Genomic DNA, 56,559 nt, shown 5'->3' on the forward strand with positions numbered 1-56,559 from the left:
ATTGGCCGAGGCCGAGCAGGCCCGCAACGCCATCAAGCGCCAGATGGGCGGCGAAGAGCCGGCCCCGCTGACCCAGGCCATCCCGCAGCAGGATGAAGGCTTGAATCCGGAACTCGACGGCCGCATCCAGACCGTCGAAAAGAATCTGGACGCGCTGCGCCTGCAGTTCACGGAAGAGCATCCCGACATCGTGTCGAACCGCCGCCTGCTGGCGCAACTGCAAGCGCGCAAGAAGGAAGAAGCCAAGAAGCGCGTGCGCAGCGCCGATCCCGGCATCAACTACAGCCCCATGATGCAGCAGATGAACGTCGCGCTGTCGGTGGAGGAAGCGCGCGTGGCGTCGCTGAAGGCGCGCGTGGACGAGTACAGTGCGCGTCTGGGCCGTTTGCGCGGCCAGAGCACGGCGGCGCCGGAAGTCGAAGCCCAGCTGGCGCAGCTGAACCGGGACTACCAGATCAACAAGGAAAACTACAGCAAGCTGGTGGAGCGCCGCGAGGCGGCCCGCCTGTCCGGCGACCTGACTTCGGCCACCGACATGCTGAGCTTCCGCGTGATCGACCCGCCCACCGCATCGACCTTGCCGATCGGCCCCAACCGTCCGCGCCTGATGTCCATGGTGTTCGGCGCAGCCTTGCTGATGGGCCTGGGCGTGGCGCTGCTGATGAGCCAGATCCGGCCGACCTTTGTCAGCCAGTCCGCTTTGCGCAGCATTACCGGCGTTCCCATCCTGGGCACCATCAGCATGAACTGGACCGAGCAGCAAAAAGTGCGCCGCCGGCGCCGGCTGTACGCCTTCAGCGCCGCGGTGGCGGTGCTGTTTACCGCCTATGGCGGCGTGATGGCGGCTTTGCTGCTGAAACCAATCTGATAGATCCACGGGGAATCCGATGAGCATTATTGAACGCGCGGCCAGCCGCATAGAGCACCCGAAGGACGCGCCGGCCGCCGATAGCGCCGCGCCGGCGGCCGCCCCGGCCGTCCAGGACGCCGGCCACGCCGCCGCCGTGGCTGCCGCCATGGCCGCCGCCCCGCAGGAAGCTGCGCCCGCCGCCGCAGTGGCCGCAGCCGCGCCCGCGCCCGCAGCCGCTCCGGTTGCAGCCGTCTCCGCGGCATCTGCTCCGGCAGCCGCCCCGTCGGGCGACGCCGCCGTGGCCGAAGGCGCGCCGCGCCGCGGCCCGCGCCGCGTGGAACTGGACTTGCAGCACATGCAGGACATCGGCCTGGTTACCGCCGCCGGCGGCCGCACCACCCTGGTGGAGGACTTCCGCGTCATCAAGCGCCCGCTGATCAAGCGCGCCTTCGGCCCGCGCCCGGCCGGCGAGAAGCCGGGCAACCTGATCATGATCACCAGCTCGCTGCCCGGCGAAGGAAAAACCTTCTGCTCGATCAATCTGGCCATGAGCATCGCGATGGAGCTGGACCACACGGTGCTGCTGGTGGACGCCGACGTGGCGCGCCCTTCGGTGCTGCGCACGCTGGGCCTGCCGGTCCAGCGCGGCCTGATGGACCTGCTGCTGGACGAGAAGGTCGACATGGCCGACGTCATGCTGCGCACCAACGTCGACACGCTGACCCTGCTGCCGGCCGGCACCAGCAACCCGCGCGCCACCGAGCTGCTGGCCAGCCAGACCATGACCTCGCTGGTCTACGAGATCGCCAACCGCTATCCGGACCGTATCGTCATCTTCGATTCGCCGCCGCTGCTGCTGACCAGCGAAGCGCACGTGCTGGCCGGCCACATGGGCCAGATCGTGGTGGTGGTGGAAGCCGAGCGCACCACCCAGCACGCGGTCAAGGAAGCGCTGAGCCAGCTCGAAGGCTTGAACAATGTGAACCTGATCTACAACAAGACCCGAGAATTCCCCGGCACCGAAACCTATGACTATCACTATGGCTAAACCGCGCCGCACTGGATTGGCGGCAGCGGTGGGCCTGGCTGCGCTGTCGCTGGCGCAGCCCAGCCGCGCGGACTGGACCTTCGCCCCCAACGCCAGCCTGCGCGAGACCTGGACCGATAACGTGATGCTGGCTGCCGAAGGCCAGGAGCGCAGCCAGTTCATCAGCGAGCTCACGCCCGGCTTCGTGCTGCAAAACCAGGGGCCGCGCATCGACTTTCGCGCCAGCTATAACAAGCATTTCTACAAGTACGCCGATTCGAATCTGCGCGGCCCGAACGGCCAGAACGCCAACAGCGGCCAGCAAAATTTGCAGGCCGATCTGAAAGCCAAGTTGATCAGCGAGAAGCTGTTCCTCGACAGCAGCGCCAGCATTTCCGAGCAGGGCGTGTCGGCGTTCGGCCCCAACGTCGGCGGCACGCCGGCCAACCCGTTCGCGCCCGGCATCAGCAGCGAGATCAAGACCTGGCGCGTCAGCCCCTACCTGCTGCACCGCTTCGGCTCGCAGGCCAACGCCGAACTGCGCTATGCGCGCGACAGGGTCAGTTCCGACCGCAGCGATTTCGGCACCAGCACCAGCGACCAGGTGACCTTGAACCTGGCCAGCGGCAGCGCCTACCGCCAGATCGGCTGGAACCTGTACTACACGCGCCAGAACCTGGACGACTCGATCGCGCAAAGCTCGAGCAGCCAGAACATGCTGGGCACGTTGAACTACCTGTATTCGCCGCAGCTGACCCTGACGGTGACCGGCGGCTACGACAAGTACGACTACCAGTCGCTGGGCGGCGTGACCAAGGGCAAGAACTGGTCGGTGGGCGGCAGTTGGCGTCCCAGCGGGCGCACCAGCGTGCAGCTCAACGTGGGCAAGCGCTACTTCGGCGACAGTTATTTCCTGTCTGCCAACCACCGCACCCGCACCAGCGTCTGGTCGCTGACCTACAGCGACGCCGTCACCACCACCCGCTCGCAGTTCCAGCTGCCGTCGGCGGTCAATACCTTCGCCCTGCTGGACCAGCTGTTCCAGGCCCAGATACCGGACGCGGCGGCGCGCCGCCAGGCGGTTGAAGCCTACATCATCGCCGCCGGCCTGCCGCCGTCGCTGGCCAACAGCATCAATTACCTGAGCAACCGCTACATGCTGCAGAAACAGCTGCAGGCCACCGCCGCCTTCAACAGTGCGCGCGGCACGCTGGTGCTGGCGCTGGTCAGTTCGCGCCGCAACGGCCTGTCGCTGCTGGACGTCGATGCCGGCCTGCTGGGCGGCTCGACCAATACGCTGAACGACAATACGCGCCAGAGCGGCGCCACCGCCACCTTCAACTGGCGCCTGTCCCCGCGCACCGGCCTCAATCTGACCGGCACCGTCAACCGGTCCGAATCGCTGACGCAGGACCGCAGCGATAACAACCGCTCCATCAGGCTCAGCCTGACGCGCCAGTTCGCCCGCAAGGTGAACGGCAACCTGGAAGTGCGCCGGGTCAAGGGCGTGACCGCAGTCGCCGGGCGCGACTACACCGAGAACGCCATTTCGGCGTCCGTGAGCAAGCAGTTCTAGTGGAGTCTGGCAAGGATGTACGAAAGTTACTACGGCCTTAGCGCCAAACCGTTCCGGCTGCGGCCGGACCCGCATTTTTTCTTCGGCAGCAAGGGCCACAAGCGGGCCATGGCTTACCTGGAGTATGGCCTGTCGCAGGGCGAGGGCTTCATCGTCATTACCGGCGAAGTCGGCGCCGGCAAGACCACGCTGGTGCGCAACATGCTCAACACGCTGTCCTCGCAGCAGATCGTGGCGGCGCACATCGTCAACACCGCGCTCAACTCGGAAGACACGCTGCGCATGGTGCTGGCGGCCTTCGGCCTGCCCAGCGAGGACGCCAGCAAGAGCACGCTGCTGACCCGGCTGGAAGCCTTCCTGCGCGCCTGCGACCAGCAGGGCCGCCGCGCGCTGCTGGTGGTGGACGAGGCGCAGAACCTGACGCCGCGCACGGTGGAAGAGCTGCGCATGCTGTCGAACTTCCAGACCGACGACAAGTCGCTGCTGCAGACTTTCCTGCTGGGCCAGCCCGAGTTCCGCGCCACCCTGCACAGCCCGGACATGCAGCAGCTGCGCCAGCGCGTGATCGCCACCTACCACCTGGGGCCGATGGACGCGCAGGAAACCCAGGCCTACATCGAGCACCGCCTGCACACGGTGGGCTGGAACAACGACCCGGCCTTCACGCCGGAGGCGCACGCCGCCATCTTCAGCTACACCGGCGGCATCCCGCGCATGACCAATGCGCTGTGCGACCGCTTGCTGCTGATGGGTTTCCTGGAGGAGCTGCACGAGTTCACCGGCGCCCACGTGGAAGACGTGATCAAGGACATCGCCACCGAATTCCAGGCGCCGCCGGAGCCGGCCAAGGTGCAGGTCGACGAGGCCGACATGGCGGTGGTCAATTCGGCCTACCCGGACGGCATGGACGAGCGCATGATGCGGCTCGAGCGGTCGATGGGATCGGTGCTCAACATCCTGAAGAAAATCGTTGCCGCGCCGCCGGCCGGCGCCGGCATGGGCGCCGGCGCCGGCCCCAGCCCCAGCGCCGCCAACGGCGCGGTGCAGGACAACAACGAATGAGCGCCTTCCGCATCCTGTGCGTGGTGGGAGCGCGCCCCAATTTCATGAAGATGGCGCCCATCATGGCGGCGCTGTCCGCGCTGCGCCCGCAGGTGGATGTCAAGCTGGTGCACACCGGCCAGCATTACGACGTGGCAATGAACCACCAGTACTTCGAGGCGCTCGGCATCCCGGCGCCGGACATCAACCTGGAAGTCGGTTCCGGCAGCCACGCGCAGCAGACCGCCGAGGTGATGAGGAAGTTCGAACCTGCGCTGGATGAGGTGCAGCCGACCGCCGTGCTGGTGGTGGGCGACGTCAACTCCACCATCGCCTGCGCGCTGGTGGCGGCCAAGAAGGGCGTGCCGGTGATCCACGTGGAGGCGGGCCTGCGCAGCTTCGACCGCGCCATGCCGGAGGAAATCAACCGCGTGCTGACCGACCAGATTTCCGACCTGCTGTTTACCACCGAGGAAAGCGGCGAAGAAAACCTGCTGCGCGAAGGCGTGGCGGCGCACCGCATCCAGTTCGTCGGCAACGTGATGATCGACACCCTGGTGCGCAACCTGCCGCGCGCCGTGCCCGCCGCCGCCATCGTGGCCGATGCCGGCCGTCCCGGCCTGGCCGACGGCGCCGAAGGCTACGCGGTACTGACCCTGCACCGTCCGTCCAACGTGGACGACCCGGCCGTGCTGCGCACCCTGCTCGAGACGGCGGCCGTGATCGCGCAGCGCACGCCGGTGATCTTCCCGCTGCATCCGCGCACGCGCGGCATGATAGAACAGGCCGGCCTGAACCACCTGGTGGAAACGGACAACGTGCTGCTGCTGCCGCCCATGGGCTACCTGGAAATGCTGGGACTGATGAAGCAGGCGCGCGTGGTGCTGACCGATTCCGGCGGCATCCAGGAAGAGACCACCGCGCTGGGCGTGCCCTGCATCACGCTGCGCAACAACACCGAGCGTCCCATCACGGTGGCGCAGGGCAGCAACACCATCGCCGGCCAGGATCCGCAGCGCATCCTGGCCATCTACGCCGAAGTGATGGCCGGCGGCGGCAAGGCCGGCCGCGTGCCGCGCTTCTGGGACGGCCAGGCCGCCGTGCGTATCGCCGCCGCGCTGCAAGCGTGGATGCAGAACGGATGCAAGACATCATGAACCACGTCCAGAACCCGGCCCGCGCGCCAATCCGCAACGCCATGACCATCGACGTGGAAGACTACTTCCAGGTCTCCGCCTTCGCGCCTTATATCGCGCGCGACAGCTGGCCCGAGCGCGAGTGCCGCGTGGAAGCCAATATCGACCGCATCCTGGCCATCCTGGAAGCGGGCAATGTGCACGCCACCTTCTTCACGCTGGGCTGGATCGCCGAGCGCTATCCGGCCATGGTCAAGCGCATCGTGGCCGGCGGCCACGAGCTGGCCAGCCACGGCTACGGCCACCTGCGCGCCTCGGACCAGGACCGCGCCGCCTTCATGCAGGACATCGGCAGCAGCAAGGCCATCCTGGAGGACCTGGGCGGCCAGGCGGTGCTGGGCTACCGCGCGCCGAGCTTCTCCATCGGCCATGGCAACCTGTGGGCGCTCGATGCGCTGCAGGAAGCGGGCTACCGCTACAGTTCCAGCATCTACCCGGTGCAGCACGACCACTACGGCATGCCGGACGCGCCGCGCTTCGCCTGGCATCCGGAAAACGCCGGCGGCCTGCTGGAAGTGCCGATCACCACCGTGCGGATGGGCTCGCGCAACCTGCCGGCCGGCGGCGGCGGCTATTTCCGCCTGCTGCCGTATTCGCTGTCGCGCTGGATGATGCGCAAGGTGAACCAGGAGGACGGCCAGCCCGCGATCTTCTACTTCCATCCATGGGAGATCGACCCTGGCCAGCCGCGTCCGGACGGCATCAACCTGAAGACGCGCTTCCGCCACTACGTCAACCTGGCCAGGATGGATGGCCGCATCCAGGCGCTCACGCGCGATTTCGCGTGGGACCGCATGGACCGCATCTTCCTGGGCAAGCCATGAGTTCCGTCATCGACGCAGTGCCGCAGCAGCAAGCGCCGGCCGCCGCCGCCACCCTGAAACTGCTGACCCCGGCCGACCACGGCCGCTGGGACGCCTTCGTGCGCGCCGCGCCGCAGGCCACCTTCTTCCACCTGAGCGCATGGCAGACGCTGATCCAGCGCTGCTACGGCCACAAGACCTGGTTCTACTACGTCGAGCAGGACGGCCAGATCCAGGGCATCCTGGGCTTGTGCCAGATCAAGAGCCGGCTGTTCGGCCACTCGCTCAGCTCGCTGCCATTCTGCGTGCACGGCGGCGTGGTGGCGCTGAACGACCACGCGCGCGCCATGCTGGACGCGGCCGCCGCCAAGCTGGCCGGCGAGCTGGGCGTGGGCCACCTGGAATACCGCAACATCGAACCGACCGGCAAGCCGGGCTGGCACGTGAAGGATTTGTACGTCACCTTCCGCAAAGCCATCAGCGCCAACCACGAGGAAAACATGAACGCCATCCCGCGCAAGCAGCGCGCGATGGTACGCAAGGGCATCAAGTGCGGCCTCACGGCGCAAATCGACCAGACCGTGGACCGCTTCTTCCACATCTACGCCACCAGCGTGCTGCGCCTGGGCACGCCGGTGTTCCCGAAGAAGTACTTCGCGCTGATCAAGGAACTGTTCGGCGAGCAGTGTGAAATCCGCATCATCGTCAAGGACGGCGAGCCGGTGGCCGGCGTGATGAGCTTCTTCTGGCGCGACGAGGTGTTGCCCTACTACGGCGGCAGCATGCCGATCGCGCGCGAGGTGGCGGGCAACGACTTCATGTACTGGAACCTGATGGAAGCGTCGGTCGAGCGCGGCGTGCGGCTGTTCGACTTCGGGCGCAGCAAGCTCGGCACCGGCGCCTACGACTTCAAGAAGAACTGGGGTTTCAGCGCTACCCCGCTGGCCTACGAGTACCAGATGCACGCGGCCAGCGAGCTGCCGGACAACAATCCGCTCAATCCGAAGTACCAGCTCTTCATCAAGCTGTGGAAGAAGCTGCCGCTGCCGGTGGCCAATCTGCTGGGACCGCATATCGTCCGCAGCCTGGGATAGCGCCATGGACAACCTGCTCCTGCTGGTGCACCGGATACCGTACCCGCCCAACAAAGGCGACAAGATCCGCTCCTACCATTTGCTCAAGCACCTGGCGGAGCACTACCGCGTGCACCTGGCCACCTTTGTCGACGACGAGGACGACTGGCAGCACGTGCCGCGCCTGGAAGCGCTGACCGCCAGCGCGCACTTCGCGCCGCTGCATCCGAAGCAGGCGCGCGTGCGCAGCCTCGGTGCGCTGCTGGGCAACCGCTCGCTGTCGCTGGACTACTATCGCGACGCGGGCCTGCGGCGCTGGGTGGACGGCACCGTGCAGCGCGAAGGCATCAGCCGCATCGTGGTGTTCTCCTCGGCCATGGCGCAGTACGCCGAGGCCTATCCGGACGCCACGCGGGTGGTCGATTTCGTCGACGTCGATTCCGACAAGTGGCGCCAGTACGCCGAGAAGAAGTCCTGGCCCATGAGCATGCTGTACGCGCACGAGGCGCGCCAGCTGCTGGCCTACGAGCGCCGCGTGGCGCGCGAGTGCGACGCGGCGCTGTTCGTGTCCGAGCCGGAGGCCGACCTGTTCCGCAAACTGGCGCCGGAAAGCGCGGCGCGCACCGGCCACTTCAGCAACGGCGTGGACACGGTGTACTTCTCGCCGCAGGGCGACTACGCCACCCCCTACGCGCAGGGCGAGCAGGCGCTGGTGTTTACCGGCGCCATGGACTACTGGCCCAACATCGATGCCGTCACCTGGTTTGCCGAGGAGGTGCTGCCCGCAGTGCGCGCGCGCCATCCGCAGGCCGTGTTCTACATCGTCGGCGCGCGGCCCGCGTCCGAAGTGCAGCAGCTCGCCGGCCTGCCCGGCGTGGTGGTCACCGGCACCGTGCCGGACGTACGGCCTTACGTGGCGCACGCCGCGCTGTGCGTGGCGCCGCTGCGCATCGCGCGCGGGATCCAGAACAAGGTGCTGGAGGCGATGGCCATGGCGCGCACGGTGGTGGTGTCGCCGCAGGCGCTGGAAGGCATCCAGGCCGAACCGGGCCGCGAACTGCTGCTGGCGGCCGACGCGCACGCGTTCATCGACGCCGTGAACGGCGCGCTGGAACGGCCGGAGGCGGCCATCGGCGCCGCCGCGCGCGCCACCGTTGAACATCTGTATGGCTGGAACAGCCATCTGGCCCAGGTCTGTGCACTGCTGGAAGCCGGCCGCCCTGTAAGGAAAGAAGCATGACATCCAGTATCCTGCCAAGCGCCGCCGACGCGGCCAATGCGGCCGGCGCCGCCGCCGGGCCAGGCTCCGCGCCGGCTCCCATGCCCGGCGCGCGCAAGGCCTTGCTGCTGTTGACCGTGGTGACGCTGCTGCTGCCCTTGCTGGCCTATTTCGCCACCGCCCGCTCCATCGTCGAGATCTGGGACAGTTCCGGCACCTTCACCCACGGCTACGTGATCGTGCCGATCAGCCTGTGGCTGGTGTGGCAGCGCCGCGACGCCATCGCGCAGCTGCCCGCCGCGCCGTACTGGCCGGCCTTGCTGCTGCTGGCCGCCTGCGGCGCCGGCTGGCTGCTGGCCGAATTCGGCGACGTGCAGATCGTGCGCCACTACGCCTTCGTCGCCATGCTGCCGCTGGTGGTGTTGGCGCTGCTGGGCAAGCGCATCGCCTGGGCGCTGGCCTTCCCGCTGGCGTTCCTGCTGTTCGCCGTGCCCTTCGGCGACATCTTCATCAATCCGCTGATCGGCGTCACCGCCGACTTCACCGTGTGGGCGCTGCGCGCCACCGGCATTCCGGTGCTGCGCGACGGCACCAACTTCTCCATCCCGAGCGGCAACTGGTCGGTGGTGGAGGCGTGCAGCGGCGTGCGCTACCTGATCGCCTCGGTCACGCTGGGCTGCCTGTATGCCTACCTGACCTTCCGCAGCACCTGGCGCCGCGCGCTGTTCATCCTGGCCTCGGCGCTGGTGCCCATCCTGGCCAACGGCCTGCGCGCCTACATGATCGTGATGCTGGGCCACCTGAGCGGCATGACAGTGGCGGTCGGCGTCGACCACCTGATTTACGGCTGGCTGTTCTTCGGCGTGGTGATGTTCCTGCTGTTCTGGCTGGGCAGCCTGTGGCGCGAGGATGCGCCGCCGGACCAGCAGAGCGCGCCGGCGCGCTCCGCCGCCGAGGCGGCGGCGTCGGCCGCCAGCGCGCCATTCGGCCGCTTTGCCGCCGCCGTGCTGGCCATTGCCGTCTGCGTCGGCGTCTGGCCGGCGTACGCGGCCTGGCTGGAGCAGCGCGAAGGCGCGGCGGCGCCCGCCGAGCTGTCCGGCTTCGCCGCCGCCTGGCCGCAAACCACGCCATTCGTGCAATGGTCGCCGAGCTATCCGGCGGCCAGCGCCGAACTGCAGCAGTACTACGCGCTCGGGGCCGGCCATCCGGTCGGCGTGCACCTGCGCTACTACCGCAAGCAGGACCACAATACCAAGCTGATCAGCTCGGTGAACCGCATGGCGGCGGAGAAGGATCCGCACTGGCAGAGCGTGGCGTCGGCGCTGCGCGAGGAGAACGTGGGCGGCCGCATGCTGGCCGTGCGCGAGAGCACGCTGGCGGGCGCCGGCGGACGCATGCTGGTGTGGAACTGGTACTGGGTCGACGGCCGCTACACCGCCAACGATTACCTCGGCAAAGTGCTGCAGGTGAAGCAGAAGGTGCTTACCGGCAGCGACGACGGCGCCGCCGTCATGGTCTTTTCGCCGTTCGAAGACAAGCCGGAACTGGCGCGCGCCGCGATGCGCGAATTCCTCGCTGCGAACCTGGCCCGGGTGGATGCCGCCCTGGATGCGAACAGACGCAAGTAAGCAGCGTTAATAGATACTGAAACTGGAAAGCGCGGGACATCATGTGTGGAATAGTCGGAATGTTTGATACGCGCGGCACGCGCGAAATCGACCGCGCGCTGCTGGCGCGGATGAATGAAACGCAGCACCATCGCGGCCCGGACGAGGCCGACCTGTACATCGAGCCGGGCGTGGGCTTCGGCCACCGCCGCCTGTCGGTGATCGACGTGGCGGCTGGCCTGCAGCCGCTGGGCAACGAGGACGGCAGCGTGATGGTCTGCTACAACGGCGAGATCTACAACTACCGCGAGCTGACCGAGGAACTGAAGGGCCTGGGCCACACCTTCCGCACCCGCTGCGACACCGAGGTGATCGTGCACGCGTGGGAAGAGTGGGGCGAGGACTGCGTGCACCGCTTCCGCGGCATGTTCGCCTTCGGCCTGTGGGACCGCAACCAGCAGGTGATGTTCCTGGGGCGCGACCGCATGGGCGTCAAGCCGCTCTACTACACCATGCTGCCGGACGGCTTCTTCGCTTTCAGTTCCGAGCTGAAGGCGCTGCGCACCCTGCCGCAACTGAACCGCGAGATCGATCCGCAGGCAGTGGAAGACTACTTCGCCTACGGCTACGTGCCGGAGCCGAAAACCATCTTCAAGGGCGCGCTCAAGCTGTCGCCCGGCTTCACCCTGCTGCAAAAAGTCGGCGCGCCGATGGCCCAGCCCAAGCAATATTGGGATGTGCCGTTCAAGCTGCACGGCGCCATGTCCGACGAGGACGCGCAGGAAGAGCTGCTGACCCGCATCCGCGAGGCGGTCAAGATCCGCCTGGTGGCCGAGGTGCCGCTGGGCGCCTTCCTGTCCGGCGGCGTCGATTCGAGCGCGGTGGTGGCGATGATGGCCGGCTTGAATGAAGGCCCGGTGCACACCTGTTCGATCGCCTTCAACGACAAGGCCTACGACGAATCCGAGTACGCCTCCATGGTGGCCGCGCAGTACCAGACCGACCACTACACCGAGACCGTGGACACCGACGACTACGGCCTGCTCGACACGCTGGCCCACCTGTACGACGAACCCTTCGCCGACAGTTCCGCGATTCCGACCTACCGCGTGTGCCAGCTGGCGCGCAAGCGCGTCACGGTGGCGCTGTCGGGCGACGGCGGCGACGAGAACCTGGCCGGCTACCGCCGCTACCGCTATGCGATGGCCGAGCAGAACGTGCGCGGCCGCATTCCCGACAGCCTGCGCAAGCCGGTGTTCGGCACCCTGGGCCGGCTGTATCCGAAGGCCGACTGGGCGCCGCGCGTGTTCCGCGCCAAGACCACCTTCGAGGCGCTGGCGCGCGACGCGGTGGAGGGTTATTTCCACGGCGTGACCATCATGTCCGACGCCATGCGCGACAAGCTGCTCAGCCCGAGCTTCCGCGCCGGCCTGCAAGGTTACCGCGCCATCGACGTGATGCGTGGCCATGCCGCCAAGTCGCCCACCGACGATCCGCTGTCGCTGATCCAGTACATCGACATGAAGACCTATCTGCCGGGCGACATCCTGACCAAGGTCGACCGCGCCTCGATGGCGCACGCCCTGGAAGTGCGGGTGCCGCTGCTGGACCACAAGCTGGTGGAATGGATTTCCGGCCTGCCGTCGAACATGAAGCTGCGCGGCGGCGAGGGCAAGTACGTGTTCAAGAAGAGTCTGGAGGCGCACCTGCCGCACGACATCCTGTACCGCAAGAAAATGGGCTTTGCCGTGCCGCTGGCGGCGTGGTTCCGGGGCCCGCTGGCGCAGCGCGTGCGCGACTCGCTGCTCGGGCCGATGCTGGCCGACACGGGGATATTCAACAAGGCCTTCCTGCACGAGCTGGTGGAGCACCACCAGTCCGGCCGCCGCGACTACAGCGCGCCGATCTGGACTTTGCTGATGTTCGAAGCCTTCCTGCGCAAGGAAATGGCGGCTTAAAAAAAAGCGGGTTACGCGGCTGCGCCGCTAACCCGCCCTGCCTGCCGGACGTGTAACCCGCCGGCCTTCACGCGGCCTCGGTCGCCGCCGGCAGTGCCAGCGTGCGCAAACAGATGTCCTCGAACACCCGCGCCGCCTTCTCGTGGCCGAAGCGCTCTTCCACCAGTTGGCGCGCGCGCCGCGCCAGGCCGTCGCGCAGCGCGCCGTCGGCCAGCAGCTGCAGCACCGCGTCCGCCATGGCGGCCGGATCGTCGCGCTCCAGGTAGTGCACGTCCTTGTCCGCATCCAGCCCCTCGATGCCGATCGCGGTCGACACCACCGGGCAGCCCATGGCCATGGCCTCGAAAGCCTTGATGCGCGTGCCGCCGCCCACCAGCAGCGGGATCACGAAGGCATGCGCCTTGTGCACATAAGTGCGCACATCATCGACAAAGCCGGTGAACTCCACGTTGGCGGTGGTGCGCGCCAGCGCCTGCAGCGAGGCCGGCGGGTTGCGCCCCACGATCACGAAGCGCGCTTCCGGCCGCGCCGCCAGCACTTTCGGCCATACCTGGCCCAGGAAAAACTGGATGCCGTCGATATTGGCGGCCCAGTCCATGGAGCCGGTAAACACCACGGTCGGCGGCGTGGCCGCGTCCACCGCCGGCGGGTCCTGGTAGGAGAAGAAATCCAGGTCCACGCCGGTGGGAATCGCGTACGACTCGGCCACCTGGTAGGCGTCCTTGAAGAAGCGCGCGTCGCGCTCGGAGACCGCGATCACGCTGTCGAAGCTGCGCAGCGCGTCGCCTTCGAACTGCGCCATCTTGGTGTGCTGCGAACCCCACAGCCAGCGCTTGTGCGGGCCGCGCGCCTGCTTCGCGTGGCGCGCAAAAATTTCCGCCTCCACGTTGTGCGTAAAGCAGGTGCTGCGCATGCGCAGGGTGGCCGGACGCAGTACGGCCGAATGCACGAAGTCGAACACCATCAGGTCGACATCGGGCCGCTGCGCCAGCTGGCGCACCGCGTCCATGCCCGGGCGCGTCCTGTCGTTGGCCACATTCACCGGCAGGCTGCCCAGCAGGTCGAAGGCGCGCCGCCACATGGGGCGGTGCGGCGCCGGCTGCCACGGCACGAATTCGTCGCACACGCCGGCAATTTCCTTGCTCCAGCGGCGCGCCTGCTCCGGCGTGGCCGCGCTCAGCAAGGTCACGTGGAAGGCGCCGCCCTTCAGGCCGCGCAGGATATTGGTGCTGCGGATCTTGCCGCCCGCGTCGTTCGGAAACAGGAACACGGGCGAGATGAAGACCAGCTTCGGCTTGGAACCGTTCACCAGCAAATGCCCTCGTACAGTGCGCCCGGCGCGTCGCGCAGCTCGGCGTAGCCGGACAGGTCGATGATGCGGCGGCCCTTGGCGCGCGAAACGATGGCCTGGCGCGCCTCGGCGTCGGCATGTCCGATGACGATGATTTCGGCGTCGTGCAGCGCCGCTTCCGGCGTGTCGCGCAGCAGCTTGTCCAGGTGCGGGATTTCCTGTTCGATGAATTCCTTGTTCTTGCCCAGCAGGCGGCTGATCTTGACGAAGCGGTCGAAGATGGCCAGTTCGAAGCCCTTGCCCAGCAGGCGCTCGGCCAGCACCACCAGCGGCGAGTCGCGCATGTCGTCGGTGCCCGGCTTGAAGGCCAGGCCGAACAGCGCCACCTTCTTGCGCCCGTTTTTGGCGATCATGTCGTAAGCGCGCTTGATGTGCGCCTCGTTCGAGTCGAGCAGGGCCGACAGCGTGGGAATCGGCACGTCCAGGTCGCGCGCCATGGTCAGGAAGCCTTTGACTTCCTTCGGCAGGCAGGAGCCGCCGAAGGCGAAGCCGGGGCGCAGGTAGGCCGGCGAGATGTTCAGCTGCGTGTCCTGGCAGAAGATCTTCATCACTTCGCGGCCGTCCAGGTTGCAGGCCTTGAGCACCGAGCCGGCTTCGTTGGCGAACACGATCTTCATCGCGTGGAACACATTGCACAGGTACTTCACCGATTCGGCGATCTGCGTGGTGGTGCGTTCGAATTTGCCCGGCAGGCCCTGGTACATGGCCTCCATCGCTTCGTAGCCCGCTTCGCCCAGGCTGCCCACCACGGTTTGCGGCGGATTGTGGAAGTCCTTGACGGAGCTGCCTTCGCGCAGGAACTCGGGGTTGAACACCAGCGACAGGCCTTCGCCTATCTTGCGGCCGGACGCTTCCAGCAGGATCGGCAGGATGCGCTCTTCGGTGGTGCCCGGCGGCACGGTGCTGCGCAGCACGATAACGTGCGCGCCTTTTTTCTTGCGCAAAGTGGCGCCGATCGAACGCACCACCGCGTCCACCGCCGTCAGGTTGGGCGAGTAGTTGGGGTTGGACGGCGTGGCCACCGAGATCAGCGACACGTCCGAGTTCAGCACCGCGTCCTCCACGTCGTGCGTGGCGCGCAGCTTGCCGCTGGCCACGGCCTTGGAGATCAGCTCGTTGATGCCTTCCTCCACCACCGGCGACTGGCCGTCGTTGATCATCTTCACCTTGAGCGGATTGGTGTCGACACCGATCACTTCATGGCCAAGTTCGGGCAGGCAGCCGCACGAGACGGCGCCCACGTAGCCAAGTCCGAAAACAGAAATTTTCACGGCAATCCTTTCAATTGTTTTTGGCGGCCGGCGCGAGCGTATCCCGCTCGGCGCGCCACGGCAGATACCAGTCGCGGAAACGGGACAGGCCGGTTTCCAGCGTGGTGGTCGGCGCGAAGCCGACCCAGTCGCGCAGCTTGTCGATGGCCGCGTACGTGGCCGGCACGTCGCCCGGCTGCATCGGCAGGAAATTCATGTTCGCGTTCACGCCCAGCACCCGCTCCAGCGTCTGGATGAACTCCAGCACGCGCACAGGCTGGTGGTTGCCGATGTTGAAGACGGTGTGCGGCACGCGGTCTTCACCATTCGCCCCGGCGGCAGGCTGCGGCTTGTGCAGCAGGCGCACCACGCCTTCGACGATGTCGTCGATATAGGTGAAGTCGCGGCTCAATTTGCCTTCCGCGAAGACCGGTATCGGTTCGCCGCGCATCATCTTCTCGGCAAAGCTGAAATAGGCCATGTCCGGGCGGCCCCAAGGGCCGTACACGGTGAAGAAGCGCAGTCCGGTGGCGGGCAGGGCGAACAGGTGGCTGTAGGAGTGCGCCATCAGCTCGTTGGCCTTCTTGGTGGCGGCGTACATCGACACCGGAGCGTCGGTCTTGTCGTCCTCGCTGAAGGGCAGGCTGGCGTTGGCGCCGTATACGCTGCTGCTGCTGGCGTACAGCAGGTGCTGCACCTTGTGGTGGCGGCACGCTTCCAGCATGTGGCCAAAGGCCACCAGGTTGGACTGCACATAGGCGGCAGGATTGTCGATCGAGTAGCGCACGCCGGCTTGCGCGGCCAGGTGCACCACCAGCGCCGGCTGCTCGCGTTCGAACAGCGCCTGCACCTGCGCGCCGTCGGCCAGCTCCACGCTGTGGCAGGCAATGCCGGCGGGCGCCAGCAGGGACTGCACCCGGCCGGTCTTCAGGCGCGGATCGTAATAGTCGTTGAAGTTGTCGCAGCCCACCACGATGTGGCCCATGGCCGCCAGCCGTGCGGCGACGGCGCTGCCGACAAAGCCGGCCGCACCCGTCACCAGGACTTTCCGCAATGCGCTTTGCATCGGATCCCCGCTCACGTATTCAGCGCGTGGTTGATGCGCCCTATGCCTTCATAGGACAGGCCGGCAGCGGTGACCGCTTCCAGGTCGTAGATGTTGCGGCCGTCGAACACCGCCTTGTCGCGCAGCGTGGCGGCCAGGTAGCGGAAGTCCGGCGAGCGGAACTCCTTCCACTCGGTCACCAGCACCAGCGCATCGGCGTCGGCCGCCGCTTCCTTGGCCGACGCGGCCAGGAACAGCAGGTCCTTGCAGCGCGCCTGGCCGTGTTCGGCCAGCAGCAGGCGCTCGGCCTCCTTGCTCGCCACCGGGTCGTAGGCGCGCACCTTGCAGCCGGCCGCGAACAGCGCGCGGATCAGCACCAGGCTGGGCGCCTCGCGCATGTCGTCGGTGTTCGGCTTGAAGGCCAGGCCCCACAGTGCGATGGTCTTGCCGTGCAGCGCGCCGGCGCTGCCGAAATGGCGCACCAGCTTGTCGAACAGCACACTCTTCTGGCGCTCGTTGACGTCCTCGGTGGCCTGCAGGATGCGCAGCGGCTGGTCGAAGTCGGCCCCGGTGCGTATCAGCGCCTTCACGTCCTTCGGGAAGCAGGAGCCGCCGTAGCCCATGCCGGCGTACAGGAACTGCGGGCCGATGCGCGGATCCTTGCCCATGCCCAGGCGCACCTGCTCGATGTCGGCGCCCAGCAGCTCGGCCAGGTTGGCCAGTTCGTTCATGAAGCTGATGCGGGTGGCCAGCATGGCGTTGGCGGCATACTTGGTCAGTTCGGCGCTGCGCACGTCCATCTCGATGAACTTCTCGTGCTGGCGGCTGAACGGCGCGTACAGCTGGCGCATCTGCTTGAGCGCGGCCGGGTTGTCGCTGCCGACGATGATGCGGTCCGGACGCGTAAAGTCTTCCAGCGCCGCGCCTTCCTTCAGGAATTCGGGATTGCTCACCACGTCGAACTGCACGGCGGCGCCGCGCCTGGCCAGCTCGCCGGCAATGGCGGCGCGCACCTTGTCGCCGGTGCCCACCGGCACGGTGGACTTGTCGACCACGATCACGGGCCGGGTGATGCGCTGGCCGATGCTGCGCGCCGCCGCCAGGATGTATTGCAGGTCGGCGCTGCCGTCCTCGTCGGGCGGGGTACCGACCGCGAGGAAGATCACGTCGGCGTGCTCGACCGCCTCGTCGTAGCTGGTGGTAAACAGCAGCCGGCCGGCGGCCGCGTTGCGCGCCACCAGCGCGTCGAGGCCGGGTTCATGGATGGGAATGCCGCCGCTGTTGAGGAGGGCGATCTTGCGCTCGTCCACATCCAGGCACAAAACGGTGTTGCCGACATCGGCAAAACAGGCTCCGGTCACAAGACCAACGTAGCCCGAGCCTATCACTGAAATATTCATTTATCGTGCCTGTAGACTGAACGCCGGTAGAGGCGAGAGGCGGATTGCGCTTGGCCGTCCAAGCGTAGCTCTTGCGTAATTGTACTTTCAATTTTATTATCAGTAAACGTGCCGCAGTGCGGCGTAACGCCCACCGGTTCTTACCTCAGAAAATGAAGCTACTCACCTTCAGCACCTTATTTCCCAACGAGCAACATGCAGGCCACGGCATCTTCGTCGAAACCCGGCTGCGCTACCTGTTGGCCAGCGGCAAGGCCACCTCCCGCGTTGTTGCTCCAGTGCCATGGTTTCCATCAACCAACCCGCGCTTCGGCGAGTACGCCAGCTACGCCAAAGTGCCGCGCCACGAGGAGCGGCACGGCATACGGGTAAGCCATCCGCGCTATATCAGCCTGCCCAAGATCGGCATGCGGGTGGCGCCGCTGCTGTTGGCGCGGGCCGCCAAGCGCGAAATCGGCCGCATCCTGGACGAGGGCTACGACTTCGACCTGATCGACGCGCACTACTTCTATCCGGACGGCGTGGCGGCGGTGATGCTCGGCAAGTACTTCAACAAGCCGGTGGTGATCACCGCGCGCGGCACGGACATCAATTTGATACCGCAATATTCATTGCCCAAGCGCATGATTTTGTGGGCTGCACGCAACGCACAGGGCATGATCACCGTGTGCCAGGCGCTCAAAGATGAAATGGTGCAACTCGGCGTGGACGCCGACCGGGTGACGCCGCTGCGCAACGGTGTGGATTTGCAACGCTTTGCACCGTTGCCGGAACGCGACGTTGTGCGCAGCGAACTGGGCCTGAACCGCTACACCTTGCTGTCGGTCGGCTACCTGATCGAGCGCAAGGGGCACGAACTGATCATCGCCGCGCTGCCGGCGCTGCCGGACGCCGAACTGCTGATCGCCGGCAGCGGCCCGGACCGCGCCAAGCTGGAAGCGCTGGCGGCGCAGCTGGGCGTGTCCGCACGCGTGCGCTTCCTCGGCCCGGTGGCGCAGCCCGAACTGAAGCGCTATTACAACGCGGCCGACGCCATGGTGCTGGCCTCCAGCCGCGAAGGCTGGGCCAATGTGCTGCTGGAAGCCATGGCGTGCGGCACGCCGGTGGTGGCCAGCAATGTGTGGGGCACGCCCGAAGTGGTGGCCGCGCCGGCGGCCGGCGTACTGATGCGCGAGCGCACGCCGCTGGGCGTGGCCGACGCGGTCAAGGCGCTGCGCGCCGCGCCGCCCGAGCGCGCCGACACGCGCCGCTACGCCGAGCTGTTCAGCTGGGACGCCACCACCGAAGGCCAGTTGCGCCTGTTCAGCGACATCCTGCAGGGCCGCAGCACGCCGGTGTGGCAGCCGGCCGGCGCGCGCCCCGGGGTGCGTCCATGAGCGTGCCCTTGAGTGTGCCCGCGAGTGCGCCTGGGATCGCGATGCATGCGGCCAGGCAGGCCGCCGGCGAGCCGGGCGGGGAACGCGCCAACGGGCCGGCCACGGCGGCGGCCGACACGCGCCCGCTGGTGCTGCACGTGATCCACCACCTCGTCATGGGCGGGCTGGAGAACGGCCTGGTCAACCTGATCAACACCATGCCGGCCGAGCGCTACCGCCACGCCATCCTGTGCGTGGAGAACTACAACGATTTCCGCCTGCGCATCCAGCGCCAGGACGTGGAAGTGTATGCGCTGCACCGCTCGCGCATCGGCATCTGGCGCATGCGGCTCGAAATGCTGCGCCTGTTCCGCCGGCTCAAGCCGGCCATCGTCCACTCGCGCAATATGTCCGGGCTGGACGCGCTGCTGCCGGCGCGCCTGGCCGGGGTGCGCGCCTGCGTGCACGGCGAGCACGGCTGGGACGTTGGCGACCTGGACGGCAGCCAGTGGAAACCGGCGCTGCTGCGCCGCCTGCACGCGCCGCTGATCGACCGCTACATCACCGTCTCGCAGGACCTGGCGCGCTATCTGGCGCGCCGCGTCGGCGTGGCGCAGCCGCGCATCAGGCAGGTGTACAACGGCGTCGACACCACGCGCTTCGTGCCGCGCGCGGCGGACGCGCCCAGGTCCGCGTTACCGGACGGCTTCGCCGGGCCGCAGCACATCCTGATCGGTACCGTGGGCCGCCTGCAGCCGGTGAAGGACCAGGCCACGTTGCTGCGCGCCTTCGCCCGCCTGCGCGATACGCAGCCCGGGCTGTGGCCGCGCCTGCGCCTGGCGGTGGTCGGCGGCGGCCCGCTGGAGCAGGCTTTGCATGACTTGGTGGCCGAACTGGGCCTGCAGCAGCAGGTGTGGCTGTCCGGCGCGCGCGACGACGTGCCCGCCATCCTGGCCAGCTTCGACGTCTTCGTGCTGCCCTCGCTGTCCGAAGGCATTTCCAACACCATCCTGGAAGCCATGGCCTGCGGCCTGCCGGTACTGGCCACCGGCGTGGGCGGCAACCTGGAGCTGGTGCGCGACGGCGTCTGCGGGCGCTACTTCAAACCGGGCGACGTGGATGGCCTGGCCGCCTTGCTGGCCGCCTATGGCGGCGACGCGGACCTGCGCGGCGCGCACGGCGCAGCGTCGCGCAAGATCGCAATGGAGGAATTCAGCATGGCGGCAATGGTCAACAACTACATGGCGGTGTATGACAGCACCGCACGGCACGCATGAGCACGGTGCACAACCACCGCAGCGCCGCCGGCGGCGCCGCCGGCCCCGGGCGCGCCGCCGCGCAGGCGGACGTGGCGCATGGCGTGCGCGCGCAGGGCGCGACCGCGCGCGGCACCTACTGGCTGATCCATCTGGCGCTGGCCGCGCTGGTCGGCCTGCTGTTCCTGGGCGCCCACGCCGACGGCTCCTACTGGTGGAGCGACGCGCCGCGCCACGCCCTGAACGGCGTGTTCGTGAAAGACCTGGTCGCGGCCGCGCCGTGGTCCGATCCGTCGCGCTACGCCTACGACTACTACGCACAGTATCCCGCGCTCACCATCCTGTTCTACCCGCCGCTGTTCTACGCCATCAGCGCGCCGTTCTATGCGCTGTTCGGCGTTTCCGAAGGCACGGCGCTGCTGGTGGTGGCGCTGCATTACGTGGCCTTCGCCTGGGGCGCATGGGCGCTGTTCCGCTGCTGGCTGCCGGCCTGGCCGGCCGCTGCCGCCGCCGCCATGCTGGCGCTGCTGCCGGAGATCGCCTTCTGGGGCCGCCAGGTCATGCTGGAGCTGCCCAGCCTGGCCTTCTTCATCTGGAGCGCCGCGCTGTTTACGCGCTACCGCCACACGGGATATCAGCGCCCGCTGCTGCTGTACGGCGCCGCCGCCTTGCTGCTGCTGGCCATGTATACCAAGCTGACGGCCGGCTTCCTGGCGCTGGCGTTTGCCGGTACCCTGCTGTATGAACGCCGCGCCGAGGCGCTGAAGGACCGCCACGTGTGGCTGGCCGCACTGGTCGCCTGCATCGGCCTGATCCCGCTGCTGGTGCTGACCGTGAAATTCGGCCAGGCCAACATCCAGTCCGCCTCCGGCATCAACGACTCGCTGGTGTCGCGCCGCTCGCTGGCCGGCTGGCTGTGGTATCTGCGCCAGTTCCCCGGCCAGCTGGGCTGGGCCATGCTGGCCGCCGGCGCGGCTGGCTTGCTGGCCGCCGCCGTGCCCGCGCTGCGCCGCCGCAGCCCGGACGGCATGGCCGCGCCGAACCAGGGCGACAGCGTGTTCTGGCTGTTGTGGCTGGTGGCCGGCTACCTGTTCTTCTCGGCCATCGACCTGAAGGAAGCGCGCCACAGCGTGTTCATCCTGCCGCCTGTGGTGCTGGCCGCCGCCTTGCTGCTGATGCGGCTGCCGCAGCCGCGCTGGCGCGGCGCCGCGCTGGCCGCCCTGACGGCGGCGGTGGCGCTGCAGACCGTACTGATGCGGCCGGTGGCCTATGTCGGCGGCTACGCCGAGGCCGCCAGGTTGGTTGCGGAAAAAGCCCCCAAGGACAGCAGCGTGTTGTTTTCCGGCTACCGCGACGGCTCCTTTGTGTTCAATATGCGCACCCACGAGGAGCGCCGCGACCTGACCGTGGTGCGGGCCGACAAGATGCTGCTGAATGTGGCCGTGCGGCGCGAGCTGGGCGTCAAGGAACACGACTTGAGCGAAGCCGACATCCTCAGCCAGATCAACGCGTTGAACGTCAGCTACCTGGTGGTGCAGCCCGGTTTCTGGAACGACCTGGCGGTCATGCAGCGCTTCGAGCGCGTGCTGGCGGCTGGCCAGTTCGAAGTGGTGGCACGCATCCCCACGCCCAACAATGTGCGGGCCTACGAGAAGGAACTGGTGATCTACCGCAACAAGGCGCCGTCCGGCCGCCGGGCCGGTCCGCGCCAGCTGGACCTGCCCATCATCAACCGGTCTATCAATGCCGGGAATTGATGCTGACCGAAAATAATTTCCGATTGCAACAATTGGTGACAATCTGGGGTGAATCGCTGGCTATACTGAAGTTTCCCAGCGAGCCCCCACCCCCGTCTCGCGTATCGAAAGCCTACCCGACAAGGATATGCGATGCGCCAGAATACTCCCGTTACCCAGAATGAATACGTGCTCGAAGACGGCAAGACCATCGTATCGACCACGGATTTGCAGGGCAATATCAATTACGCCAATCCCTATTTCATCGAGGTGAGCGGTTTCACCGAAGCCGAGCTGCTGGGTGCGCCGCAAAATATCCTGCGCCACCCGGACATGCCGGTGCAGGCGTTCGCCGACCTGTGGGCCACCATCAAGGACGGCATGCCGTGGACCGGCATGGTCAAGAACCGCTGCAAGAACGGCGACTTCTACTGGGTGCTGGCGAACGTGACGCCGGTGATAGAAAACGGCAAGCCGGTCGGCTATATGTCGGTGCGCACCAAACCCAGCCGGGAGCAGGTGGCGCAGGCCGACGCGCTGTACCGCGAAATCAAGGCAGGCAATCCGAACGGCGTGCGGATCCGCAACGGCCGGGTGCTGCGCAGCGGCGTGCTGGCCCGGCTCAATGAGCTGCGCAAGCTGTCGGTGGCCAGCCATCTCGGCATCAACTGCGCCTGGCTCACGGCCAGCATGCTGGTGTTCGCGGTGGCCTTCTGGACCATGGACAGCCGGCACGGCGCGTGGCTGGGCGCCGGCGCGTTGCTGGCGGCTGCCATCGTGCTGTATTTCTGGTACAGCCTGCACCGCGCCATCGTCGGCCCGCTGAAGCGCGCCACGCTGGCGGCGCGCAAGATGGCGGGCGGCGACCTGACCGGCGTGATCGACGTGCCGCGCGACGACGACATGGGCCAGTTGCTGGCCGCGCTGCGCCAGATGAACGTGAACCTGCACAGCATCATCGGCGATGTGCGCAGCAATTTCGACGAGATCAAGCAAGCCACCACCGAGATCGCCAGCGGCAACCAGGACTTGTCGGGCCGTACCGAGTCGCAGGCCAGCAGCCTGCAGCAGACCGCCGCCAGCATGGAGCAGCTCACCACCAATGTGCAGCAAAGCGCCACCAACGTGGCCAGCGCCAACGAGCTGGCCGAGGCGGCCTCGCACATTGCTGAGCAGGGCGGCAGCATCGTGTCCCAGGTGGTCACCACCATGGACGACATCAGTACCTCGTCGCGCAAGATCCTGGACATTATCGGCCTGATCGACGGCATCGCCTTCCAGACCAATATCCTGGCCCTGAACGCGGCGGTGGAGGCGGCCCGTGCCGGCGAGCAGGGCCGGGGCTTCGCGGTGGTGGCCGGCGAGGTGCGCAACCTGGCGCACCGTTCGGCCAGCGCGGCCAAGGAGGTAAAGCAGCTGATCGACCTGTCGATCGCGAAGGTCAATGCCGGCACGGTGCTGACCGGGAGCGCCGGCGCCACCATGAACGAGGTGATCAAATCGGTCAGCCGCGTCACCAGCGTGATGGACGAAATCTCCACCGCCACCAAGGAGCAGGGCAATGGCATCGTGCAGGTGAACCAGGCCGTGATCCAGATCGACGACATCACGCAACAGAACGCGGCGCTGGTGGAGCAGGCTGCCGCCGCCGCCACCAGCCTGGCGCAGCAGACCGAATGCGTGGCCCAGGCCATGGCCGTGTTCAAGCTGCGCGAGCTGTCGGCGCGCCGCGTGGCGCCGCCGGCGCCGTCAGGCGCGCTACGCGTCTTCCCCTCCAGCGGCCGTGCGATCCCGGCGCCATCCGCGCCGCCCGCTGCCATCCGCGCCAAGGTGCGCCAGCTGGCCTGACCGAGTTGTCTCCTCCCGCGCCCTGCCGCGCGTTGTCCCCGGTGAAGGACGTGCAAGGTCCGCTAGAGGTCGGTGTAAGATAGCGGAGTAATTCACCGGGGAAATTTTCATGCGTTTGACCATCCTGCCGGCTGCCGCCACGGTTGCCACCTTAGTTGCCATTTCGCTTGGCGCCACCGCAGCGTCCACGCCCGCCGCCGATCCACGCCTGGACGGCATCAAGCAGATCGAGCGCAGCGCCTGCGTGCGCCTGGGCAATACCGGGCCGGGCGCACCCAAGAACCTGAAGCTGGTCCCCAAGTACTGCGCGTGCGTGGCCAAGGCCTACTGGGACAATATTCCGAAGGCCGAGGTCGACGAACTCATGAACAACGGCCAGTCCGCCGCCGTGGACCAGCGCAAGGACCAGCGCATGGCCGCAGCGCGGGCGGCCTGCCAGGCGACATGAAGGTCAGCCTGACCATCCAGGGTTGGGAATTTGACGCCGGCGGCGGCAGCACGCTGCTGATGGCGGCGCAGCAGGCCGGCATCCGCCTGCCCAGTGCATGCCGCAACGGTACCTGCCGCACGTGCATCTGCCACATGGGCAGCGGCAGCGTGCGCTACCTGGTCGAGTGGCCTGGCCTGAGCGCGGACGAAAAGCGCGAAGGCTACATCCTGCCCTGCGTGGCCGTGGCCCAGTCCGACCTGGAACTGGCGGTGCCGGCCGCGCGCCGCATCGCGCCGGATCCCGGCGCGCCGCAGCCTTAGCCGCCGGCCTGCGAGCCGCCGCCGGTTTCGCCCCGGCGCAGCCGGCTCAGCAGTGCATCCGCGCTGCCGCTCAGCGGCAAGCCGTGCTGGCGCAGCATCTGAATGTGCAGCACCAGGTTTTCCAGCACCAGCTTGGCCGCCACCGCCATCAGCGTCAGGCGCCGGTCCTCCTCGCTGAAGGACGCCATGGCGTCCGCCATGTCCACCAGGTGGCTGGCCACCAGGGCGCGCAAATCCTGCTCCGCGAAGGGCAGGTCGGCGAAATCGATCGGGTCTTCCTGCTCCACTTCCAGCATCAGCGCTTCCAGTTCTGCACGCGAGATCGCCATCTGTTGCTCCTGAGGTTGCCCTGCCTGCATTTTAGACCTAAGCTGGTCCGATCCGCGCTAGAATTTCCGGTCCAGGAGCACGGTTGGAGCCATTGATGGCGCACATCATTTTTACTCAGCAACTTGCCCGTTTCCTGCCCGTGCCCCGGCTCGAGGTGCAGGCGGCCGACCTGCGCGGCGCGCTCGACGCCGCCTTTGCCGGCAACCAGCGCCTGCGCGGCTACGTGCTCGACGACCAGGACCGCCTGCGCCAGAACGTGGTGGTGTTCATCGACGGCCAGCGCAGCCGCGACCGCGAACGGCTGGACGATGCATTGCGTCCCGATTCCCAGATCTACATCTTGCAAGCACTTTCAGGAGGCTGACATGGCAGACCGCGCGTATCTTGCAACCCGCAAGGGCTTGTTCGAGCTGGCCGCAAAGAACGGCGAATGGAAACTGGAAGGGCGCCACTTCCTCGGCGAGCCGGTCAGCCAGGTGCTGGCGGACGAGCGCGACGGCGCCCTGTACGCGGCCCTCAACCTGGGCCATTTCGGCGCCAAGCTGCACCGGCGCGACGCCGGCAGTGCCGAGTGGACCGAAGTGAGCGTGCCGGTCTACCCGCCCAAGCCCGAAGGCAGCGAGGACCAGACCGACTGGACCCTGCGCCAGATCTGGTGCCTGGAGGCGGGCGGCAAGGACGAGCCGGGCGTGCTGTGGGCCGGCACGCTGCCGGGTGGACTGTTCAAGTCCAGCGACCGGGGCGACAGCTGGCAGCTGGTGGAAGCGCTGTGGAACCTGCCCGAGCGCACCCAGTGGATGGGTGGCGGCTATGACGCGGCCGGCATCCACAGCGTGTGCGTGGACCCGCGCGACAGCCGCAGCATCCTGGTCGGCGTGTCGGTCGGCGGCGCCTGGCTGACCACGGACGGCGGCGCCAGCTGGACCCTGCGCGCCAGCGGCATGGTGGCCGGCTACATGCCGCCCGAGCTGGCCGAAGACGGCGTGGCGCAAGACCCGCACCGCATCGTGCGCTGCGAAGCCGAGCCGGACAAACTATGGTGCCAGCACCACAGCGGCATCTGGCGCAGCGTGGACAACGGCGCGCGCTGGACCGAGGTGACGCAGGTACAGCCGTCCAGCTTCGGCTTCGCCGTGGCGGTGCATCCGCGCGACGGCGACACGGCCTGGTTCGCGCCCGGCGTGGCCGACCAGCAGCGCATTCCGGTGGACGCGGCCATGGCCACCACCCGCACCACCGACGGCGGCGCCACGTTCACGGCGCAGCGCAACGGCCTGCCGCAGGAACACTGCTACGACCTGGTGTACCGCCATGGCCTGGCGGTGGCCGAGGATGGCAAGACCTTGTTGATGGGATCGACCACCGGCGGCGTGTGGCTGTCGGCCAACGGCGGCGACTACTGGCAGACCATCTCCAGCACTATGCCGCCGGTGTACGCGGTCAGGTTCGGCTGACCTGCTAGCTGGCGTAGTAAGCCAGGAACATCTCCACCGCCGTCTGCACCAGGGCCGCTTCGGCAGCCGGTTCCAGCACCGGCTGGCCCATGGTCACCTGCGGCCAGAAGGCGAATGCCTTCAGCTGGCCCTGCAGCAAATGCGAGGCCAGTACCGGGTCCATGGGCTTGAGCTTGCCGTCGGCCTGCGCCGCGCGCAGCCAGGCCGCCACGCCTTCCTCCTTGTCGGCCAGCCTGGCCACCATTTCCTGCGCCCGTTCCGGGCGGTGGATGCCCTCGGCGATGGCGACCCGCGCCAGGTCCAGGAAATAGCCGTCGCGCAGCAGCGCCATCTTGGCTCCCATCAGCTCCAGCAATTGCGCGCGCAGCGGCTGGTCAGCGCGGTAGCGGAACGCCTGCAGGGCCGCACTACTGTCCCACAGTTGCTGCAGGATATGGGCGAACAGCTCGTCCTTGCTGGCAAAGTGGTTGTAGACGGTGCGCTTGGACACGCCGGCGGTGGAGGCAATCTTGTCCATGCTGGTGGCGTCGAAGCCGTTGGCGCGGAATTCCGCCACCGCTGCGGCGACGATGGCCTGGCGCTTGCGGTCGGTAAGGCGGGAGGCTGGGGGAGTAGGCATGCAAGTATTTTACACCCGGCAGTTTACTTTCTCAAAAAATGAAACTACACTGTGCAGTATACTTTTGAGGCCGCCGATGAAACGCCTTGCACTGCTCACCTTACTCCTGGGAACCCTGACCATGGCTTACTGCACCTTGTCCGCGCACGAACTCGACCACGTCTCGCCGCAGTACAGCGACGGCGCCTTCCGCAACCCGGTGCCGATGCACAAGACCGGCTTCATGGGCGGGATGCGCATCCTGTACCGGATGGCGTTTGCCAAGCCGGCCGACACCGCGCCCGCCAAGGCGGTGCCGGTGCACGCGATCACGCGCGGGCAGTTGCTGGCGGCGCCGGACAACAGCGTGTTTCGCCTGGGGCACTCGACGATACTGCTCAAGCTGGACGGTCAATTCTGGCTGACCGACCCGGTATTCTCGGAACGGGCATCGCCGCTGCAGTGGCTGGGGCCGCAGCGTTTCCACCAGCCCCCGATCAGCATCGCCGAGCTGCCGCCTATCAAGGGCGTGATCTTGTCGCACGACCACTATGACCACCTCGACCACGCCGCCGTGCTGGCGCTGGCGGCCAAGACCGAACACTTCCTGGCGCCGCTGGGGGTGGGCGACACCCTGGTCAAGTGGGGCGTGCCGGCAGCCAAGGTGCAGCAACTGGACTGGTGGCAATCGACCGCAGTCGATGGCGTGCGCCTGACCGCCACGCCGGCGCAGCACTTCTCCGGCCGCAGCCTGACCGACCGCAACAAGACCTTGTGGGCGTCCTGGGTAATCCAGGCTGGCGGCCAGCGCATCTTCTTCAGCGGCGACACCGGCTACTTCAAGGGATTCAAGGAGATCGGCGACAAATACGGCCCATTCGACCTGACGATGATGGAAACCGGCGCCTACGACCCCCAATGGCCCGACATCCACATGCAGCCCGAAGAGACGATGCAGGCCCACATCGACCTGCGCGGCAAGCTGCTGATGCCGATCCACAACGGCACCTTCGACCTGGCCATGCACGCCTGGAACGAGCCGTTCGACCGCATCAGCGTGCTGGCCGGGCAGCGCGGCCAAGTGCTCGCCACCCCCGAAATCGGCCAGCAGCTCAACCTGCGCCAGATCCCCGCCACCGGCAAATGGTGGCAGCAAGTGCTGTAAGCCCCACCGAGCTGAGCCGCATCCGCCAAACTTCGGGGTCAGACCCCGAGGCGGTGCGGATGCGGCTCAGGCTGCTTGTCGGCGCTGTCTTAGCACTGTCAGATGGCTGCGTGGCGGCCGCAGGGCCAAATCTGACTTTGTATCCCGGCGAAGCGGACTGTGCACCACTTCGGGGTCTGACCCCGAAGTGGTGGGAATGCGGCACAGCTTGCCCGTAGGAGGCGGCTGAGGCGGGTCAGACGATGATGTTGATGATGCGTCCTACCGTCTGACCTTGGGTGTTGAGCTGGGGCGCGCGGGGGAGTGCGTCGAGGTCGGTGGGGACGGGCTTGGCAATGGCTTTGTCGAGCTGCACCGGGGCGGCTGCGACAGCAGTCGCGCTTTCGGCCTGGCGGCTTTCTTTTTGACGGGTGCTGAGCTGTTCCTGGTCCTTGGCCAGCTGGACCCGGCTGTCCTGCAGCCGGCTGGCGTCCTGGTCCACACGCGTCTGGTCCTGCTGGACTTTGCGTTCAGCAACCGCAACCGCATTGCGCAGCGTATCGACGGACGTGACGGTAGCCACGGTGCACCCCTTAGAGCGGACTTATCTCAAGCGTAGGCGAAAAGTAGCGCAGTTGCAATAGTCGCGCAGACAAAAAAGGGCAGGGCCGGAGGGGAACGGCCTTGCCCAAGACTACAGGGAGTAATGCCGGCTGATCGCCGTGTTTAGAACCGGTACAGCAGCGAGCCTTCCACCGCGCGCCCGAACAGCGGACGCGCATTGACCGGGCCGCTGTTGCCGCTGGTCAGGCGCGAGTTGCCTTCGGTCAGGCCGAGCTCGTTGTTGACGTTGGTGGCCGCCACCCGGATCTCGATCTTCTCGCCCAGCGAGAACAGCGCGCCCAGGTCCACCGTCTTGTACGACGGCAGGTATTGCAGGTTGGCCTGGTCGGCCCAGCGGTCGCCGATCTTGGTGAAGGTGCCGTACAGCTTGACCGAGTTGTCCTCGCCCAGCGGGATCTTGTAGGTCGGCGTGAAGCGGAACTGCAATTTGGGCTGGCGCTGAACAGTCTTGCCTTCGGTGGCCGGATTGTCCTTGTATTCGGACTTCTGGTAATCGCCCGTCAAGGTCAGCGTCAGGTTGCGCACCGGGCGCAGCGACACTTCCCACTCCAGCCCGTTGCCCTTGGAGCCGCTGGTGGAGTTCAAAATGCTGCCGTTGGACAGGATCTGCTGGAAGGCAATGCCGTCGAACTCCGTGTGGAAGGCGTTGATGTAAGCGCTGTACAGCTCGCCCACCGTCTTGAAGCCGATCTCCAGCTGCTTGATCTTGGGCGTCGGCAGGATGCCGCGGTCGTCCACGTTCTTCTGGCTGCCGGCGTTGCGCAGGTCGTCGAAGGTGATGAAGGTGTGGCCGGTGTTGGCGCGCGCGAACACGCTGGCGTCCTTGCTCAGCTTGTAGTTGCCGCCGATGGTGAAGGAGCTGGCGGTGTCCTTGCGGCCCAGCGCGGTGTACGCGCCGGAGGGCATCGAGGTGCCGTTGTTGTACACGGTCAGCGGGTTGTTGTCGGTGTCGCCGGCGATCAGGTTGGAGATGGTGCCGTCGATCTTCTGCCGCTCGCGGCGCGCGCCCGCGTCGACCTTGATGCGCTCGTTGACTTTCCACTCGTTGCTGACGTAGAAGGCGGTGTTGCTGCCGTCGTACGACGCGTTCGGCGCGTAGAACACGTTGCCGTCGGTGCCGTTGTTAGACACCACCACGCCGTTGTTCAGCTTGACGTTGATCAGGCTGGCGTTCGGCACCGCCGTCATCAGGTGGCTGTTGCCCAGGTACCAGACGTCGTCCGACGAGTAGTTGGCGAAATACCCGCCCACGGTGACGGTATTGCCGGCCATCCATTCGCGGCTGATGCGCAGCTCGTCCGTAAACGATTTCAGTTTCTTCTCCACCGCCCACAGGCCGGCCTGCACCACCTGCGTGCTGTCGGACACGGCGCCGCCGCCGTTGACGAAGGTGGCCGCCGCCGACGTGGCCGGACGTCCCGCTGCCGCCAGGGTGGCCGCGCTGCCGTTGGCCGAGGCGATGGCGGCCGCGTTGTAGGCACCCATGGTCAGCGGATTGTTGCCGGTAAACATGGCGATGGTGTTCATGTCCGCGTCGAAGCGGTTGAACTTGTTGGACACGGTCCAGCCGCTGAAGGTCTGGTCGAACTCGGCGCCGAACACGTTGCCTTTCAGCCCGCGGCCGTCGCCCAGGTCGTAGCTCAGGGTCTTGCCGGGCGCCGCTTCGATGGTGAAGCGGCGCATTTCACCGCTCATCAGGGTGCCCTTGAGCGGGTCGAAGCCGGGGAAGGCGCTGATGCTGCGGCCCTCGTTGGCCGAAATCAGCGGCACGCCGGTGTAGAAGGCGTTCTTGTCGCTGGTGCTGCGCGCGTACAGGGTCAGTTCGCCCTGGTCCAGCTTGCGGGTCAGGGTGGCGGTGATCTGGTGCCCGTCGTCGGCCGGGAAGCCGGCGTTGCGCACGCCGTGCGCGGTGCGGTAGAAGCCGCCGACGCTGCCATACCAGCCTTCGCTGATTTTGCCGCCGTAGAACAAGTCCACGCGGCGCAACTCGCCGGTGCCGGCGGTGAAGCGCAGCGTACCCTCCGGCGTCTCGCCGCCTTTTTTCAGGATGAAGTTCATGGTCGCGCCCGGCTGGCCGCTGGAGAAGATGGTGCTCGGGCCGCCGCGCAGCACTTCCACGCGCTCGATGGTGTCGTCCAGGCGGAAGGCCGACGAGCCTTCGAAGAAGGACAGCGTCGGCACCGGATAAATGGGATTGCCCTGCATCTGCACCGATACGAACGGCGAATCGGAGCCGGACGGGAAGCCGCGCACTTCGATGTTGGCGCCGGACTGGCCGCCGGTGGCTTCGGCGTACACGCCGGGCACCAGCTTCATCACGTCGGCGGTGCTGCTGGGGGAGGCTTGCTTCAGCTGCTCTTCATTGGCGGTGGTGATGGAAAACGCCGAATCGAGCTTGCGCACGCCGCGCGAGGCCGCCACGCCGGTCACCACCACTTGCTGCAGTTCGGCGGCCACGGAATCCTTGGCCGGGGCGGCTGGCGCTGCAGGGGCTGTTGGCGTGGCGGCCGGCGCGGCGGCAGCTTCCTGCGCCAACGCCGATTGATTCATCAACGACAGGACGGCCAGCGTCACTGACGACAACAGGAACTTGTTCGAGCTGTTCATATGCTTCTCTTTCTTATCGAGGTAATCGTGCTGTCTCCTGGACATGATGCCACTGTCCACACGCTTCGCAGAGGTCATTGCTGCGAGAGTGTAGTCATTAAATCCACAAATGATATCGATGTCAATCAAAATGTTATCGATGTCATTTTTCTGTTGCATACGAAAAAAATCTGGCATAATAAGTTTCAGAACTGACGAAAAGACAAATGCATGCCTGCACCAAAGACTGGAATCCGCAACAGCGACGCGGGCCTGACCATGGAAGACCTGGCCAAGCTGGCCGGCGTGTCGAAGATCACCGTGTCCCGCGCGCTGCGCGACAGCCCGCTGGTGACCCCGGAGACGCGCGAGAAAGTGCGCCAGATCGCCAGCGAGCAGGGCTACCGCCTGAACGTGAGCGCGCGCAATCTGCGCATGCGCCGCAGCTATTCGGTGGCGGTGGTGGTGGAAATGACGCCCGTGAAGGGACGGCCGATGTCGGATCCGTATCCGCTGGAACTGCTGGGCGGCATCACCCAGGAATTGACGACAGCCGGCTACAGCGTGGTGCTGACTTCCAAGCAGTTGCTGGACACGGCGCCGGTGCAGGGCGCGGACGGCATGATCCTGCTGGGCCAGGGCTCGCACGGCGAGGCGGTGCACGCGCTGCAGCGCACCGGCCTGCCGCTGGTGGTGTGGGGCGCGCCCGAGCCGGGCGGCGACTACATCGTGGTCGGCTCGGACAACCGGGCCGGCGGGGTCAGCGCTGCGCAACGTTTTATCGACCAGGGCCGCCGCAAGCTGGTGTTCCTGGGCGACGTGGACCACGCCGAGGTGCAGGAGCGCTGCGCCGGCTTCATCGACGCCATGGGCGGGCAGGGCACGGTGCACATCATGCGGCCGAAGGCGTTCACCTTCGAGGCCGGCTTCGATTGCATCTCGGCGCTGCTGAAAAAGAAGGGGCCGGTGGTCGACGGCGTGTTCGCCGCCAGCGATTCGCTGGCCATGGGCGCCATCCGCGCGCTGGCGGAAAAGAATATGCGGGTGCCGGAGTCGGTGTCCGTGATCGGCTACGACGACACGCCGAGCGCCGCCAGCTTCGTGCCGCCGCTGACCAGCGTGCACCAGTACCTGCGCGACGGCGGCGTGCTGCTGGCCAGGAAGATGCTGGGCCTGATCGAGGGCCAGCCGGTGCAGTCTGAAATGCTGCCGACCACGCTGATGGTGCGGCAGACCTAGAAGCAATTGCTACCCCCGGGGACGGACCCGGCGGGTCCGACCCCAGCCTGCGCGGCTGGTTTTTTTGGACCGGTGTCCAAACCGGTTTGAATCACCGAAAAGGAACAATATCGTGCCCGTTGACGCCCCAAACCACACGTATCCGCTGGAACCCTGGTGCATACGCGAAACCGCCTTCGACACCGAGTCGCACTTCCTCGATGAGACGCTGTTCGCGCTGGGCAACGGCTACATCGGCCTGCGCGGCACGCACGAGGAAGGCTACACGGGGCCCAAGGGCAGCTCCCTGGACGGCACCTATCTGAACGGCTTCTACGAATCGGAAGCCATCCACTACCCGGAAGCGGCGTACGGCCTGGCCAAGACCAACCAGTTCATGCTGAACGTGCCGAACGCCAAGGGCATCGCGCTGTGGCTGGAGGACGAATGCTTCGATCCGCTGCAAGGCACCCTCGACAGTTACGAACGCGTGCTGGATTTCCGCACCGGCGTGCTGCGCCGCACGCTGGAATGGAGCTCGCCGCAGGGCCGCCGCGTGGCCATCGCCAGCCGCCGCCTGGTCAGCATGGCGGACAAGCATCTGTTCGCCATTGAATACGAAGTGACGCCGCTGAACTTCTCGGGCAAGGTGGTGCTGGTGTCCAGCGTGGACGGCGCGGTGAAGAACCTGGAGGCGGGCGACGATCCGCGCGTGGGCTCGGCCATCAGCGGCCAGTCGCTGGCGCTGGTGGCCGCCGAGCAGGCGCCGCACTTCTCGGCGCTCACGCAGCGCACCGTCAACAGCGGCTTCCGGCTGGTGAGCGCGGTGCAGACCGAGATGCGCGGCGTGTTCGAGCTGGCGCAGCCCAGGAACGGCGCGGGCGATCAGCGCCTGGAGCAGGCCTACACCGTGGCCGCCATGCAGGGCGAGGTAGTGCGGCTCACCAAGTACGGCAGCTACCACACCTCGCGCGACTATCCCGAGACCGAGCTGCTGCCGCGCGCCAAGGCCACGCTGGCCGCCGCCGCCGCGAAAGGCTTCCGCGCGCTGGCGCAGGAGCAGGAGCAGTACCTGGCCGACTTCTGGCAGCACGCCGACGTCGAGATCAGCGGTGACGACGCGCTGCAGCAAGGCATGCGCTTCAACCAGTTCCACCTGCTGCAGTCGGCTGGGCGCGACGGCAAGACCAACATTTCGGCCAAGGGTGTCACCGGCGAAGGCTACGAAGGCCACTATTTCTGGGACACGGAAATCTACATCTTCCCCTTCTTCCTGTACTCGAAGCCGGAGATCGCCAAGAAGCTGCTGGAGTACCGCTACGCCGGCCTGCCGCTGGCGCGCGAGCGGGCGCGCCAGATGTCGCACGCCAAAGGCGCGCTTTACCCCTGGCGCACCATCGCCGGCGTGGAATGCTCCGCCTACTATCCGGCAGGCACCGCGCAATATCACATCAATGCGGACATCGCGTACTCCATCAAGCTGTACATGGAGGCCACGCGGGACCAAGCGTACCTGCTGCAATACGGCGCCGAGATCGTGCTGGAGACCGCGCGCATCTGGATGGGCATCGGCGCCTATGACCGCGCCGGCCGCTACTGCATCAACGAGGTGACGGGGCCGGACGAGTACACGGCGCTGGTCAACAACAACTACTACACCAACGCCATGGCGCGCATGCACCTGAACTTCGCCGCGTCCATCGCCGAGCGTCTCGCAGCGCAGCAGCCGGCCGAATTCGCGCGCATCGCCGCAGCGGTGCAGCTGGACCCGGACGAAGCCGCGCAATGGCGCCGCGCCGCCGCGCAGATGCTGCTGCCGTACGACGAAGCGCTGCGCATCCACGCGCAGGACGACAGCTTCCTGGACAAGAAGGTGTGGGATTTCGCCAACACGCCCAAGGAAAACTATCCGCTGCTGCTGAACTACCACCCGCTGGTGATCTACCGCCACCAGGTGTGCAAGCAGGCCGACGTGGTGCTGGCGCTGCTGCTGCTCAGCGATGAATTCGAGCAGGACGACAAGCGGCGCGACTTCGACTACTACGAGAAGGTGACCACGCACGACTCCTCGCTGTCGTCCTGCATTTTCAGCATCATCGCGGCGGAAGTGGGCTACCAGGACAAGGCCTACGACTACTTCATGGAGACCGCACGCCTGGACCTGGACGACACGCACGGCAACACGCACTACGGCGTGCACACTGCCGCCATGGCCGGCACCTGGATGGGCGTGGCCTACGGCTTCGCCGGCATGCGCGTGGTGGACGGCGCGGTGCGCTTCGCGCCGGCCTTGCCGAAGCAGTGGCAGCACTACCAGTTCAAGCTGCACCTGCAAGGCTGCCTGCTGCAGGTGCGCGTGGAAGCTGGCCGCACCGCCTATACGCTGCTGCAAGGCGACGCGCTGGCATTTACCCATCGCGGCCAGCCGGTTGAACTCAGCGCCGCCGCCAACGTGAAGGAACTCGCATGAGCAGCAATGACAGCAAATTCGACGCCGTGATCTTCGACCTGGACGGCGTCATCACCGACACCGCGCGCTACCACTACCTGGCCTGGAAGCGCCTGGCCGAAACCCAGGGCGTGCATTTCGACGAAGCGTTCAACGAGCACCTGAAAGGCATCGACCGCATGGGTTCCCTGGAGCTGATTTTGGCGTCGGCCAGGCGCAGCTACGCGCAGGAGGAAAAGCTGGCGCTGGCCGACGAGAAGAACAAGCACTACGTCGAGCTGATTTCGACCATGTCGCCGGCCGACTTGCTGCCCGGTGCGGTGCAGGCGCTGGACGCGTGCCGCGCGGCCGGCCTGAAGATAGGCCTGGCCTCGGTCAGCAAGAACGCCTTTGCGGTGCTGGCCATGCTGGGCATCACGCGCAAGTTCGACTACGTGGTGGACGCGGCCAGGATCGCCAAGGGCAAGCCGGACCCGGAGATTTTCCTGAAGGCCGCGTCGGAACTGGGCGTGTCGCCGTCGCGCTGCCTGGGCGTGGAGGACGCGGTGGCGGGCGTTGCGTCCATCAAGGCGGCCGGCATGACGGCCCTCGGCGTCGGCGACCCCGCGGTGCTCACACAGGCGGACCGCGTGATACCGGGCCTGGATACGTTCAGCCTCGATTTCAGTCCCGATCCCGGTCCGGCCGAATAAAACTACAATCCTAAAAATACCGGAGACACCATGAACAAGCAGCGCATCCTGTTCGCCCTGTTTTTGATTTACTTCGTATTCGCCATCCTGCTCAACAGCGTGGGCACGGTGATCCTGCAGGTGATCGGCAACTACGGCGTGACCAAGTCGGGCGCCAGCGTGCTGGAAGGCTTCAAAGACCTGCCGATCGCCATCGTCTCCTTCCTGGTGGCGTCCTTCCTGCCGCGCATCGGCTACAAGAAGGCCATGCTAGCCGGGCTGGCGCTGGTGACCTTCGCCTGCATGGCGATGCCGCTGGTGCCCGGCTTCCTCACCACCAAGCTGCTGTTCCTGTGCGTGGGCGTGGCCTTTGCGCTGGTGAAGGTATCGGTGTATTCCACGCTGGGCCTGATCGCAGCGGACCGCAAGCAGCACGCCAGCATCATGAACACACTGGAAGGCTTCTTCATGGTGGGCGTGCTCAGCGCCTACTGGGTGTTCGGCTACTTCATCGACTCGGACAATCCGCAATCGCAAAGCTGGCTGCAGGTCTACTGGGTGCTGGCCGCGCTGTGCGCCACGACTTTCGCGCTGGTGCTCACCACGCAGTTCGACGAAAGCACTGCCGCCCTGCCGCCCGAGCGCAGCCTGGCGCAGGACTTCGCCGCCATGCTCAAGCTGTTCTTCAAGCCGCTGGTGTGCGTGTTCGTCATCACGGCCTTCCTGTACGTGCTGATCGAGCAGAGCGTGGGCACCTGGCTGCCGACCTTCAACAACGAAATCCTCAAGCTGCCGGCGGCCATGAGCGTGCAGGTGACCAGCATCTACGCGGCCTGCCTGGCGGCGGGGCGGCTGTCGGCCGGCGTGCTGATGCGCAAGCTGAACTGGTATCCGGTGATGAACGGCTGCGTGCTGGGCATGGGCGCCATGGTGCTGCTGGCGCTGCCGCTCACGCACGACATCGCGCACGACCCCTACGTCACCTGGTCGAGCGCGCCGGTGGCGGCCTTCCTGTTCCCGCTGATCGGCCTGTTCATGGCGCCGATCTACCCCGGCATCAATTCGGTCATGCTGAGCTCTCTGCCGAAGCACCAGCACTCGGCCATGACCGGGCTGCTGGTGATTTTTTCTGCGCTGGGCGGTACCACCGGCTCGCTGGTCACCGGTTATGTATTTGGTAATTTCAGCGGCCATTTCGCCTTCTACCTGACCCTGGCGCCGATCTCTATCATCTTGATTATGTTGTATTTTTTCAAAAAGTCGGTGGATGCGGGGGCGGATGGCTATGGTGGCTCGGCTATAATCACCGGTCAGCATTGAAGCCTCCGCCATGAATCTGAAGAGTCTTGCCAACCTGCTTGGCATGTCCAAAACCACGGTAAGCCGGGCACTGAACGGGTATCCCGAAGTGAACGTGCACACGCGCGAGCGTGTGCTGGCGGCTGCGCGCGAGGCGGGTTACGAGGCCAATCCGCTGGCGCGCGGGCTGGCGGTGGGGCGCACCAATGTGTTCGGCATCATCTACCCGCTGCTGCCGGCGGACCTGGGCGACGCCATGTTCCTGCACACCGTGGGCGGCATGACGGAAGCGCTGGAAGCGCGCAAGATGAACTTCATCATCGGCCCTGTGTCGGCCAACAATGAGCTGGCCTCGTACGAGCAGATCGTGCGCGGGCGGCGCGTGGACGGCCTGGTGGTAAGCCGCACGCTGGTGCGCGACGAGCGCATCGCTTTCCTGAGCAAGGCCGGCTTTCCCTTCGTGGCGCACGGCCGCACCGAGCTGGACTCGCCGTATGCGTGGTTCGACTACGACAACGAGGCCGGCATCCGCATGGCGGCGGCCTGTCTGCTGGAACAGGGCCACCAGCGTATCGCGCTCCTGAGCGCGCCGCTGGAAATGAACTTCGCCCGCCAGCGCAGGGACGCCTTCCTGGCGGCGCTGGCCGGCGCCGGCTTGAGCGCCGATCCGCGCTACCTGATTTCGGACACCATCGACCGCCGCAGCGGCTACCAGGCCATGCAGCAGTTGCTGGCGTGCTCGCCGCGTCCCACCGCCGTCATCGTCGACAACCATTTGTCCGGCGTGGGCACGGTCCGCGCGCTGTTGGATGCGGGCGTGGAAATTGGCAAGGAAATGTCGGTCATCGTGTGGGGCAGCCTGGCCGACACGCTGGCCGGCGCCAACGTCACCACGATAGACCAGCCCGACCCGGCGGGCGCCGGCGCCAAGATGATCGATATGCTGCTGGCGCTGTCCTCCGGCACGCCGGCCGGGGAGTTGCAGGTGCTGTGGCAGCCCGTCCTGCTGCCCGGCGCCACCGTCGGCCGCTGCCCCTCCTGAGGCGCCCGCTGCGCAGGAGGCGCCGTTTCTGCATGAGTGCCATCCGCTACTTGCGCCGGCGGCGCGGCGGCGGTTCGGGGTCCTGTTCCGGTTCGGATTCGGTTGCCAGGCGGTGCGAGACGGCGAAGATGTCGGCGAAGGTGCGGCGGCGGATTTCGTTTTGCAGCAGCTCGGCCAGGGTCACTGGGTCGAGCAGTCCAAGCTCGCCGGCGTCGTGCACCAGCTGGTCGGGTAAGGAGATGTGTATGGTCGTCATGAGCCCTCCGGTTTGACCCAGCATAGGCGAAGAGCAGGCGCCGATATTGATTATTCTCCTGAAAAATTCACTTAGGGCATCATTGGAGAAGCTGGCCAGCTGGGCCGCCAGCTGGCCGCGCTGCGTGTCGTCACCGAGGCCTGCGCCATGACCAGCCTGCCCTTGAACGTGATGGTGCCTCCCGGGCTTCCTGGAAGCGAGGCGCTTATGCAGGAATCGCTCACTCGGCAGTAAAGCGGATGCGGTTGCCGAACGGGTCCCACACGGTCATCTCGCGGCCCCAGTCGCGCGCCTCGATGCCGGGCCGCATATTCCGGTACTGCCTGGCGTTCAGTTCCGCGTGCAGCGCATCCAGGCCGTCCACCTGCACCAGCAAAGTCATGCCGGGCGAGCCGTCGCCGTGATGCTCGCTCAAGTGCAGCGTCAGCTTGCCACGCCGCAGCTCCATGTAGAGCGGCGCGTCGGGTTCGAAGCGGTGTTCCCACGCCACTTCGAACCCCAGGAAATCGACATAAAACTCCCGAGCCTTGGCCTCGGAAAAACTGCGCAGGATGGGGATGGCTGGAGAGAGTTGCATGATGCTCCCTGAAGAAATGGCGCCGCGGCCCACTGCCACGGCGCCAGGGAGTATTACATATTGCGGCGGTACTGGCCGCCGACCTCGAACAGCGCGGCGGTGATCTGGCCCAGCGAGCAGACGCGCACGGCGTCCATCAGCTTGGCGAACACGTTTTCGTTGTCGATGGCGGCTTTCTGCAGCGCAGCCAGGGCGGCCGGGGCGGCTGCCGCGTGGCGCGTGTGGAAGTCTTCCAGGCGCTTGAGCTGCGACTGCTTTTCATCGTCGGTGGAACGCGCCAGCTCGATCGGCGCCGGCACGTCGGTGGCCTTCGGATTGCGGAAGGTGTTCACGCCGATGATGGGCAGCGTGCCGTCGTGCTTCTGGTGCTCGTACAGCATGGACTCTTCCTGGATCTTGCCGCGCTGGTAGCCGGTTTCCATCGCGCCCAGCACGCCGCCGCGCTCGGCGATGCGCTCGAACTCCTGCAGCACCGCTTCTTCCACCATGTCGGTCAGCTCGTCCATGATGAAGGAACCCTGGTTCGGGTTCTCGTTCTTGGCCAGGCCCCATTCGCGGTTGATGATCAGCTGGATCGCCAGCGCGCGGCGGACGGATTCGTCGGTCGGCGTGGTGATGGCTTCGTCGTAGGCGTTGGTGTGCAGCGAGTTGCAGTTGTCGTAGATGGCGATCAGCGCCTGCAAGGTGGTGCGGATGTCGTTGAAGTCGATCTCCTGCGCGTGCAGCGAACGGCCCGAGGTCTGCACGTGGTACTTCAGCTTCTGCGAGCGGTCGTTGGCGCCGTACTTGTCGCGCATGGCCACGGCCCAGATGCGGCGCGCCACGCGGCCCAGCACCGTGTATTCCGGGTCCATGCCGTTGGAGAAGAAGAACGACAGGTTGGGCGCGAAATCGTCGATGTGCATGCCGCGCGCCAGGTAGGCTTCCACGAAGGTGAAGCCGTTCGACAGCGTGAACGCCAGCTGCGAGATCGGGTTCGCGCCCGCTTCGGCAATGTGGTAGCCGGAGATGGAGACCGAGTAGAAGTTGCGCACCTGGTGGTGCACGAAGTATTCCTGGATGTCGCCCATCACCTTGAGCGAGAACTCGGTGGAGAAGATGCAGGTGTTCTGGCCCTGGTCTTCCTTCAGGATGTCGGCCTGCACGGTGCCGCGCACGTTCTGCAGCACCCAGTCCTTGATCTTGGCCGCTTCGTCGGCGCTCGGCTGGCGCTTGTTCTCTTCCACGAACTTGTCCACCTGCTGGTCGATGGCGGTGTTCATGAACATGGCCAGGATGGTGGGCGCGGGTCCGTTGATGGTCATCGACACCGAGGTGCTCGGACTGCACAGGTTGAAGCCGTCGTACAGCACCTTCATGTCGTCCAGCGTGGCGATCGATACGCCCGAGTTGCCCACTTTGCCGTAGATGTCGGGACGGATCGCAGGGTCGGCGCCGTACAGCGTGACCGAGTCGAACGCGGTCGACAGGCGCTTGGCGTCCATGCCGGTGGAGACCAGCTTGAAGCGGCGGTTGGTGCGGAACGCGTCGCCTTCGCCGGCGAACATGCGGGTCGGGTCTTCGCCTTCGCGCTTGAAGGCGAACACGCCGGCCGTGAACGGGAAGGATCCCGGCACGTTCTCGGACATCAGGAAGCGCAGCACTTCGCCGTCGTCCTCGTAGCGCGGCAGCGCCACCTTGCGCACCTTGGTGCCGGACAGCGTGTGCGAGATCAGGCGGGTGCGGATTTCCTTGTCGCGGATTTTCACCACGTAGTCGTCGCCGGCGTAGGCGGCCTGCATGTCCGGCCACTGGGCCAGCAGCTTCTTGGCGCCGGCTTCCATGGCGCTGTCGCGCTCGGCGATCAGTTCGTCGAAATCGGCGCCCAGGTCCAGGCCGGCCTTGGCGGCGGCCAGCATGCGCTTCGATTCGCGCAGCTGCTGGCGCTCGCGCGCCAGTTTCACCTGCTTGGCGGTGTTCTTGTGGTAGCCGCGCACGGTGTCCGAAATCTCGGCCAGGTAGCGCGCGCGCGCCGGCGGCACGATCACGTTCTTGCCGCTGCTAAAGCGTACTTCGGACTTGGCCAGCGCGCCCGGCACGGTCTTCATGCCGAATTCGGCCAGCTTGCCCACCAGGCCCTGGTACAGCGCGGTCACGCCGTCGTCGTTGAAGCGCGACGCCTGGGTGCCGTACACCGGCATTTCGTCGGGGCGCCGGCTCCACAGTTCGCGGTTGCGCTGGTATTGCTTGGCCACGTCGCGCAGCGCGTCCTGCGCGCCCTTGCGGTCGAATTTGTTGATGGCGATGAAGTCGGCGAAATCGAGCATGTCGATTTTTTCCAGCTGCGAAGCGGCGCCGAATTCGGGCGTCATCACGTACATGGAGACGTCGACGTGCGGCACGATGGCGGCGTCGCCCTGGCCGATGCCGGAGGTCTCGACGATCACCAGGTCGAAGCCGGCCACCTTGCAGGCGGCGATCACGTCCGGCAGCGCCTGCGAAATTTCGGAGCCCGCTTCGCGCGTGGCCAGCGAGCGCATGAACACGCGCGCTTGTCCGGCCCACGGGGCGATGGCGTTCATGCGGATGCGGTCGCCCAGCAGTGCGCCGCCGGATTTGCGGCGCGACGGGTCGATGGAGATGACGGCGAGGTTGAGCGCGTCGCCCTGGTCCAGGCGGATGCGGCGGATCAGCTCATCGGTCAGCGAGGACTTGCCGGCGCCGCCGGTGCCGGTGATGCCCAGCGCAGGTACCGGCAGGTTTTCGGCCGCGGCGCGCAGTTCAGCGCGCAGCTCGGGCGTGGCCTTCTCGTTTTCCAGCGCCGTGATCAGCTGGGCCAGCGGACGGTGGCGGTCCGCCACGCTGCCTTCGCGCAGTGGCGCCAGCGCGGTCGGGGAATACTGGGACAGGTCGATGTCGCATTGCTGCACCATCCACTGGATCATGCCCACCAGGCCCATGCGCTGGCCGTCTTCCGGGCTGAAGATGCGGGTCACGCCATAGGCGTGCAGGTCGGCGATTTCCTCCGGCACGATCACGCCGCCGCCGCCGCCGAACACCTTGATGTGGGCGCCGCCGCGTTCGCGCAGCAGGTCCAGCATGTATTTGAAGTACTCGACGTGGCCGCCCTGGTAGCTGGAGATGGCGATGCCTTGCACATCCTCCGCCAGCGCGGCGGTGACCACTTCGTCCACCGAACGGTTGTGGCCCAGGTGCACCACTTCCACGCCGTTCGACTGCAGGATGCGGCGCATGATGTTGATCGAGGCGTCGTGGCCGTCGAACAGCGAGGCGGCGGTGACGAAGCGTACCTTGTTGGCCAGCTTGGCCTGCTCGGGCACGGCGGCGAGTTTCGGAGCGGAGAGGTCGTTCATGGGTGTCCTTGTCGTTCTGGAACGCGAGAATTTTGATTATATGACGTTTACGTTAACGTCAAGTCAAGCGGAAAATGCCGGGGTCGGACCCGGCAGGTCCGACCCGAGGTCTTATCACGCGGCGTGCTGGTGCCCGCCGCCCAAGGCGGCCAGCAGGCGCGCTTTCTCGGCGCGGAACTCGGCCACCGCTTTTTCCTTCACATGGCCGAAGCCGCGGATCTTCTCCGGCAGTTGCGCCAGCGCCACGGCCGTGTCGTAGTTGCCGGCGTTCAACTGTGCCAGCACGGTGCCGACCAGTTCGCGGTACTCGGCGATCAGCGCGCGTTCCATCTTACGCTCTTCCGTGTAGCCGAAGATGTCGAACGCACCGCCGCGCAGGCCTTTCAGCTTGGCCAGCAGCTTGAATGCGCTCCACATCCACGAGCCGAATTCGGCTTTCACCAGGTGGCCCTTGGCGTCCTTCTTGGCCAGCAGCGGCGGCGCCAGGTTGAACTTCAGCGAGAAGTTGCCTTCGAACTGGGACTGCAGCTGCTCGACGAAGCGGCCGTCGGTGTACAGGCGCGCCACTTCGTACTCGTCCTTGTAGGCCATCAGCTTGGAGAGCGACTTGGCCACTGCCATGGACAGCTTGTTGCCCAGGTTCAGGCCGGCATCCTTGGCGCGCACCTGTTGCACCAGCTGTTCGTACGACGCGGCGTAGCCGGCGTCCTGGTAGCCGGTCAGGAACTCGACGCGCTTCTTGATCACCGCTTCCAGGCTTTGCGGCATCTGCACCACGATGGCCTGACTTGGAATCGCGGTCTTCTCCACGCGCTTCAGGTCCACGGCGGCGCGGCGGCCCCACAGGAAGCTCTTCTTGTTCGCTTCCACGCCCACGCCATTCAGTTCGATGGCGCGCAGCAGCGACGCTTCCGTCAGCGGGATGCGGCCGCGCTGCCAGGCGTAGCCCAGCATGAACAGGTTGGCGGCGATCGAATCGCCCATCAGCGCGGTGGCCAGCTTGGTGGCGTCGATGAAGTCGGCGCTGTGGTACTGGGCCGCGCCCACCGATTCCTCGATCAGCGCGCGCACTTCGGCGGCCGGGTACTGCCAGTCGGCCTGTTGCGCGAAGGTGCCGGGCGGCTGCTCGTGCAGGTTGACCACGGCCAGCGTGCGGCCCGGACGCATCTTCGATACCGCATCGGCCGCGCCGGCGGTCAGCATGTCGCAGCCCAGGATCAGGTCGGCCTCGCCGGTGGCGATGCGCTGCGCGCGCAGGTGCGACGGCGACTTGGCCACTTTCACGTGCGAGGTGACCGAACCGTTTTTCTGCGACATGCCGGTCATGTCCAGCACCGACGCGCCTTTGCCTTCCAGGTGCGCGGCCATGCCCATCAGCGCGCCGACGGTAATCACGCCGGTGCCGCCGATGCCGTTGATGAGGATGTTGTACGGCTGCTCGCAGGCCGGCAGCGTTGGCTGCGGCAGTTCTTCCCAGCCGTCGCCGACGCTCTTGTCCTTGCTCACGCCGGTCTTCGATTTCTTCAGCGCGCCGCCTTCCACCGTCACGAACGACGGGCAGAAGCCCTTCACGCACGAGTAGTCCTTGTTGCAGGAGGACTGGTCGATGGTGCGCTTGCGGCCGAAGTCGGTTTCCTTGGGCAGGATGGACACGCAGTTGGACTGCACGCCGCAGTCGCCGCAGCCTTCGCACACCGCTTCGTTGATGACCATGCGCTTGTTCGGGTCGGGGAACTCGCCCTTTTTGCGGCGGCGGCGCTTCTCGGCGGCGCAGGTCTGGTCGTAGATCAGCACCGAGCAGCCTTCCAGTTCGCGCAGTTCGCGCTGTACCGCGTCGATCTCCTTGCGGTCGTGCAGCGAGACGATGGCAGGCAGGGCGGAGCGGTCGGTGTAGCGGCTCAGGTCTTCGGTCACCAGCGCGATGCGCTTGACGCCCTCGGCGGCCATCTGCTGCGCGATCATTGGCACCGAGACGGTGCCGTCCACCGGCTGGCCGCCGGTCATGGCTACGGCATCGTTGTACAGGATCTTGTAGGTGATGTTGACCTTGGCCGCCACGGCGGCGCGGATCGCCAGGTAGCCGGAGTGGAAGTAGGTGCCGTCGCCCAGGTTCTGGAACACGTGCGGCACTTTCGAGAACGCGGCCTGGCCGATCCACGGCGCGCCTTCGCCGCCCATGTGGGTGGTCAGCTTGTTGTACTCGGGGTAGATCGAGGTGGCCATCACGTGGCAACCGATGCCGGCCAGCGCGAAGGAACCGTCCGGGACCTTGGTGGAGGTGTTGTGCGGGCAGCCGGAGCAGTAGAAGGCCGGGCGGAACGGCGTGTTGATGGCTTTCTTCAGTACCGCGTCCTTGGCGTCCAGGAAGGTCAGGCGGGCCTTGATCTGGTCCTGGATGTTGGTGTCGGTGATGTACTGCTTGACGCGCGAGGCGATCACGCGCGCCACCTGCGACACCGAGAAATCGGCCTTGGGCGGCAGCAGCCATTCGCCGCGCGGGGCCACCCATTCGCCCTTGTCGTCGAACTTGCCGATCACGCGCGGACGCACGTCGTCGCGCCAGTTGTACAGTTGCTCCTTGAGCTGGTATTCGACGAACTGGCGCTTCTCTTCCACCACCAGGATCTCGTCCAGGCCCTGCGCGAATTCGCGCACGCTGTCCGGCTCCAGCGGCCACGGCATGGCCACCTTGAACAGGCGCAGGCCGACGGTGGCGGCCATGGCTTCGTCGATGCCCAGTTCTTCCAGCGCTTCCAGCACGTCCAGGTAGGACTTGCCGGAGGCGATGATGCCCAGCTTGGCGTCCTTGGAGTCGATGGTGGTGTGGTTCAGCTTGTTTTCGCGGGCATAGGCGAGGGCGGCGTAGATCTTATAGTCCTGCATCAGCGCTTCCTGGTTGCGCGCCTGCTGGCCCAGCGGGATGGCCGACAGGCGGGCGTTCAGGCCGCCTTCCGGCATATGGAACTCCTTCGGCAGCCTGACCTCCACGCGGAAGGGGTCGGCGTCGATGGAGGCCGACGATTCGACCGTGTCGGCCAGCGCCTTGAAGGCCACCGCGCAGCCGGAAAAGCGCGACATGGCCCAGCCGTGCACGCCCAGGTCCAGGTATTCCTGCACGTTGCAGGGGTACAGCACCGGGATCATGCAGGCCGAGAAGATGTGGTCGGACTGGTGCGGCAGGGTGGACGAGTAGGCGCCGTGGTCGTCGCCGGCCACCAGCAGCACGCCGCCGTGCTTCGAGGTGCCGGCATGGTTCATGTGCTTGAAGACATCGCCGCAGCGGTCCACACCCGGGCCCTTGCCGTACCACATGGCGAACACGCCGTCGTACTTGCTCTCGCCGATCAGGTCCACCTGCTGCGAGCCCCACACGGCGGTCGCGGCCAGGTCCTCGTTGACGCCCGGGATGAACTGCACATGGTGCTGTTCCAGGTGCGGCTTGGCCTTCCACAGGGTCTCGTCCAGGCCGCCCAGCGGCGAGCCGCGGTAGCCGGAGATGAAGCCGGCGGTATTCAGGCCGGCGGCGGCGTCGCGGATCTGCTGCATCATCGGCAGGCGCACCAGGGCCTGGATGCCGGACAGGAAGATGCTGCCGGCGGTGGCGGTGTATTTGTCGTCGAGCGTGACGCTGGTCAGGCGCGAAGGCGCCTGTGCTGGTGCCGTATTGTCGGCCATGGTGATGTCTCCAAATGGTGTTCGGGTGGTTCGCCGCTCCTGCGCCGCGCCGGGTAAGGCACAGCAGGTGCTGCCGTAACGCCGCCGGTGGGCGGCATTACCAATGTTTCAGTGTAGGGCTTAGTTGACGTATACGGAAATACCGATTGCCAATGGGGGTATAAGAAAAAATGATGGAACGCTGCGGAAATTAACCCTGACCCCATTTGTCGGTGGGGAAAGGGGGGATTTAGAGCAGGCGGGCGCCCAGCCAGTAGTGGCTGTGGCAGAGGTCGGCGGCCACCTGGCAGGCCAGGCGGCTGACGGCGGCGCCGGCGTTGGTCAGGGGGATGTTCTTGGAGCCGCACAGCACCACCGTGCGCGAGATGGACGGCTGCTCGATCGGCAGGGCCACCATGGCGCCGCGCTCGATCTCGGCCAGCACCGGCGCCACAGGCAAAATGGTCGCGCCCATGTCGGCCAGCAGGGCGGATTTCAGGATGGCGATGGAGTTGATTTCTATGACGTTGGCGGTGGCCAGCCCGGCGCCGCGCGCCACGCTTTCGATGCGCGGCCGCACGCCGTGCTGCGGCCCGGGCAGGATCAGCTGGGCCGCCAGCGCTTGCGCCAGCGTGACCTTGTCGCGCCCTGCGGCCCAGGGCGAGCCGGCGCGGCAGATGAAGCGCAGCTCTTCTTCCACCAGCGGGGTGCAGACGAAGGGCGATAGCTGGCCGTCGTCGAACAGCACGGCCAGGTTGACGCGGCCGGATTTGAGCTGCTCGGCCAGGTTGCCGGTCAGTTCTTCGGTCAGCTGCAAGGTAATTTCGGGGAACTGGGCGCGCGCGGCGGACAGCAGCGGCAGCGCCAGCGCGCCCGAGATGCTGTGCGGCAGGCCCAAGGTGACGCTGCCGCTGGGCCGCTCGGCGGACTGGGTGACGGCCGATTTGGCGTCCGCCACCTGCTTCAGGATGGCCTGGGCGTGCTCGTAGAACACCTTGCCGGCGTCGGTGCTGAGCACGCCCTGCGCGGAACGGTGCAGCAACTGGGCGCCCAGTTCTTCCTCCAGCTGGCGCAGCTGTTGCGTCAGCGCCGGCTGCGCCACGTGCAGCACCGTGGCCGCGCGCGACAGCGCGCCGTGGTCGACGATCGCGACGAAATAGCGGAGTTGGCGTAATTCCATGTGGCGTGGGGCTATGTTCAGGACAAAAGTGTAAATCCGGGTGGAAACTATTTGTTATACTGATTCTAACCCCTCCCTATCGTTTACCGCGTTTGCAGGCCCCGTATGCTCAAGAAAGTTGATTCTTCCCAGCTGGCAGTGGGCATGTATATCCATGACCTCAGTTGCGACTGGATGACCCATCCGTTCATCCGCAACCGTTTCGTCATCAGCAGTGAGGACGAGATCCGCAAGATCCTGAAGGCCGGCATCCATGACGTGGTGATCGACAGTTCCAAGGGACTGGATGTGCAGGACGCGCCCACGCTGGACGAGGCCAATTTGGCCACCGAGCGCGAACTGACCGAACTGGCCGCCAAGCCGGCGCTGGTGACCCGGGTGTCGCTGGGCGAGGAGCTGTCGCGCGCGGCGCAGGTCCGGCACCAGGCGTCCAGCCTGGTGCGCACGGTGATGCGCGACGCGCGCCTGGGCAAGGCCATCGAGATCGGCCAGGTGCAGCCGGTGGTGCAGAACATCACCGAGTCCATCCTGCGCAATCCGGGCGCGCTGGTCGGGCTGCTGCGCATCAAGAACAAGGACGATTACACGTTTCTGCACTCGGTGAGCGTGTGCGCGCTGCTGGTGGCGTTCTGCAATTCGCGCGGCATGGATCCGGACATCACGCGCCAGGCGGGCTTGGGGGGGCTGCTGCACGACACCGGCAAGGCGCTGGTGCCGGACGCCGTGCTGAACAAGCCGGCCGCGCTGACGGACGAGGAATTCGCCATCGTCCGCAAGCATCCGCAGGATGGTTTCGATATCCTGCGCCAGTCGCCGGAGGTCAACGACATCGCGCTCGACATCACGCTGCACCACCACGAGCGGCGCGACGGCAGCGGCTACCCGAACAAGCTGTCCGGCGACGCCATCAGCGAACTGGCGCAAATGGCTGCCATCGTCGACGTATATGACGCCATCACCGCCGATCGCTGCTATCACAAGGGCATGCCGGCGGCCGCCGCGCTGCGCAAGATCTACGAGTGGAGCAAGTTCCACTTCAACCCGGTGTACGCGCAGGAATTCATGCGCTGCGTCGGCATCTATCCGGTGGGCACCATGGTGATGCTGGAGTCGGGCCGCCTGGGCGTGGTGGTCGAGCCGCACGAAACCAATCTGCTGGCGCCCAAGGTCAATGTCTTCTTCCACACCAGGAACAATGTCTACATCAAGCCGGAAACGGTGGATCTGGCGCGCGGACTGGGCTTTGGCGGCGGCGACAAGATCGTCGGCCATGAGTCGCCGGCGAAGTGGAATGTCGACCCGATGCGCTTTCTCACCCTGGCGGGTTAGATAGGCCCGGCTGGCCGGGCCGGCTTAGAAGAACTCGGCCTCGTCGTTCGATTCGATCACCTGCAGCAGGCCGCCGCTGACCAGCTCGTCGTAGTGGCACACTTTGTTGCGGCCGTGGCTCTTGGCATAGTACAGCGCCTGGTCGGCCTGGCCGAGGATGATCACCGGCGCCTGATAGGCGCTGATGCTGACGTAGCCGATGCTGACCGTCACCTTGCCCACCTGCGGGAACTCGTGCGTTTCGACATTGGCGCGGAAGCGGTCGATGATGCGGTGCGCGTTGTCCTGCGAGGTCGAGCGCAGCAGCACCACGAACTCCTCGCCGCCGAAGCGGAACACGCGGTCCTGCGCGCGGAAGGACGAGGTCAGCAGGTTGGCGATCAGGATCAGCACCTCGTCGCCGTACAGGTGGCCGAACTTGTCGTTGACGTGCTTGAAGTGGTCCACGTCGACCACCGCCAGCCACTGCTTTTCCTGGTCGTTATGCTGGCGCCGCTCCAGCTCGCCCGGCGGCAGCGCCAGCGCGTCCTGCTCGGCGGTGCTGGCTTGCAGCATCTTGGCCAGCTGGTCGTCGAAGGTCTTGCGGTTGAGCAGGCCGGTCAGCGAGTCGCGCTCGCTGTAGTCGAGCAGGTTCTGGAAATTGCGGTAGACGCTGACGATGCCGCCCACGATGTGGATGGTTTCGCTGGTGTAGGGCGTGGGATTGACGATTTCCAGGCAGGTGTTGGCCTTGTCGCCCAGCCAGATCGGCAGCCACAGCGTGTGGTTGCCGTTGGCGTCGACCTGGTCGGCCGACGCTTCGTGGCGCGCGATGCAGTCGGCCAGGGCGGGAAACTGGCTGATGGGATCGCCTGCGCACGATGGGTCGGCATGCTCTTCCATGCGGGCCGGACTGCCCGACACGATGATGGCGCGCGGACGCACGAAGATCTGGCCGCGCACCGAGGTGAGCGTCAGCACGCGGGTCTGCCGCGCGCCAGCCAGCTCCTGGACGGCGGATATAACCGACACGTCCAGCATCGTGTGATCGCGGTGGCCAGTCATGTCCACCATGTGTTTCAGTAGGGAATCCATCGTCGTTCTCTGATCACGGCACCAAGGCGTACAGTGCTCATAAGCACGAGGCCTTTCCAAAAGACAGCTAAGCAGAATAATACCTTTTTGTATTATAGGCAATTCCAGCGTGCGATATTTCTGCTAAAACGCCACGATTCTACCCCCCAATGACGAGCGCAAGCGCTCGCCACTGCGGCCATTCCCTGAAAGTTTGATGTAAAACAGTTTCGTTCATACCACACATGGTCTCGCGCCCCGGCCGGAAAGATTCCCAGAGGAAAACTTGCGCACAATCAACGTCGCCGAAACTGGCCGGAATATAGTGGTTCCAATGGCCGCCGGACTGCAGCCGGGCCGCGCCAGGGCGTAGCTTTGATTTCTTTTCAAGGGGTACATCATGAACAGTTTTATGCAGGCAGCCCGGCACTTCGCCCGGGATGAGGAAGGTATCACCGCCATCGAGTACGGCTTGATCGCGGCGGTCATGGCCGGTGCGATTGCCGCCGCGTTCGGTCCGCTCAGGGACGCCATCGAGGCGGCCTTCGAGGACATCGTCACCAGCATGGCCGTCACGCCCTGATGGGTGGCCCGGGCGCGCCGTGCCGCCGCGGCGCGCCCTTTTTCCGTCCGGAGTTCGCCATGTGGACTGCTAGCGAAGTGATATTGCTGTGGCTGGTCTTGCAGGCGGCGGTGACCGACCTGGCGCTGCGCAAGATCCCCAACGTACTGGTGCTCGGCGGCCTGCTGCTGGCGCTGGTGCTGCACGGCCTGGCCGGACCGCCGTGGGCGCTGCTGTCGCAGTGGCTGGCGGGCCTGCTGGCCGGCTTTTTCCTGTATTTGCCGCTGTACCTGCTGCGCGGCATGGCCGCCGGCGACGTCAAGCTGATGGCCATGGTGGGCGCCTTCACCGGTCCGCTGCAGGCACTCGACGTCGCCCTGCTCAGCTTTGCCGCCGGCGGCGTGCTGGCGCTGGCGCTGATGGCGGCCAGCGGGCAGTGGCGGCGCGGCTGGGCCAATCTGCGCGCCACCTTGCTGCCCTGGCTGCTGCGCCTGGCCGGGGTGCCGCTGCAGCCGGTGCCGCTGCAGCCGGCCCAGAGCGTGGGCGGCATGCCTTACGGCGTGGCCGTGGCGCTGGGCACGCTGGGGGTGGTGCTGGCACCGCATTGCCGTGCGTAAGCTTTGCTGTAACTCAATATCCGCCAGGCAAGCCGTTGCTAGTATCAATTCCTCATCGCAACACTTATCAGGAGTATCGCATGATGGACTTTGCCACCGCACTGCCGGCTGCCCGCAGCGACGAGGACGCGCATGGCGCGCTGCCGCCGCAGCCCAGGACCGCGCGCGAGACCGGGCTGGAGTTGCAGCTGATCGTGGAACTGGCCGCCAAGGCCATCTACGCTGCCGGGCGCACCCACTTGCCCATCCTGGCCACCCGCCTGCGGCTGTCGATCAATGTGCTGCGCGAGGCGCTCGATTTCATGGTGGCCGAGCAGCTGGCCGAGGTGGCCTGGCGCGGCGACGCCGACATCGACGTGCAATACCAGCTGACCGGCGCCGGCAAGCAGCGCGCGGCCGGCTGGCTGCAGCGCTCGCCCTACCAGGGGCCGGCGCCGGTCACGCTGGAGGCCTGGTGCGCCATGGCGGCGCGCCAGGCGCTCCAGCTGCCGGTGCCCAGTGCGGAAGACGTGGAAGCGGTGTTCGGCGAGGCCGGGCTGGAGCCGGCGGTGCGCAACCTGATCGGCGCGGCCATGCACGCCGGCCGCTCGATGCTGCTGTACGGTCCGCCCGGCAGCGGCAAGAGCACGCTGGCGCGCAAGCTGGGCCGCCTGCTGCAGGGCACGGTGCTGGTGCCGCACGCGGTGGCGGTGGGCCAGGAGATCGTGCAGCTGTACGATCCGGCGCTGCACCTGGCGCCGTCCCTGCCGCCGGGCACGGCGGCGCGCCAGCCGTTGGAGCGGCGCAGCACGGACGCGCGCTGGGTGCTGTGCCAGCGCCCCGTGGTGCCGCTGGGCGCCGAGCTGGACGAGTCCATGCTGGAACTGCGCCACGACGCGTTTTCCGGCTGCTACCAGGCGCCGCCGCATTGCAAGGCCAGCCATGGCCTGCTCATCATCGACGACCTGGGCCGCCAGCGCATGGCGGCGCCGGCGCTGCTGAACCGCCTGATCCAGCCGCTCGACGCGGGCCAGGACCAGCTGTCGCTGCAAGGCGGGCACAAGTTCGCCATGCCGTTCGGCGCCATGCTGGTGTTCGCCACCAACCTGGCGCCGCAGGCGCTGCTGGACGGCTCGGCGCTGCGCCGGCTGGGCTACAAGATCCACGTTGGCGCGCTCAGCGAAGCGAGTTACCGCACCCTGTTCCGCCAGCAGTGCCGCGCCGCCGGCGTGGCGCTGGACGACGCCGGGCTGCGTTACCTGATCGAAGAGCTGCACCGTGGCAGCGGCCAGCCGCTGCTGGCCAGCTATCCGCGCGAGATCCTGGGCCGCATCGCCGACTTCGCCGGCTACGCGGGCCAGGCGCCGCGCCTGACGGTGATGGCGCTGGAGCAGGCCTGGTCCAGCATGTTCGCCACCTGCGCGCCGGCTGTCGTCCCCGGCGGGGACGAGGCCGGGCCGGCCGCGCTGCGGGCGAGGGCGGCATGAAAAACCGGCGCGCCTACCTGATGCTGGGGCTGGCCGTGGCCCTGGGGCTGGCGGCGGTGCTGCTGGCGTCGCGCTGGCTGCTGCGGCAAACGCCCGGCACGGCCGGCCGCATCGTGGTGGCGGCGGCCGACGTCAACCTGGGCCAGCGCCTGGCGCCGGACATGTTCAAGCTGGCCGACTGGCCGGCCGACTCGCTGCCGCCGGGCGCGCTGCGCGACCCGGCCAGGCTGAACGGCCGGGTGCTGAAGACCAGCGTGCTGCGCGGCGAGCCGCTGAGCGAGGCCAAGCTGGCGCCGGCCGGCACGCTGGGCGGGCTGTCGGCGCTGATCGCCGAGGGCAAGCGCGCCATCACGGTGCGCGTCAACGACGTGGTGGGCGTGGCCGGCTTTGCGCTGCCGGGCAATTTCGTCGACATCATCGTGCACACCCGGGCCGGCGAGCGCCTGCACGAGCGCGACATTTCCAAGATCGTGCTGGAGCGCATCCTGGTGCTGGCGGTGGCGCAGGAAGTGAGCCGCGACGACACCAAGCCGCGCGTGGTCAATGCGGTGACGCTGGAAGTGACGCCCGAACAGGCCGAGCACCTGGACCTGGCGCGCAGCGTGGGCACGCTGTCGCTGGCGCTGCGCAACCAGGTCGACCCCAGGCCGGGCGTGACGGCGGGCGCTACCAAGGGCACGCTGCTGGGCATCGCGGAGCCGGCCCCGGCGCCCGAACCGGCGGCGTCCGCCGAGCCGCCGCGGTCCGCGCTGTCAGCTGCGGCTGCGCCCGCACCGCGTGCCCAGCTGGCGGTGGCGCCCGCGCGCCATTGCATCGGCGTCATCAACGGCCTGCACAGCAGCCGGGAGTGCTTGTGATGCGCGCCATGAAATCCATGCCCGTGCTTGCGCTGCTGGCGTGCTGTGCGCAGCCGGCGCTGGCGGCGCGCACGCCGCGCATCCCGGCCGTCCCTGCGGCGGCGGCCGTAGCGGTGGCTGCGCCGATAGCCGCCGCGCCCGCCGCTGCGGCCGCAGCGCACAAGGCTAACCCGCCGGCGCCCCGCCAGGCGCCGTCCGCCAGCGACGGGCCGCGCTGCACCGGCGATACCCCGGCCCAGCACAGCATGGCGCTGCAGCCCGGCAAATCGACCTTGCTGCGCATGCCGGAAGCGGTGGCCAGCCGCAGCATCGGCAACCCGGCCGTGGCGCAGGCAATGCTGGTGGCGCCGGACACGCTGTATGTGGCCGGGGTCGACATCGGCAGCACCAATATGGTGGTGCAGGGCAAGAGCGGCAAATGCAGCCTGATCGACCTGGTGGTGGGCATGGACGTGGCCGGCCTGCAGGCGTCGCTGGCGCAGCTGATGCCGCATGAGAAGAACATCCGCGTCACGGCGGCGGCGGACGCGCTGGTGCTGAGCGGCACCGTGGAGGACGGCGCCACGCTGATGAACGTGCTGGAGCTGGCGCACGCCTATGTGCGGCGTCCGGTGCAGGCGCTGGCCAGCCCGCGCGCAGCGGAGGACAAGGCGCCGCCGCCGGCGCTGCCCTCGGCCGTGCCTTCCGGTGCGGTGCCGGCGGTGGCCGGATTGAGCCTGAGCCGCGTGGTCAACCTGCTGTCGGTGACGGCGCCGCAGCAGGTGATGCTGGAGGTGAAGATCGCCGAAGTGTCCAAGACCCTGCTCGATAAGCTGGAGGCCGGCGTGATGCTGCACTACGCCGGCGGCGGCTGGGCCGCCACTGTGCTGTCCAGCTTCCTCACCGGCACCGCCGGCGGCCGGCTCGACGTGGTCAAGGGCGACAAGCGCCGTTTCACGCTGGACGCCGAGCGCAAGGACGGCCTGGTGCGCATCCTGGCCGAGCCCACCGTGATGGCAATCAGCGGCCAGGAGGGCAGCTTCCTGGCCGGCGGCAAGATCTTCATTCCGGTGGCGCAGGACCGCGACAAGGTCACGCTGGAAGAGAAGGAGTTCGGCGTGGGCCTGCGCTTTACGCCCACGGTGCTGGCCGGCGGGCGCATCAACCTGCGGGTGGCGCCGGAAGTGTCGGAGCTGTCGCGCGAGGGCGTGGGCATCTCGGCCAGCGGCTTCAGCGGCGGCGCGCTGCTGCCGCTGATCACCACGCGCCGCGCCAGCACCACGGTGCAACTGTACGACGGTCAGAGCTTCGCCATTGGCGGGCTGATACGCAACACGCAAAACACCAGCGTCAAGGGCTTGCCGCTGCTTGGCGAGCTGCCGGTGCTGGGGGCGCTGTTCCGCAGCACCGATTTCCAGCATGACCGCAGCGAGCTGCTGTTCGTCATCACCGCCCACCTGGTCAAACCGCTGCCCCCCGGCCAGCCGCTGCCCACCGGCAGCATGGCGCCGCCGGAGCGCGGCCTGCTGTTCCTGGGTGCAGGCCCGCAAGGAGGATTGCCATGACACCACGCCCGTCCCGCACCCGGCTGCCGTTGCCGGCGCGCTTGCCGGCGTTGCTTCCGGCTGCGTTTTCCGTGCTGTTGTCGGCTTGCGCCGGCGGCGGCGCGGCGCCGCCCGGGCTATCCGTGCCGCCATTCGGCAGCGCCACCCGTGCCGCGCTGGCGCTGCAGATCGCCAACCCGGACGCGGCCCGCCAGGCCCAGGCGCGGGGCGATGGCCAGGCCGCCGGCGTGGACGGCCGCGCCGCCAGCCAGGCGCAGGGCCGCTATCAGAAGGGCTTTGCCGAAGCGGCGCCGCAGCAGGGCAGCTTCACCATCGGCGTGAGCGGTGCAAAATGACAGCCCTTGCGCCCTGTGCACGCCGCATCGCGGCCCGCCAGCGCGGCGTGCTCACCTTGCTGTTCGCGCTGCTGCTGCCGGTGCTGCTGTGCGCGGCCGGGATGGCGCTGGAGCTGGCCCTGGTGTACCAGCGCCGGGTGCAGTTGCAGAACTATGCGGACGCGGTGGCGCTGGCCGCCGCGCGCTCGCTCAACGGCACCGCGGCCGGGGTCAACGACGCCGCCGCGAAGGCGGCTGCGGCGGCCGCCGCCGACGTCCATTTCGGCGCCAGCGTGAGCTGGCAGTCCGGCGCCCTGCAGTTCAGCGCCACGCCGGACGCGCCGGACGCGGCCTGGCTGGACGCCGGCTCGGCTGCCGCGGCGCCCGCCGGCGTGGCCTACGCCAGGGTGGATAGCGGCAAGCTCACGGTGGCGCCCGTCAACAGCGCGTTTCTCGGCATGCTGGGTGCGGCCGCCAATGCCACCGCCGCCGCCCGCGCCGTGGCCGGGCGCGCCGGGACGCGCGTCACGCCGCTGGCGGTGTGCGCCATGGGGCCGGCCACGGGCACGCGCAACAATGCAGGCGCCGCCGGCGGCGCCGCGCAGGAACTGCTGCAGCATGGCTTCCGCTTCGGCGTGTCCTACAACCTGCTCAAGCTGAACCCGGAACACAACACCGAGGCGGCGGAGTACTTCCTGGCCGACCCGATCCAGCCTGCCGGCGCCGGGCCTGCCGGGATGGTGGACCATACCGCCGACGCGGTGCTGGCGCCGTTCATGTGCACCGGCACGGTACAGCTGCCACGCGTGGCGGGCGCCACGCTGCGGCTGCGCCGTCCGGCCGCGTTCACGCTGGGCGAGCAGCTCAATTCGCGCCTGGGCGTGTACGGCGCGGGCCCGCTGGCCTGCCTGCCGGCCACTGCGCCGCCCGACACCAATGTGCGGCAGTACAACGGCGCGGGCAGCTGGATGTCGCCCGCGCCCGCCGCCGCCAGCGCCACCCCGGCGCCGGCTGCGCCCGGCCAGCCCTACAACACCATGGCCGACCGGGCCAGCGCGGCCGGCGCGGCCGACTACGGTCCGCTGTGGGCCTACAGCGGCGCGCGCCAGTCGGCAAACGGCGCCGCCATCAGCCGTAACCAGTGGCCGTGGCTGTATCCGGTGGCCGCCGGAGCACTGCCCGCGGCGCCCAATTACAACACGCCGGCCTATTTCCAAACCACCGCCGCCTATTATCTGGCGCCGGCCCAGCCCGGCCTGGCGCTGCGCCGCCTGCTGGTGATTCCCTTGCTGGACTGTCCGGCGCCGCCCGGCGCGCTCACCGAGGCGCCGGTGCTGGCGCTGGCGCAGTTCTTCCTGATGGAGCAGGCCGGCGCGGGCGGCGTGCGCGGCGAGTTCGCCGGCGTGGTGGAGGAAAGCACGCTGGCCGGCGCGGTGGAGCTGTACCGATGAAGGCGCCGCCACCCGGCCGCCGGGCGCGCGGCGTGATTGCGCTGGAATTGGCGCTGATCCTGCTGATGATGCTGTTCTTCGCGCCCTGCCTGCTGACGCTGGGCAGCGCCGTGCGCCAGTTCGTGGTACTGGACAAGGTGGCCTACCAGGCCGCGCGCCAGCTGGCCGCCATGCCGCGCCTGCAGATGGCCAGAAAGGGCAGCTACGACCAGGCCGAGGCGCAGGCGCTGGCGCAGGTGATGGCGGCGCTGGCCGACGCCCAGGTCAGCACCGGGGAGCTGGAGTTCGAAGTCGACTGCGATCCCGGCTTCTGCGGCAGCGCCACCATGCCGCAGCGCTTGAAGGTCAAGCTCGGCTTCACCGTGCATCCGGTGGGCTGGGACGGCCTGAGCGGCTGGCTGCTGGGCGCCAACGGCTTGCAGCTGCAGACGGCAGTGGTGATGCGCTATGAGAACTAGACACTGCGTTGAACATGGCCGCAGACGTACTCTTCGGCGTCCGGCCGCCGGCGTGCTGCTGATCGAACTGGCGCTGGCGCTGCCGCTCTTCCTGCTGTTCATGTACGGCCTGCTGGAATGCGCGCGCCTGAT

Annotated in this window: 48 protein-coding genes; 34 read left to right on the forward strand and 14 right to left on the reverse strand. The window is 67.0% G+C overall.

Features of this window, described 5'->3' with window-relative positions; all coding sequences use genetic code 11:
• From AC6H42_RS04430 to AC6H42_RS04475, 10 genes are all read left to right on the forward strand, one after another.
• A partial coding sequence (locus tag AC6H42_RS04430; protein WP_497547489.1) for an XrtA system polysaccharide chain length determinant occupies nucleotides 1-868 on the forward strand: 868 nt, incomplete at its 5' end.
• Between the two features lie 19 nt (nucleotides 869-887).
• Nucleotides 888-1,898, forward strand: coding sequence for an XrtA-associated tyrosine autokinase (locus AC6H42_RS04435; RefSeq protein WP_057158493.1), 1,011 nt, complete (start codon nucleotides 888-890; stop codon nucleotides 1,896-1,898).
• A complete protein-coding gene (locus AC6H42_RS04440; RefSeq protein ID WP_497547490.1) occupies nucleotides 1,891-3,453 on the forward strand; it encodes a TIGR03016 family PEP-CTERM system-associated outer membrane protein in 1,563 nt (520 codons plus the stop codon). Before AC6H42_RS04435 ends, AC6H42_RS04440 begins: the two co-directional genes overlap by 8 nt.
• A gap of 15 nt (nucleotides 3,454-3,468) precedes the next feature.
• On the forward strand, nucleotides 3,469-4,515 hold the full coding sequence (locus tag AC6H42_RS04445) for an XrtA/PEP-CTERM system-associated ATPase (protein WP_497547491.1): 1,047 nt from the start codon (nucleotides 3,469-3,471) through the stop codon (nucleotides 4,513-4,515).
• Nucleotides 4,512-5,651, forward strand: a complete 1,140-nt coding sequence (gene wecB / locus AC6H42_RS04450; RefSeq protein ID WP_057158490.1) for a non-hydrolyzing UDP-N-acetylglucosamine 2-epimerase — start codon at nucleotides 4,512-4,514, stop codon at nucleotides 5,649-5,651. The genes AC6H42_RS04445 and wecB overlap by 4 nt, the downstream gene beginning before the upstream one ends.
• Complete coding sequence (locus AC6H42_RS04455; protein WP_057158489.1) at nucleotides 5,648-6,514, forward strand: XrtA system polysaccharide deacetylase; 867 nt, start codon at nucleotides 5,648-5,650, stop codon at nucleotides 6,512-6,514. Before wecB ends, AC6H42_RS04455 begins: the two co-directional genes overlap by 4 nt.
• On the forward strand, nucleotides 6,511-7,587 hold the full coding sequence (locus tag AC6H42_RS04460) for a FemAB family XrtA/PEP-CTERM system-associated protein (RefSeq protein WP_057158488.1): 1,077 nt from the start codon (nucleotides 6,511-6,513) through the stop codon (nucleotides 7,585-7,587). Before AC6H42_RS04455 ends, AC6H42_RS04460 begins: the two co-directional genes overlap by 4 nt.
• Nucleotides 7,588-7,591: 4 nt before the next feature.
• Entirely contained in the window at nucleotides 7,592-8,806 is a 1,215-nt protein-coding gene (locus AC6H42_RS04465; RefSeq protein ID WP_057158487.1) for a TIGR03087 family PEP-CTERM/XrtA system glycosyltransferase, read from the forward strand.
• A complete protein-coding gene (gene xrtA / locus AC6H42_RS04470; RefSeq protein WP_497547492.1) occupies nucleotides 8,803-10,413 on the forward strand; it encodes an exosortase A in 1,611 nt (536 codons plus the stop codon). The genes AC6H42_RS04465 and xrtA overlap by 4 nt, the downstream gene beginning before the upstream one ends.
• A gap of 41 nt (nucleotides 10,414-10,454) precedes the next feature.
• On the forward strand, nucleotides 10,455-12,350 hold the full coding sequence (locus tag AC6H42_RS04475; protein WP_057158486.1) for an XrtA/PEP-CTERM system amidotransferase: 1,896 nt from the start codon (nucleotides 10,455-10,457) through the stop codon (nucleotides 12,348-12,350).
• A 67-nt stretch (nucleotides 12,351-12,417) separates the two neighbouring features.
• Here the strand turns inward: AC6H42_RS04475 and AC6H42_RS04480 are convergent, their stop codons facing one another.
• Genes AC6H42_RS04480 through AC6H42_RS04495 form a run of 4 tightly spaced genes read right to left on the reverse strand, consistent with a single transcriptional unit; the run spans nucleotide 12,418 to nucleotide 17,396 of the window.
• A complete protein-coding gene (locus tag AC6H42_RS04480) occupies nucleotides 12,418-13,659 on the reverse strand; it encodes a glycosyltransferase family 4 protein (protein ID WP_157201186.1) in 1,242 nt (413 codons plus the stop codon).
• Nucleotides 13,656-14,972, reverse strand: a complete 1,317-nt coding sequence (locus tag AC6H42_RS04485; protein WP_057158484.1) for a nucleotide sugar dehydrogenase — start codon at nucleotides 14,970-14,972, stop codon at nucleotides 13,656-13,658. The genes AC6H42_RS04480 and AC6H42_RS04485 overlap by 4 nt, the downstream gene beginning before the upstream one ends.
• Before the next feature lie 10 nt (nucleotides 14,973-14,982).
• Nucleotides 14,983-16,017, reverse strand: coding sequence for an NAD-dependent epimerase/dehydratase family protein (locus tag AC6H42_RS04490; protein WP_497547493.1), 1,035 nt, complete (start codon nucleotides 16,015-16,017; stop codon nucleotides 14,983-14,985).
• Between the two features lie 11 nt (nucleotides 16,018-16,028).
• On the reverse strand, nucleotides 16,029-17,396 hold the full coding sequence (locus tag AC6H42_RS04495) for a UDP-glucose dehydrogenase family protein (RefSeq protein WP_057158482.1): 1,368 nt from the start codon (nucleotides 17,394-17,396) through the stop codon (nucleotides 16,029-16,031).
• A 152-nt stretch (nucleotides 17,397-17,548) separates the two neighbouring features.
• Between AC6H42_RS04495 and AC6H42_RS04500 the strand changes: the two genes are divergently transcribed.
• From AC6H42_RS04500 to AC6H42_RS04525, 6 genes are all read left to right on the forward strand, one after another.
• Nucleotides 17,549-18,772: a glycosyltransferase family 4 protein gene (locus tag AC6H42_RS04500; RefSeq protein ID WP_057158481.1), complete on the forward strand. Its 1,224-nt coding sequence runs from the start codon at nucleotides 17,549-17,551 to the stop codon at nucleotides 18,770-18,772.
• 41 nt (nucleotides 18,773-18,813) lie between these two features.
• Nucleotides 18,814-20,028 carry a TIGR03088 family PEP-CTERM/XrtA system glycosyltransferase gene (locus AC6H42_RS04505; protein ID WP_497547494.1) on the forward strand — a complete coding sequence of 405 codons (1,215 nt, stop codon included), beginning with the start codon at nucleotides 18,814-18,816 and terminating at the stop codon, nucleotides 20,026-20,028.
• Nucleotides 20,025-21,764: a glycosyltransferase family 39 protein gene (locus AC6H42_RS04510; protein WP_082552222.1), complete on the forward strand. Its 1,740-nt coding sequence runs from the start codon at nucleotides 20,025-20,027 to the stop codon at nucleotides 21,762-21,764. The genes AC6H42_RS04505 and AC6H42_RS04510 overlap by 4 nt, the downstream gene beginning before the upstream one ends.
• 132 nt (nucleotides 21,765-21,896) lie before the next feature.
• A complete protein-coding gene (locus tag AC6H42_RS04515) occupies nucleotides 21,897-23,591 on the forward strand; it encodes a methyl-accepting chemotaxis protein (protein ID WP_497547495.1) in 1,695 nt (564 codons plus the stop codon).
• Between the two features lie 109 nt (nucleotides 23,592-23,700).
• Nucleotides 23,701-24,039: a hypothetical protein gene (locus AC6H42_RS04520; protein WP_057158479.1), complete on the forward strand. Its 339-nt coding sequence runs from the start codon at nucleotides 23,701-23,703 to the stop codon at nucleotides 24,037-24,039.
• Complete coding sequence (locus AC6H42_RS04525) at nucleotides 24,036-24,341, forward strand: 2Fe-2S iron-sulfur cluster-binding protein (RefSeq protein WP_497547496.1); 306 nt, start codon at nucleotides 24,036-24,038, stop codon at nucleotides 24,339-24,341. Before AC6H42_RS04520 ends, AC6H42_RS04525 begins: the two co-directional genes overlap by 4 nt.
• Here the strand turns inward: AC6H42_RS04525 and AC6H42_RS04530 are convergent.
• Nucleotides 24,338-24,670: a hypothetical protein gene (locus tag AC6H42_RS04530; RefSeq protein WP_057158477.1), complete on the reverse strand. Its 333-nt coding sequence runs from the start codon at nucleotides 24,668-24,670 to the stop codon at nucleotides 24,338-24,340. The two genes, AC6H42_RS04525 and AC6H42_RS04530, sit on opposite strands and share 4 nt — an antisense overlap.
• A gap of 95 nt (nucleotides 24,671-24,765) precedes the next feature.
• Here AC6H42_RS04530 and AC6H42_RS04535 point away from each other — a divergent pair, with 95 nt between their 5' ends.
• Nucleotides 24,766-25,035: a ubiquitin family protein gene (locus AC6H42_RS04535; RefSeq protein WP_057158476.1), complete on the forward strand. Its 270-nt coding sequence runs from the start codon at nucleotides 24,766-24,768 to the stop codon at nucleotides 25,033-25,035.
• 1 nt (nucleotide 25,036) lies between these two features.
• Nucleotides 25,037-26,125 carry a WD40/YVTN/BNR-like repeat-containing protein gene (locus AC6H42_RS04540; protein ID WP_057158475.1) on the forward strand — a complete coding sequence of 363 codons (1,089 nt, stop codon included), beginning with the start codon at nucleotides 25,037-25,039 and terminating at the stop codon, nucleotides 26,123-26,125.
• A 4-nt stretch (nucleotides 26,126-26,129) separates the two neighbouring features.
• Here AC6H42_RS04540 and AC6H42_RS04545 read toward each other — a convergent pair whose 3' ends face one another.
• Complete coding sequence (locus AC6H42_RS04545; protein ID WP_057158474.1) at nucleotides 26,130-26,744, reverse strand: TetR/AcrR family transcriptional regulator; 615 nt, start codon at nucleotides 26,742-26,744, stop codon at nucleotides 26,130-26,132.
• Nucleotides 26,745-26,820: 76 nt separating this feature from the next.
• Between AC6H42_RS04545 and AC6H42_RS04550 the strand changes: the two genes are divergently transcribed.
• On the forward strand, nucleotides 26,821-27,888 hold the full coding sequence (locus tag AC6H42_RS04550; RefSeq protein ID WP_497547497.1) for an MBL fold metallo-hydrolase: 1,068 nt from the start codon (nucleotides 26,821-26,823) through the stop codon (nucleotides 27,886-27,888).
• Nucleotides 27,889-28,123: 235 nt separating this feature from the next.
• Here the strand turns inward: AC6H42_RS04550 and AC6H42_RS04555 are convergent, their stop codons facing one another.
• Together AC6H42_RS04555 and AC6H42_RS04560 are read right to left on the reverse strand one after the other, a co-directional pair.
• Nucleotides 28,124-28,450: a hypothetical protein gene (locus AC6H42_RS04555; RefSeq protein WP_082552221.1), complete on the reverse strand. Its 327-nt coding sequence runs from the start codon at nucleotides 28,448-28,450 to the stop codon at nucleotides 28,124-28,126.
• Nucleotides 28,451-28,593: 143 nt separating this feature from the next.
• Nucleotides 28,594-31,098, reverse strand: coding sequence for a TonB-dependent receptor domain-containing protein (locus AC6H42_RS04560; protein ID WP_497547498.1), 2,505 nt, complete (start codon nucleotides 31,096-31,098; stop codon nucleotides 28,594-28,596).
• A 210-nt stretch (nucleotides 31,099-31,308) separates the two neighbouring features.
• On the opposite strand from AC6H42_RS04560, the gene AC6H42_RS04565 reads away from it, so the two are divergent.
• The 5 genes from AC6H42_RS04565 (at nucleotide 31,309) to AC6H42_RS04585 (ending at nucleotide 37,756) form a co-directional block, all read left to right on the forward strand.
• Nucleotides 31,309-32,316 carry a LacI family DNA-binding transcriptional regulator gene (locus tag AC6H42_RS04565; protein WP_057158471.1) on the forward strand — a complete coding sequence of 336 codons (1,008 nt, stop codon included), beginning with the start codon at nucleotides 31,309-31,311 and terminating at the stop codon, nucleotides 32,314-32,316.
• Between the two features lie 112 nt (nucleotides 32,317-32,428).
• Nucleotides 32,429-34,765 carry a glycoside hydrolase family 65 protein gene (locus AC6H42_RS04570; protein ID WP_082552220.1) on the forward strand — a complete coding sequence of 779 codons (2,337 nt, stop codon included), beginning with the start codon at nucleotides 32,429-32,431 and terminating at the stop codon, nucleotides 34,763-34,765.
• Nucleotides 34,762-35,436, forward strand: a complete 675-nt coding sequence (pgmB, locus tag AC6H42_RS04575; RefSeq protein WP_057158470.1) for a beta-phosphoglucomutase — start codon at nucleotides 34,762-34,764, stop codon at nucleotides 35,434-35,436. Before AC6H42_RS04570 ends, pgmB begins: the two co-directional genes overlap by 4 nt.
• A gap of 30 nt (nucleotides 35,437-35,466) precedes the next feature.
• Complete coding sequence (locus AC6H42_RS04580) at nucleotides 35,467-36,735, forward strand: MFS transporter (RefSeq protein ID WP_497547499.1); 1,269 nt, start codon at nucleotides 35,467-35,469, stop codon at nucleotides 36,733-36,735.
• 10 nt (nucleotides 36,736-36,745) lie between these two features.
• On the forward strand, nucleotides 36,746-37,756 hold the full coding sequence (locus AC6H42_RS04585) for a substrate-binding domain-containing protein (protein WP_057158468.1): 1,011 nt from the start codon (nucleotides 36,746-36,748) through the stop codon (nucleotides 37,754-37,756).
• 46 nt (nucleotides 37,757-37,802) lie between these two features.
• Here AC6H42_RS04585 and AC6H42_RS04590 read toward each other — a convergent pair whose 3' ends face one another.
• The 5 genes from AC6H42_RS04590 to AC6H42_RS04610 all read right to left on the reverse strand — a co-directional run bounded on the left by AC6H42_RS04590 (nucleotide 37,803) and on the right by AC6H42_RS04610 (nucleotide 46,776).
• Nucleotides 37,803-38,012, reverse strand: a complete 210-nt coding sequence (locus AC6H42_RS04590) for a hypothetical protein (RefSeq protein ID WP_057158467.1) — start codon at nucleotides 38,010-38,012, stop codon at nucleotides 37,803-37,805.
• 220 nt (nucleotides 38,013-38,232) lie between these two features.
• Nucleotides 38,233-38,589 (reverse strand): glyoxalase superfamily protein, encoded by a 357-nt coding sequence (locus tag AC6H42_RS04595; RefSeq protein ID WP_497547500.1) that lies wholly within the window; start codon nucleotides 38,587-38,589, stop codon nucleotides 38,233-38,235.
• Between the two features lie 53 nt (nucleotides 38,590-38,642).
• Nucleotides 38,643-41,942, reverse strand: a complete 3,300-nt coding sequence (gene icmF, locus AC6H42_RS04600; protein ID WP_057158465.1) for a fused isobutyryl-CoA mutase/GTPase IcmF — start codon at nucleotides 41,940-41,942, stop codon at nucleotides 38,643-38,645.
• A 114-nt stretch (nucleotides 41,943-42,056) separates the two neighbouring features.
• A complete protein-coding gene (locus AC6H42_RS04605; protein WP_057158464.1) occupies nucleotides 42,057-45,617 on the reverse strand; it encodes an indolepyruvate ferredoxin oxidoreductase family protein in 3,561 nt (1,186 codons plus the stop codon).
• A 229-nt stretch (nucleotides 45,618-45,846) separates the two neighbouring features.
• A complete protein-coding gene (locus AC6H42_RS04610; protein ID WP_057158463.1) occupies nucleotides 45,847-46,776 on the reverse strand; it encodes a LysR substrate-binding domain-containing protein in 930 nt (309 codons plus the stop codon).
• A 105-nt stretch (nucleotides 46,777-46,881) separates the two neighbouring features.
• Here AC6H42_RS04610 and AC6H42_RS04615 point away from each other — a divergent pair, with 105 nt between their 5' ends.
• Entirely contained in the window at nucleotides 46,882-48,105 is a 1,224-nt protein-coding gene (locus AC6H42_RS04615; RefSeq protein WP_057158462.1) for an HD-GYP domain-containing protein, read from the forward strand.
• Between the two features lie 24 nt (nucleotides 48,106-48,129).
• Here the strand turns inward: AC6H42_RS04615 and AC6H42_RS04620 are convergent, their stop codons facing one another.
• The gene (locus tag AC6H42_RS04620) at nucleotides 48,130-49,179 is read right to left on the reverse strand and encodes a GGDEF domain-containing protein (protein ID WP_057158461.1); all 1,050 of its coding nucleotides are present in this window, start codon (nucleotides 49,177-49,179) and stop codon (nucleotides 48,130-48,132) included.
• A 379-nt stretch (nucleotides 49,180-49,558) separates the two neighbouring features.
• On the opposite strand from AC6H42_RS04620, the gene AC6H42_RS04625 reads away from it, so the two are divergent.
• From AC6H42_RS04625 to AC6H42_RS04665, 9 genes are all read left to right on the forward strand, one after another.
• A complete protein-coding gene (locus tag AC6H42_RS04625) occupies nucleotides 49,559-49,741 on the forward strand; it encodes a Flp family type IVb pilin (protein ID WP_057158460.1) in 183 nt (60 codons plus the stop codon).
• Nucleotides 49,742-49,800: 59 nt separating this feature from the next.
• Nucleotides 49,801-50,337 carry an A24 family peptidase gene (locus AC6H42_RS04630; RefSeq protein WP_057158698.1) on the forward strand — a complete coding sequence of 179 codons (537 nt, stop codon included), beginning with the start codon at nucleotides 49,801-49,803 and terminating at the stop codon, nucleotides 50,335-50,337.
• Between the two features lie 80 nt (nucleotides 50,338-50,417).
• The gene (locus AC6H42_RS04635; RefSeq protein WP_229418379.1) at nucleotides 50,418-51,803 is read left to right on the forward strand and encodes a DUF8689 domain-containing protein; all 1,386 of its coding nucleotides are present in this window, start codon (nucleotides 50,418-50,420) and stop codon (nucleotides 51,801-51,803) included.
• Nucleotides 51,800-52,660 carry a Flp pilus assembly protein CpaB gene (cpaB, locus tag AC6H42_RS04640; protein ID WP_057158459.1) on the forward strand — a complete coding sequence of 287 codons (861 nt, stop codon included), beginning with the start codon at nucleotides 51,800-51,802 and terminating at the stop codon, nucleotides 52,658-52,660. The genes AC6H42_RS04635 and cpaB overlap by 4 nt, the downstream gene beginning before the upstream one ends.
• Nucleotides 52,661-52,668: 8 nt before the next feature.
• Nucleotides 52,669-54,204 (forward strand): type II and III secretion system protein family protein, encoded by a 1,536-nt coding sequence (locus tag AC6H42_RS04645; RefSeq protein WP_497547501.1) that lies wholly within the window; start codon nucleotides 52,669-52,671, stop codon nucleotides 54,202-54,204.
• Nucleotides 54,201-54,539 carry a hypothetical protein gene (locus AC6H42_RS04650; protein WP_497547502.1) on the forward strand — a complete coding sequence of 113 codons (339 nt, stop codon included), beginning with the start codon at nucleotides 54,201-54,203 and terminating at the stop codon, nucleotides 54,537-54,539. The genes AC6H42_RS04645 and AC6H42_RS04650 overlap by 4 nt, the downstream gene beginning before the upstream one ends.
• Nucleotides 54,536-55,969, forward strand: a complete 1,434-nt coding sequence (locus AC6H42_RS04655; protein ID WP_497547503.1) for a pilus assembly protein TadG-related protein — start codon at nucleotides 54,536-54,538, stop codon at nucleotides 55,967-55,969. The genes AC6H42_RS04650 and AC6H42_RS04655 overlap by 4 nt, the downstream gene beginning before the upstream one ends.
• Nucleotides 55,966-56,427, forward strand: coding sequence for a hypothetical protein (locus tag AC6H42_RS04660; RefSeq protein WP_057158456.1), 462 nt, complete (start codon nucleotides 55,966-55,968; stop codon nucleotides 56,425-56,427). The genes AC6H42_RS04655 and AC6H42_RS04660 overlap by 4 nt, the downstream gene beginning before the upstream one ends.
• Nucleotides 56,417-56,559, forward strand: a 143-nt coding sequence (locus AC6H42_RS04665) for a TadE/TadG family type IV pilus assembly protein (RefSeq protein ID WP_497547504.1), incomplete at its 3' end; no start/stop codon positions are given. The genes AC6H42_RS04660 and AC6H42_RS04665, both read left to right, overlap by 11 nt.

The organism is Massilia sp. NBRC 108631 (genome assembly GCF_059704565.1).

What these genes read in the sequence shown, in the direction of transcription:
- AC6H42_RS04435 (WP_057158493.1), top strand. Translation starts at nt 888, where the DNA reads ATGAGCATTATTGAACGCGCGGCCAGCCGCATAGAGCACCCGAAGGAC.
- AC6H42_RS04440 (WP_497547490.1), top strand. Translation starts at nt 1,891, where the DNA reads ATGGCTAAACCGCGCCGCACTGGATTGGCGGCAGCGGTGGGCCTGGCT.
- AC6H42_RS04445 (WP_497547491.1), top strand. Translation starts at nt 3,469, where the DNA reads ATGTACGAAAGTTACTACGGCCTTAGCGCCAAACCGTTCCGGCTGCGG.
- wecB (WP_057158490.1), top strand. Translation starts at nt 4,512, where the DNA reads ATGAGCGCCTTCCGCATCCTGTGCGTGGTGGGAGCGCGCCCCAATTTC.
- AC6H42_RS04455 (WP_057158489.1), top strand. Translation starts at nt 5,648, where the DNA reads ATGAACCACGTCCAGAACCCGGCCCGCGCGCCAATCCGCAACGCCATG.
- AC6H42_RS04460 (WP_057158488.1), top strand. Translation starts at nt 6,511, where the DNA reads ATGAGTTCCGTCATCGACGCAGTGCCGCAGCAGCAAGCGCCGGCCGCC.
- AC6H42_RS04465 (WP_057158487.1), top strand. Translation starts at nt 7,592, where the DNA reads ATGGACAACCTGCTCCTGCTGGTGCACCGGATACCGTACCCGCCCAAC.
- xrtA (WP_497547492.1), top strand. Translation starts at nt 8,803, where the DNA reads ATGACATCCAGTATCCTGCCAAGCGCCGCCGACGCGGCCAATGCGGCC.
- AC6H42_RS04475 (WP_057158486.1), top strand. Translation starts at nt 10,455, where the DNA reads ATGTGTGGAATAGTCGGAATGTTTGATACGCGCGGCACGCGCGAAATC.
- AC6H42_RS04490 (WP_497547493.1), bottom strand. Translation starts at nt 16,017, where the DNA reads ATGCAAAGCGCATTGCGGAAAGTCCTGGTGACGGGTGCGGCCGGCTTT.
- AC6H42_RS04495 (WP_057158482.1), bottom strand. Translation starts at nt 17,396, where the DNA reads ATGAATATTTCAGTGATAGGCTCGGGCTACGTTGGTCTTGTGACCGGA.
- AC6H42_RS04500 (WP_057158481.1), top strand. Translation starts at nt 17,549, where the DNA reads ATGAAGCTACTCACCTTCAGCACCTTATTTCCCAACGAGCAACATGCA.
- AC6H42_RS04505 (WP_497547494.1), top strand. Translation starts at nt 18,814, where the DNA reads ATGCATGCGGCCAGGCAGGCCGCCGGCGAGCCGGGCGGGGAACGCGCC.
- AC6H42_RS04510 (WP_082552222.1), top strand. Translation starts at nt 20,025, where the DNA reads ATGAGCACGGTGCACAACCACCGCAGCGCCGCCGGCGGCGCCGCCGGC.
- AC6H42_RS04515 (WP_497547495.1), top strand. Translation starts at nt 21,897, where the DNA reads ATGCGCCAGAATACTCCCGTTACCCAGAATGAATACGTGCTCGAAGAC.
- AC6H42_RS04520 (WP_057158479.1), top strand. Translation starts at nt 23,701, where the DNA reads ATGCGTTTGACCATCCTGCCGGCTGCCGCCACGGTTGCCACCTTAGTT.
- AC6H42_RS04525 (WP_497547496.1), top strand. Translation starts at nt 24,036, where the DNA reads ATGAAGGTCAGCCTGACCATCCAGGGTTGGGAATTTGACGCCGGCGGC.
- AC6H42_RS04530 (WP_057158477.1), bottom strand. Translation starts at nt 24,670, where the DNA reads ATGGCGATCTCGCGTGCAGAACTGGAAGCGCTGATGCTGGAAGTGGAG.
- AC6H42_RS04535 (WP_057158476.1), top strand. Translation starts at nt 24,766, where the DNA reads ATGGCGCACATCATTTTTACTCAGCAACTTGCCCGTTTCCTGCCCGTG.
- AC6H42_RS04540 (WP_057158475.1), top strand. Translation starts at nt 25,037, where the DNA reads ATGGCAGACCGCGCGTATCTTGCAACCCGCAAGGGCTTGTTCGAGCTG.
- AC6H42_RS04545 (WP_057158474.1), bottom strand. Translation starts at nt 26,744, where the DNA reads ATGCCTACTCCCCCAGCCTCCCGCCTTACCGACCGCAAGCGCCAGGCC.
- AC6H42_RS04550 (WP_497547497.1), top strand. Translation starts at nt 26,821, where the DNA reads ATGAAACGCCTTGCACTGCTCACCTTACTCCTGGGAACCCTGACCATG.
- AC6H42_RS04560 (WP_497547498.1), bottom strand. Translation starts at nt 31,098, where the DNA reads ATGAACAGCTCGAACAAGTTCCTGTTGTCGTCAGTGACGCTGGCCGTC.
- AC6H42_RS04565 (WP_057158471.1), top strand. Translation starts at nt 31,309, where the DNA reads ATGCCTGCACCAAAGACTGGAATCCGCAACAGCGACGCGGGCCTGACC.
- pgmB (WP_057158470.1), top strand. Translation starts at nt 34,762, where the DNA reads ATGAGCAGCAATGACAGCAAATTCGACGCCGTGATCTTCGACCTGGAC.
- AC6H42_RS04580 (WP_497547499.1), top strand. Translation starts at nt 35,467, where the DNA reads ATGAACAAGCAGCGCATCCTGTTCGCCCTGTTTTTGATTTACTTCGTA.
- AC6H42_RS04585 (WP_057158468.1), top strand. Translation starts at nt 36,746, where the DNA reads ATGAATCTGAAGAGTCTTGCCAACCTGCTTGGCATGTCCAAAACCACG.
- AC6H42_RS04590 (WP_057158467.1), bottom strand. Translation starts at nt 38,012, where the DNA reads ATGACGACCATACACATCTCCTTACCCGACCAGCTGGTGCACGACGCC.
- AC6H42_RS04595 (WP_497547500.1), bottom strand. Translation starts at nt 38,589, where the DNA reads ATGCAACTCTCTCCAGCCATCCCCATCCTGCGCAGTTTTTCCGAGGCC.
- icmF (WP_057158465.1), bottom strand. Translation starts at nt 41,942, where the DNA reads ATGAACGACCTCTCCGCTCCGAAACTCGCCGCCGTGCCCGAGCAGGCC.
- AC6H42_RS04605 (WP_057158464.1), bottom strand. Translation starts at nt 45,617, where the DNA reads ATGGCCGACAATACGGCACCAGCACAGGCGCCTTCGCGCCTGACCAGC.
- AC6H42_RS04610 (WP_057158463.1), bottom strand. Translation starts at nt 46,776, where the DNA reads ATGGAATTACGCCAACTCCGCTATTTCGTCGCGATCGTCGACCACGGC.
- AC6H42_RS04615 (WP_057158462.1), top strand. Translation starts at nt 46,882, where the DNA reads ATGCTCAAGAAAGTTGATTCTTCCCAGCTGGCAGTGGGCATGTATATC.
- AC6H42_RS04620 (WP_057158461.1), bottom strand. Translation starts at nt 49,179, where the DNA reads ATGGATTCCCTACTGAAACACATGGTGGACATGACTGGCCACCGCGAT.
- AC6H42_RS04625 (WP_057158460.1), top strand. Translation starts at nt 49,559, where the DNA reads ATGAACAGTTTTATGCAGGCAGCCCGGCACTTCGCCCGGGATGAGGAA.
- AC6H42_RS04630 (WP_057158698.1), top strand. Translation starts at nt 49,801, where the DNA reads ATGTGGACTGCTAGCGAAGTGATATTGCTGTGGCTGGTCTTGCAGGCG.
- AC6H42_RS04635 (WP_229418379.1), top strand. Translation starts at nt 50,418, where the DNA reads ATGATGGACTTTGCCACCGCACTGCCGGCTGCCCGCAGCGACGAGGAC.
- cpaB (WP_057158459.1), top strand. Translation starts at nt 51,800, where the DNA reads ATGAAAAACCGGCGCGCCTACCTGATGCTGGGGCTGGCCGTGGCCCTG.
- AC6H42_RS04645 (WP_497547501.1), top strand. Translation starts at nt 52,669, where the DNA reads ATGAAATCCATGCCCGTGCTTGCGCTGCTGGCGTGCTGTGCGCAGCCG.
- AC6H42_RS04650 (WP_497547502.1), top strand. Translation starts at nt 54,201, where the DNA reads ATGACACCACGCCCGTCCCGCACCCGGCTGCCGTTGCCGGCGCGCTTG.
- AC6H42_RS04655 (WP_497547503.1), top strand. Translation starts at nt 54,536, where the DNA reads ATGACAGCCCTTGCGCCCTGTGCACGCCGCATCGCGGCCCGCCAGCGC.
- AC6H42_RS04660 (WP_057158456.1), top strand. Translation starts at nt 55,966, where the DNA reads ATGAAGGCGCCGCCACCCGGCCGCCGGGCGCGCGGCGTGATTGCGCTG.